The following is a 55,405-nucleotide window of genomic DNA, read 5'->3' as shown; positions in this document are numbered from 1 at the left end:
GGAGGCGCGCATGGACTTGTGCGAGCTCTCGCCCATCACCCAGCGCAGGGCCTCGACGAGGTTCGACTTGCCGCAGCCGTTCGGCCCGACGACGCCCGTCAGCCCCGGCTCGATATGGAAATCGGCCGGCTCGACGAAGGACTTGAAGCCCACGATCTTGAGACGCGTGAGCTTCATGCGGGAGATCCTGCGGAAGCGTGTACGCCGGCAGCGCGCCGGCCTTCAACCGGCGCGGCCCGATCAGCCGCCAACGAGAGGCGTGAGGATCTTGTCGAGTTCCTCAACAGTCAGCGCCCCCGACTGCTTCTGGCCATTGATGAAGAAGGTCGGCGTGGCGTTGACGCCAAAGGTCTCGACCCCGCGGTTCTTCACCGCGTTCACGGCATCATAGACCTTCTGGTCCTTCAAGCAGGCCTCGAAACTTTCCTGTGTGAAACCCGCCTGCTTCATGAGCTGCAGCAGCGCGTCGAGCGGCTTGTCGGAGAAGGCCCACACCTGCTGCTTGTCGAACAGCATGTCGGTGACGGGGTAGTATTTGTCGTTGCCGGCGCAGCGGGCCAGCATGAAGCCGGCGGTGGCCAGCGGATCGAGCGGGAACTCGCGCAGGATGAAGCGCACCTTGCCCGTGTCGATGTACTTCTCCTTCAGCGCCGGGAAGGTGTTGGCATGGAAGGTGGCGCAGTGCGAGCAGGTCACCGAGGCGTATTCGATGATGGTGACCGGCGCGTCCGCCTTGCCGAGCGTGACATCGCCGAGCGGGCCCGCGACGTCGAGGTCGCTCGGGCTGAAGGACTGGGCGAGCGCCGGCAGGGCGACGAGCCCGCCGAGGGCGGTGACGACGGCGCCAGCCGCCAGGTTCACGATCACACGACGCCTGGTCGTCATCTCGTCAGTCTCCCGAATGAACGCGCCGGCGAAGGTGCCCGGCCGAAAGGTCGCGACACCATAAGGACGGCGGCGAATGTGGCAAGAGATACGTGGCCGGCCGGCTTTCACGCCTTTGTGTCCCGCCCCTGCGACAGGACGGCGCAGCCGAGCCGCTCCAGCGCCTCGCGCAGCTTCTCGTCCGCGACGTCGCCGATGTCGCGGGCGACGCTCGCCCGCGTCGCCTCGTCGACGGCGGGCGCGGGCCGGCGCGGCGCCGGGCGCGCGATCGGTCCCTGGCGGAGGGCGAGGCGGCCGACGCAGCGCCAGCCGAAATGGGCGTTGACGCGCTCGACGACGACGGGGGCCATATGCTGCAGGTCGAGCGCGAAGCTCGACGCGACGCGCACCACAAGCGTCGCCGGCTCGGAGCGCTCGTCCGGCGCCATGTGGCGGTGGCGGCGCGGCCACTCGAGGCGCATCGGCTCCGTGAAGCGGGCAAGGCGCTCGCCGACGATCTCCGGCCAGGCGAGGACGATGTCCGAGGAGGCGAAGCCCTGCGCGGCGAGCGCAGGCGCGATGCAGCGCTCGACGAGGTCGGACAGGTGCTTGGGAGCCGCCATGGGGATCTGATGCCGATACTTGCGCCGCGCGGGCGGCCGGTTATGAGAGGGGCCATGGTATCCGTCCTCGACGCACCCTCCAAGACCGACAGCACCGAAAGCGCCGCCGGGCTGCTGGCGTGGTACGATCGCCACCGGCGCGCCCTGCCCTGGCGGGCCCTGCCCGGCGAGGCGCCGGATCCTTACCGCGTCTGGCTGTCGGAGATCATGCTGCAGCAGACGACGGTCACGGCCGTGAAGCCCTATTACGAGCGCTTCCTCGCCCGCTTCCCGACCGTCGAGGCGCTGGCGCAGGCGCCGCAGGACGCGGTGATGCAGGCCTGGGCGGGCCTCGGCTATTACTCGCGCGCCCGCAACCTGCACGCCTGCGCCAAGATGGTCGTCGCCGTGCACGGCGGACGCTTTCCCGCAGAGGAGAAGGCGCTGCTCGCCCTGCCGGGTATCGGCGCCTATACGGCCGGGGCGATCGCCGCGATCGCCTTCGACAAGGTCGCGGTCGCGGTCGACGGCAATGTCGAGCGCGTGATGAGCCGCCTCCATGCCGTCACGGAGCCCCTGCCCGGCGCCAAGCCGCTCATCCGGGAACTGACGCTCGCGATGGTGCCGCAGCGCCGGCCGGGCGACTTCGCCCAGGCGCTGATGGACCTCGGCGCCACCATCTGCACGCCGAAGAAGCCGGCCTGCGTCCTCTGCCCCCTCGCCTTACCCTGCCGCGCCCGCGCCGAGGGGACGGCCGAGACCTTCCCGCGCAAGGAGGCGAAGACGACCGGGCGGCTGCGCCGTGGTGCGGCCTTCGTCGCGCTGCGCACGGACGGCCACGTCCTCCTGCGCACGCGGCCGCCGAAGGGCCTGCTCGGCGGCATGGCCGAGGTGCCGGTGAGCGACTGGCGGCACGATTACGACATCGGCGAGGCGCTGCAGGATGCGCCGCTGACGGGCTCCTGGCGCCGCGCGCCGGGCACCGTGCGGCACGTCTTCACGCATTTCCCGCTGGAGCTCGCCGTGTTCACGGCAACGTTCGGCATCGATACCGCGCCGCCCGCCGGCGGACGCTGGGTGCCCCGGCACGATCTTGCCGGCGAGGCGCTGCCCAATGTCATGCGCAAGGTGCTGGAGAAGGCGCTGGGGGGCTGAGCGCCGTCATCGGCGCGGAGTACGTGGCGATAGACATAAGGCGAGCCTTCGGCTCGGCTTCGCGCGCTGGACCCCGGCTCGCATTCCGCTTCGCTCCATGCGTCCGGGGAACGAGGCTCCTCTAGGGAACGAGGTTCCTCTCAAAGCACGCCTTCGTTTCCCGGCCCGCATGCGCGAAGCGCGGGCGAGAGCCGGGAACCAGCGCAAGAAGTCGATGCCCGTGAGGGCATCGCCGCGTCTTCCGTCACCCCGCCTGCGGCGCGTAGGTGCCGAAGCTCCAGAGATTCCCCTCGAGGTCACGCGCCGTGTATTCGCGCGAGCCGTAGGGCTGGTCCTTGATGTCGAGGACGATCTCGGCGCCGGCCGCCTTGGCGCGGGCATAATGGGCGTCGGCATCGTCGACGACGACATAGATGCCCTGGTTGACGCCGCCCAACTCGGCCGGCGTGCGCATGCCGAGGGCGTCGTCCTTCATCTCGCCGAGCATGATGAAGCCGCCGTCGTAGGACAGTTCGGCATGGGCGACCTTGCCGACCTCATCCTCATAGACCGCGTGGCGGGCAAAGCCGAAGGCCTCGCACAGCCAGCCGATGGCCTTCTGCGCATCCCGATAGCGCAGGAAGGGGATGATGCGTGCCTTGCCCTGCCGTTCCGCCGTCATCGTCGCCTCCGGAAGTCTGCTGAAACGCCATCGTCGCGCGCCACGATGGCAAAGGCGTGGCTCATCAGCGGCGCGCCGGCCAGACCCCGCGGTCGATGTCGAGATCCGGAAAGCGGCTCGAATCGAAGACGGGGCTGTCGATGCCCTCGGCGATCTGCCGGTCGTAGTCGCGCATGACGCGCAGGCCGGTGCGGAACAGGAGCGCGACGGCGACGAGATTGACGACGGCGAGCAGGCCCATGGTGATGTCGGCGAAGGCGAAGACGGTGCTGAGATCCTGCACCGAGCCCCAGAAGACGAGCGCCATCACCATGACGCGGAAGACGGTGAAGACGGCGATGTCGTTGCCGGAGAAGAAGTCGATGCTCGTCTCGCCGAGATAGTAGTTGTAGATGATCGAGGTGAAGACGAAGAGCATCAGGGCGATGCTGACGTAGATCCGCCCCCATTCGCCGACGAAACCCGCGACCGCCTGCTGGGTGAGCGCGACGCCCGCCGCCCCCCGCCCGGCGCAAAGGCCGGGGACAGCAGGATGATGAAGGCGGTGCAGCTGCAGATGACGACGGTGTCGATGAAGACGCTGAACGCCTGCACGATGCCCTGCGAGGCCGGGTGCGGCACATGGGCGACGGCGGCCACGTTCGGCGCGCTGCCGAGCCCCGCCTCGTTCGAGAAGAGGCCGCGCTTGACGCCGAGGAGGATGGCCGCCCCCATGCCTCCGCCGATGGCCGGCTCGAGACCGAAGGCGCTCTTGACGATGAGCGCGAAGACGGCGGGCACGTCGCCGAGATGGGTCGCGACCACGAAAAGCGCGAGCAGGATGTAGCCGCCGGCCATCACCGGCACCAGCACGTCCGCCACCTGGGCGATGCGCTTGACGCCGCCGAAGATGATGGTGCCGAGCACCACGGTCAGCACCGCCCCGGTCCAGTGCGGGGCGATGCCGAACGAATCGGCCAGGGACGTGGCGACCGTGTAGGACTGCACCGCGTTGAAGCCGAAGCCGAAGGTGACGAGCAGCAGCACCGAGAAGACCATGGCGAGCCAGCGCTGCCGGAGGCCGCGGGCGATGTAGAAGGCCGGCCCGCCGCGATAGCTGCCATCCGGCTCGGGCTGCTTGTAGAGCTGGGCGAGCGTGCACTCGAAATAGCTCGTCGCCATGCCGATCAGCGCGACCATCCACATCCAGAAGATGGCGCCGGGCCCGCCGAGCGTGATGGCCACCGCCACGCCCGCGATATTGCCGGCGCCGACGCGTCCGGCGACGCTCAGCATCAGGGCCTGGAAGGAGCTGAGATGCCCGGGCTGCCGGCGCACCGCCTCGCCGAGCACGCCGAACATGCGCCCGAAATAGCGGAACTGCACGAAGCGCGAGCCGACGGTGAAGACGAGGCCGAGGGCAATCAGGCCGACGACGAGGACCTTCCCCCACAGAAGGTCGTCGAGAAATGCGAGCATTCCCATTCTCCTCCCTGTGATGGCGGCCGCAGCTGCCGCCCCACTGCCAGGCGTCCGGGCACCCTGTTGTTGGACCTCTTCTTGGCGGCAGCCGAACGATGAGGCCGGGGAGTGCGCGGCGGGCGGAGGAATGTCAACGGGCAGGACGTGCCGGGCGTCTCGCCGCTCCGGCACCGGGTGCCTCAGGCAGCCTCCGCCATGGCCGCCCTGAGCGCGCTGCGGAACGTATCGATGACAACGAGTTCGCCGTTCTGCTCGGCATGCCAGAAGGTCCAGCCGTTGCAGGACGGCAGCCCCTGCACGAGGGCGCCGATCTTGTGGATGGAGCCGACGGCCGGCGGGACGCTCAGCGTGCCGTCGGCGCGCACCGTCGCCCGCCAGCGGCGGCGGACATCCGTCAGCACGGTGCCGGGCGCGACGAGGCCGGCCTCGACGGCGGCGAGGAAGGGCACGCGCGGCTCGGTGCGCTTGGCCGGGGCGGCGGCAAAAGCCGCCGCATCGACGGGCTGCGCCGCGGCGATCCGCGCTTCGGCGGCGGCGGCATAGGCCGGCTCACGCTCGATGCCGATGAAGTGGCGGCCGAGCTTCTTCGCCACGGCCCCGGTCGTGCCGGAGCCGAAGAAGGGGTCGAGCACCACGTCGCCGGGATTGGTGGCGGCGAGCAGCACGCGGGCGAGCAGCGCCTCGGGCTTCTGCGTCGGGTGCAGCTTGCGGCCGTCGGCGTCCTTCAGGCGCTCCTCGCCGGTGCACAGCGGGATGAACCAGTCCGAGCGCATCTGCGTGTCTTCGTTGCCCGCCTTCAGCGCCTCGTAGTGGAAGGTGTAGTTCTTCGCCTCGGGCCCGCGTGCCGCCCAGATCAGCGTCTCGTGCGCATTGGTGAAGCGCCGGCCGCGGAAGTTCGGCATCGGGTTGGCCTTGCGCCACACGACGTCGTTGAGGATCCAGTAGCCGATGTCCTGCAGCGCCGTGCCGACGCGGAAGATGTTGTGGTAGGAGCCGATGACGAAGAGCGTCGCGTTCCGCTTCATCACGCGCCGGCACTCGGCGAGCCAGGCGCGCGTGAAGGCATCGTATTCGGCGAAGCTCGCGAACTTGTCCCAGTCGTCGTCGACGGCGTCGACGAGGCTGTTGTCGGGACGCGTCAGCGCCCCCTCGAGCTGGAGGTTGTAGGGCGGATCGGCGAAGACGAGGTCGACGCTCTCGTCCGGCAGGCTTCGCAGCCCGGCGAGACAATCGTCGAGGATGATCCGATCGAGGGGCACGGTGGCCCTGTTCAACCGACCCGACGGCGCGGGCGCCCCGGTACGCGAGACCTTGATCCGGGGCGCGGCGCCGACGGCACCGGTACGCGAAATACCCATGTCGTCTTTACCGGTTACGCTACTGACGAACCGGATCATGCAGACGATCGGTAAAGGCGAGGTTGAACGTGGTTAATGACGCAATGTGTCGTTTTGGGGCTGCAATTTTTGCCTAACCGGAAAGACAGTCGGCGGCGGGCGTTTGGAGCGCCCAAGCCTTAGAAGGCAACCTCGTTTTCCGGGCGCAAATGGAATGCGATCTCCCGCCGACCGAAGGCGCGATGTGAATAGCCCCGGCTCGGCACCGCATCATTGCATGCTGCGGTGCGTCCGGGGCACGAGGGACCGCCGTGGGATGAATCGCGCGCCCGTGCCTCTGGAACACTCTCGTTCCCCGGACGCATGCAGCGAAGCGAAATGCGATCCGGGGTCCAGCGCAATGACTCGCCGAAGGCACTCTATGGCTGCGCCCAGCCTTTAGCTGCACCATGGACATGCTGCAGCCTTGAGGCAGGAGGCTTCATGGAAGTGGCCACTATTGCCGGACCGGCTCCAGCCCCTTGAACGGCGCCATGCCGGCGCGCGCGAGAGCGTCGACGCGCTCGTTCTCCGGGTGGCCGGCGTGGCCGCGCACCCAGTGCCAGGTGACGTCGTGCCGCTGGCGGGCCGTGTCGAGGCGGCGCCAGAGGTCCTCGTTCTTCACCGGCTTCTTGTCGGCCGTCTTCCAGCCGCGGGCCTTCCAGCCGTGCATCCACTGGGTGATGCCGTGGCGCACGTATTGCGAATCAGTGAAGAGGTCGACCGCGCAGGGGCGCTTCAGGGCTTCGAGCGCCATGATGGCCGCCATCAGCTCCATGCGGTTGTTGGTCGTCCCGGGCTCGCCGCCGGACAGTTCCTTCTCCTTGCCCTGGTAGACGAGGAGCGCGCCCCAGCCGCCGGGGCCCGGATTGCCCGAGCAGGCGCCGTCCGTATAGATCGTCACGCGTTCCCTGGTCATCGGGCGAGGCCGTATTCGGCCGCGCTCGCGACGCGGCGGTGGAACGAGAGCTTGCGGTCGTATTCGAGCGGGTCCTTCGGCTTCACCAGCGCCCCGGGCGGCACGTTGAGCCAGTCGACGAGCCGCGTCAGCATGAAGCGCAGGGCCGCGCCCCGGCACAGGATGGGGAGCGCCGCGACCTCGGCGTCCTCGAGCCGACGCACGCGCTCATAAGCCGTGAGCATCGCCTGACCCTTCGTCAGGTTGAACGAGCCGTCCGCCTCGAAGCACCAGGCGTTGAGGCAGATGGCGAGGTCGTAGGCGAAGGCATCCGTGCAGGCGAAGTAGAAGTCGATGAGACCGGACAGCCGGCCGGAGATGAAGAAGACGTTGTCCGGGAAGAGATCGGCATGGATGACGCCGCCCGGCAGGCCCGCCGGCCAGGCGCGTTCCAGATCGTCGAGGGCCGAAAGCGTGCGCGCGGCGAGGCCGGGCGAGACCGTGTCGGCCCGCCCGTCCGCCTGCATGAACAGCGGCCGCCACGCGGGCAGCGACAGCGCGTTCTCGCGCCGCATCGCGAAATCGGCACCGGCCAGATGCAGGCGCGCCAGCGCTTCGCCGACGCCCGCGCAATGGCCGGCCGTGGGGCGCTTCACCCACATGCCGTCGAGGAAGGTGACGATGGCCGCGGGCCGCCCGGCGAGGCGGCCGAGCGCCTCCCCCTCCCGGTTCAGCACCGGCTGCGGACAGTTGATGCCGCGCTGGGCGAGGTGGCGCATGAGGCCGATGAAGAAGGGCAGGTCCTCCTCCCTCACCCGCTTCTCGTAGAGGGTGAGGATGTAGAAGCCCCGCTCGGTGTGCAGCAGGAAGTTGGAGTTCTCGACCCCCTCGGCGATGCCCTTGACGGCGAGCACGGCGCCGATGTCGTAGCGGGCGACGAAGGCGGCGAGCTCCTCGTCGGCAACCTCGGTATAGACTGCCACGCGCCTACTCCGCCGCTTCCCCGCGCAATTCGCGCGGCAGGGGGAAGAAGACGCTCTCGTCCGCCGTCGAGACGGTCTCGACGCTGACGGCATAGCGCTCGGCGAAGGCGTCGATGATCTCCTCCACCAGCACCTCCGGCGCGGAGGCGCCCGCGGTGAGGCCGAGGCGGCGGATGTCGCCGAAGATCGACCAGTCGATGTCCTCGGCGCGCAGCACGAGGCGCGCGGCCGGGCAGCCGGCGCGCTCGGCCACCTCGCGCAGGCGCTGCGAGTTGGACGAGTTGGGCGAGCCCACCACGATCATCGCGTCCACCTGCGGGGCGACGCGCTTGACCGCCTCCTGGCGGTTGGTCGTCGCATAGCAGATGTCCTCCTTGTGCGGGCCGACGATGGCGGGAAAGCGCGCCTTGAGCGCCTCGACGATCTCGCGCGTGTCGTCGACCGACAGCGTCGTCTGCGTCACATAGGCGAGCGCGCCGGCATCGGGGGCCGTGAAGGCCGCGACATCCGCCACCGTCTCGACGAGGGAGATCGCGCCTTCGGGCAACTGGCCCATGGTGCCGACGACCTCCGGGTGGCCGGCATGGCCGACGAGCACCACGTGGCGGCCGCGGCGAAAGTGCACCTCCGCCTCGCGGTGCACCTTGGTGACCAGCGGGCAGGTGGCATCGATGGCGAAGAAATTGCGCCGCCCGGCATCCTCGGGCACCGCCTTGGGCACGCCGTGGGCCGAGAAGATCACGGGCGCGCTCGTCGGCGGGATCTCGTCGAGCTCGTCGACGAAGACGGCCCCCTTCCGGCGCAGGCTCTCCACCACATATTTGTTGTGGACGATCTCGTGGCGCACGTAGACCGGCGGCCCGTAGAGGGCGAGCGCCTTCTCGACGGCATCGATGGCGCGCACGACGCCCGCGCAGAAGCCGCGCGGGGCACAGATCAGCACGCTCAGGGGTGGCTTTTCGGCAACGCTCATCGAAACACCGGTCACGATCGTGCGGGGGATGTGGCGGCAGGCGGGTACTCATGTCAAGAACGGCATCGCCGCTGCGACGACGCGCGCGGAAGCTGCAGCCCCTGACGATCCGACCGAGCCATGCCGTCCCCCATCCGCCTCGCCATCTTCGACATGGACGACGTGCTGTGCCACTACGACCGCGACCGGCGCCTCGCCGAGCTGTCGCGCCTGTCGGGCCGAAGCATCAACGAGATCCTGACGGATATCTGGGCGAGCGGCTTCGAGGACCGGGCCGATGCCGGGGCGATGGATGCCGAGACCTATCTTTCCGGTTTCGGCGAGCGTCTCGGCTATGCCATCACGCGCGACGAATGGGTGGAGGCGCGCCGCCTCGGTATGGTGCCCTTCCCCGACAGCCTGGCGCTGCTCGCCCGCGTGAAGGAGAAGGCGACCGTCGCCGTGCTCACCAACAACGGCTTCCTCACCGGCGAGGAGATCGACCGGCTCTTCCCGGGGCTGCGCCGCCTCGTCGACGACCGGGTGTTCGTGTCGGCCCGCTTCGGCACGAAGAAGCCCGATCCCGAGATCTACCGGCGCCTGTGCGCCGAATTCGGCGTCGCCCCCGAGGAGGCCTTCTTCACCGACGACAAGCCGTGGAATGTCGCAGGCGCGGTGAAGGCCGGCCTCGAAGGCCACGTCTTCGACGGCGCCGAGGGCCTGCGGCGCGCGCTCTCCCGCCTCGCGCTGGTGTGAGGTAACGCCACGGGGAACCGACCTTCGGCCACAGCGGCAACGGCGCCCTCAAGCGAATGAACGCCTGACGGCGGAACCGCCCCCCACCCCGACCCTCCCCGCCACTTCGTGGGGGGAGGGAGAAGAGCGCTCGGCTGCGTCGGCCAGTGCGAGGCAGCGGGGGGCGTCCATCAGATACACCTCTGCAACGAGACGGCCGCGGCCCCGCCGGGCTGTTCCCCTCCCCCCGCTTGCGGCGGGGAGGGGCTAGGGGTGGGGGGCCGTGCGACCGGGAACCGACCTTCGGCCACAGCGGCAACGGCGCCCTTAAGCGAATGACCGACTGACAGCGGAACCGCCCCCCACCCCTGCCCTCCCCGCCACTTCGTGGGGGGAGGGAGAAGAGCGCTCGGCTGCGTCGGCCAGTGCGAGGCAGCGGGGGGCGTCCATCAGATACACCTCTGCAACGAGACGGCCGCGGCCCCGCCGGGCTGTTCCCCTCCCCCCGCTTGCGGCGGGGAGGGGCTAGGGGTGGGGGGCCGTGCGACCGGGAACCGACCTTCGGCCACAGCGGCAACGGCGCCCTTAAGCGAATGACCGACTGACAGCGGAACCGCCCCCCACCCCTGCCCTCCCCGCCACTTCGTGGGGGGAGGGAGAAGAGCGCTCGGCTGCGTCGGCCAGTGCGAGGCAGCGGGGGGCGTCCATCAGATACACCTCTGCAACGAGACGGCCGCGGCCCCGCCGGGCTGTTCCCCTCCCCCCGCTTGCGGCGGGGAGGGGCCAGGGGTGGGGGGCCGTGCGACCGGGAACCGACCTTCGGCCACAGCGGCAACGGTGCCCTCAAGCGAATGACCGACTGACAGCGGAACCGCCCCCCACCCCTGCCCTCCCCGCCACTTCGTGGGGGGAGGGAGAAGAGCGCTCGGCTGCGTCGGCCGGTGTGAGGCGGCAGGGGGCGTCCATCGGATACACCTCTGTAACGAGACGGCCGCGGCCCCGCCGGGCTGTTCCCCTCCCCCCGCTTGCGGCGGGGAGGGGCCAGGGGTGGGGGGCCGTGCGACCGGGAACCGACCTTCGGCCACAGCGGCAACGGTGCCCTCAAGCGAATGACCGACTGACAGCGGAACCGCCCCCCACCCCTGCCCTCCCCGCCACTTCGTGGGGGGAGGGAGAAGAGCGCTCGGCTGCGTCGGCCGGTGTGAGGCGGCAGGGGGCGTCCATCGGATACACCTCTGTAACGAGACGGCCGCGGCCCCGCCGGGCTGTTCCCCTCCCCCCGCTTGCGGCGGGGAGGGGCTAGGGGTGGGGGGCCGTCCGACCGGGCACCGTCCTTTGGACCGCCGCGGCAACGGTGCCCTCAAGCGAATGACCGACTGACGGCGGAACCGCCCCCCACCCCTGCCCTCCCCGCCACTTCGTGGGGGGAGGGAGAAGAGCGCTCGGCTGCTTCCGCGGTGCTCGACCGGGTCCGTTCGCCTCGCTCGGCTCGCGTGCCGCGCCGACATTCCCCTTGCGCTCGGCGCGCTCTAGTTGTTCATGAGTTCCGCTCCGGCGATGGTCCCTTGCGGATGCCTGGCCAGACGCCGGTCGACAGTTGCCTCTGCTCGCATCGGGCCGGATCACCACGGCCGCGGGCCAGCCAAGAGTTTCCCATGGCCGCCAGCGCCGCAGAACATGCGAGTTTCCTGCCGCCGATCCTGACCTTCTGCGCCGCGGCGGTGATCGCCGTGCCGCTCTTTCGCAAGCTCGGGCTCGGCGCCGTGCTCGGCTATCTCATCGCCGGCATCGTCATCGGCCCGTCGGTGATGGGCCTCGTCGGCGAGGCGGAGAACGTGCGCGGCGTCGCCGAGCTCGGCGTCGTGCTGCTGCTGTTCATCATCGGCCTCGAACTGAAGATATCGAACCTCTTCGCCATGCGGCGCGACATCTTCGGCCTGGGGCTGGCGCAGATCGTCATCACCTGCGCATTGGTCGCGACGGTTGCCGCCCTGCTCGGCCACAGCGCGCGGGGCATGATCGTCACCGGGCTCGCGCTGTCCCTGTCGGCGACGGCCATCGCGCTGCAGGTGCTCGAGGAGCGGCACGACCTCGCCACCCGCTACGGCCAGCGCACCTTCTCCATCCTGCTGTTCCAGGACCTGTCCATCGTCCCGATCCTCGCGCTCGTGCCGCTGCTCGCCAACACCGAGGCGCTCGGCAGCGGGCAGGCGCTGGCGGGAGCCGCCGGCGCCTCGGCGCGGGCCTTTGCCGCCGTCGCGCTCGTCGTGATCGTCGGCCGCTACCTGCTCAACCCGCTGTTCCGGCTGCTCGCCGCGAGCGGCGGCCGCGAGGTCATGACCGCCGCGGCGCTGCTCGTCGTGCTCGGCGCCGCCATGCTGATGGAACAGGTCGGCCTGTCCATGGCCATGGGCGCGTTCCTCGCCGGGGTGCTGCTCGCCGAATCGAACTTCCGCCACCAGCTCGAGGCCGACATCGAGCCTTTCCGCGGCCTGCTGCTCGGCCTCTTCTTCATGAGCGTCGGCATGTCGCTCGACGCCAACTACGTGCGGCAGAACGCGCTGCTGCTCCTCGTCCTCGCCCCGGCGCTCGTCATCGGCAAGAGCCTCATCGCCGCCGCCCTCGCCCGCGGCTTCGGCTCCTCCTGGCCGGATGCGCTGCGCATCGGCGCCCTGCTCGCCCCGGCGGGCGAGTTCTCCTTCGTCCTCGTGCCGCTGGGCGGCGAGGTGGGACTGCTGACGGGCGAGCGCGTGCAGGTCATCACGGCGCTCGCGGCCCTCACCATGCTGCTCGGGCCGTTGCTCGCCAAGTTCATCGAGAGCCGGCTCGCCCAGAGGCCGATGGGCGAGGAGCCGGCGCCGGACGACCTGCCCGCCGGCGAGGCCGGAGGCAGCGTCATCGTCATCGGCTTCGGCCGCTTCGGCCAGGTGGTCAACCAGGTGCTGCTCGCCAACGGGGCCGACGTGACGGTGATCGACCGCAACATCGACAGCATCCGCAGCGCCGCCCGCTTCGGCTTCAAGGTCTATTACGGCGACGGCACGCGCCTCGACGTGCTGCGCGCGGCGGGCGCAGGCTCGGCGAACCTCGTCTGCGTCTGCGTCGACGACGCGGCCGCCGCCTTGAAGATCGCCGAGATCGTCCATGCGGAATTCCCGCGCGCCCGCACCTTCGTGCGCGCCATCGACCGGCCGCATGCCATCGCGCTCATGAACCGGGAGGTCGACTTCCAGCTCCGCGAGACCTTCGAATCGGCGCTCCAGTTCGGCCGCGCCACGCTCGAGGAGCTCGGGGTCGACGCGGAGGCGGCCCGGCTCGTCACGGAGGACGTGCGCCGGCGCGACATCGCCCGGCTCGTGCTGCAGCGGAGCGACGGCCTCCTCGGCGGGCAGGACCTGCTGCACGGCGCGAAGGTGAAACCCGAGCCGCTGACGCCGCCGAAGCGCAAGGCGGCCGGCCTCAGCGCCGAGACGCGCGACCTCGTCGCCGATGCCGAGGCGCGTCCGTGAGAATCGACGATCCGAAGACGGACGACGCCGCACAGCGCGGGGGCGCTGGTCCCGGTCCGGCACCCGCGGGCAGCGAAGCCGGAAAGTTCACGCAAGGCTCGACGCTGCGCCACGTCCTCGTGATGACGGCCGCCGGGGCGGTCGGGCTCGTCGCGGTCTTCGTCGTCGACTTCCTGTCGCTCCTCTACATCTCCTGGCTCGGCGAGCCCGCCCTCACCGCCGGCGTCGGCTTCGCCACCATCGTCCTCTTCTTCGCCACCTCCATCAACATCGGCCTCATGATCGCGGTCGGCGCCCTCGTGTCGCGCGCCCTCGGCGCGCGCGACCGGGAGCGGGCGCGACGGCTCGCGGCCTCCGCCATGGTGCAGACGGGCTTCGTCGCAGGTCTTGTCGGCCTCGGCGCCCTGCCCTTCCTCGGACCCCTGCTCACCCTGCTCGGCGCCGATGGCGAGGCGCAGGACGCGGCCATCCGCTTCCTCATGATCGCGCTGCCCGCCAATGTCTTCATGGGCCTCGGCATGGCACTCTCGGGCGTGCTGCGCGCCGTCGGCGACGCGCGCCGCTCGATGTATGTGACGCTGTCGGGCGGGCTCGTGACGGCGGTGGCCGACCCCGTCCTCATCCTCGGCCTCGGCTGGGGCGTCGAGGGCGCTGCGACCGCCACGGCGCTGTCGCGCCTCGTCTTCCTGGCGGTGGGGCTCCACGGGGCGGGCCACGTCCACGGCCTCCTCGCGCGGCCGCGGCTCGCCCATGTCGTCGCCGACATCAGGCCGATGCTCGCCATCGCGCTGCCGGCCATCCTCGCCAATGTGGCGACGCCGGTGTCGAACGCCTTCGTCGCGAGCGTCATGGCGCGCTTCGGCGACGAGGCCATGGCGGCGGTGGCCATCGTCGACCGCCTGGTGCCGCTGTGCTTCGGCGTCGTCTTCGCCCTGTCCGGCGCCGTCGGGCCCATCCTCGGGCAGAACTGGGGCGCGCGGCGCTTCGACCGCATGCGCCGCATCCTGCGCGACGCCCTGTCCCTCGTCGTCGTCTATGTCGGCGCCATGGGGCTGACGCTCGCCCTCATCGGCGATGCCGTGCCCGTGCTCTTCAACGTCGCCGGCACGGAGACGGGGCGGCTCGTCGCCTTCTTCTGCGTCATCAGCGGCTTCCTGTGGCTGTTCAACGGCCTGTTGTTCGTGGCCAACGCCTCGTTCAACAATCTCGGCTTTCCGCTGATGTCGACCGGTTTCAACTGGGCCAAGGCGACCGCCGGCACGGTGCCCTTCGCCCTCGCCGGCGCCCATTTCGGCGGCCCGGAAGGCATCCTCGTCGGCGTCACCGTCGGCGCGATCTTCTTCGGCCTCGCGGGCATCCTCACCGCCTTCTGGACGATCAGGCTTCTTGCCCGTCGATAACGCGCGACGAGGATTGTCGATGGCGGATTCGACTGCCTGCTGCGAGGCTCATTTCAATAATCGTGCCCAAAAAACCGTCAGCGGGCACGGTGTGCGACGCAAGAGCCCGATATTAACTTCGCGCCGGCAAATTCGACGCCTCACGATTGCATGAGGTGGGTCGTTTCAGATGATGCACAGTTGCGCGGATGGTCGGACAGAGGCCACGAAGTTAAACGTTTTCATCAAGTTCTATGGTCTTTTCTGGCGCAAGGACGCGGTCGACTGGGACAGGCGACAGCTTCTCGGACAGCCGCAGGGATGGCTCGGCAAGGGGAACAAGAGAAGCAACATCGACCTTGAACGCATACAAATGAATTTCTACCGCCAGAAAGGTGTCTACATCCTTTACAGCGATGCCCTGCAGCCGGTTTATGCGGGGCAGGCCGGGCTCACGCGGAAGAACTCGACCGGCGGCCAGTCCATCGGCGACCGGCTCTACGCGCACAGCCGCGGCGTCTATCGCAATGGCTGGTCATTGTTCTCGTGGTTCGGCTTCCTCGAGACGGAGCGCCTGCCTCTCACCTGCATGTCTGACGAGCAGCGCCAGAAGCCGGTGTGGACCATGCCGACGGGCCTGCCTTCCGCGCCCGACGCGACGCTCAACACGCTGCTTGCTTCCTTCGAAGCCATCCTGATCGAGGGGTTCACGCCGCGCTTCAATGCGCGCAGGGGCGACCTGCCCGATGCGGTCATCGTCGACCAGTACGAACCGGACGCGGCCCCCGCCGAGAGCCCCCCGCGCGAGCGCGAGGCACGCATGGCCCTCCTCGAATGAGCGGGATCTGACACGCCGCCGCCTGCCCAGACGCCGGTCTATCGGATGCCGGCGATAGCCTCTAGAGTCGGAGCCTGCAGCCACGCCCACGAGAGGCGACCGGGAGGAGCGCACGATGTTCAACCTGTTCGAGATCATCCAGTCGGCCCAGGGCGGCACGGCCTTCGACAACATCGCCCGGCAGTTCGGCCTGTCCAACAAGGAGGTCGAGCGGGCCGTGGAGGCGCTCCTCCCCGCCTTCACAGTCGGCCTGCAGCGCACGAGCCAGGACCCGTCCGGCCTCATGGGCATGTTCGGCCTCATGGGCGGCGGACGCTATCGCGCGCCCTTCGAGGATGCGGCGCAGGCCTTCTCTCCCACAGGCCGCAGCGAGGGCAACGATGTGCTCGCACAGATCTTCGGCTCGCCGGACGTCAGCCGCCAGGTCGCCGCGCAGGCGGCTGCCGTCAGCGGCGTGAGCCAGGAGATCATCAAGAAGATGCTGCCCATTCTCGCCGCCATGCTGATGGGCGGACTGGCGAAGGGCGCCAGCAACCAGGGGTTCGGCGGCATCCTGGAGCAGTTCGGCAAGATGTTCGGCGCGCCGGCGCCCTCGGCCGAGAGGCGCCCGCCCTCCGGCAGCCCCGATCTCTTCGGGCAGTTGAGCGAGATGATCCAGCGCGGCGCGTTTCCGGGCATGCCCGGCTTCCCGCCTGCGGCGCAGCCTCAGCAGCGCGAGGAGCCGAGCGCCCCGCCCCAGGCACGCAACCCCTTCGAAGAGCTGTTCCAGGCCTTTCTCGGCGGCCTCGCCGGCAAGCCCGCAGGCGCCGCCGATACGCGCGCCGAGCGGGCCGCATCCGAACCGGAGCAGCCCGCCGCGCCGTTCGATCGCGAGACGATCGGCCGGATGTTCGAGGCCGGGCGCGACATCCAGGAGCAGCAGATCGCCACCATGCGCGCCATCCTCGACAGCTTCTCCAGGAACCGCGGGTGATCCCCGCGCCGGCGGGCGCCCCGGAGAGGACCGGAGCGCCCGCGCCAGGAGCCCGTCAGCAGCAGGCGCCGGCCGCCGGCGGCAGGATGGCGGCGGGCTTGACGGCGCCCCGGCGGGTACGGCCCTGCAGGCGCGACCAGGTGATGCGGTGGATCTGCGCCGTTACACGGGGGCCATCGGGGGCATCGCCCGTCATGGCATTGCCGTCTTCGGCGCTTCGCTCCGCCCGCTCGCGCACGAGCTTCACCAGAGCCGTGGTCCGTGCACGCGCACGTCGATGATAGGCCCTCTCGGCGAGAAGGGTTGTCGGATCCCGGTAGAAGGGTTCCGCCAGGGCGCTGTCGATATCCGTCCGCAAGAGGCCGATGTCCTTCAGCGTGCGGTCATCGAGCTCGGCGAGGCGGTAGACCGACCGGCGATGGAGAAGCGCCCGCGCGGCGGCCTTCACCCTGTCCCAGAGGCTCCGATCGGCGCGACGCGCGCCGGCGATCCCGAGGGTCGGGGCACTCGTCGGGGCGAAAGTCCCCTTCGGCGTCATCAGTTCGCTCATCGTCGTCCTCCAGCAGTGAATGCTCACGCTGCCGCTCCGCCGCCCGCAAAAGGAGCCCGTCGCGGATCCGCCCCTCCAAGGGCGGCCGCCGTCGCGGAACAGTCGGTGAATGCGTGAACCCGAGGAGACTATGACGCAATCCATCCAATCATTGAAACGAATGTTTATGATTGCAAACATCACAGGGTGTGATTGAATATCGACCAACCGGACGGAGGAGCGACGCCATGGCCCATATGCTCGACATCGATCAGTTGCGCACCTTCGTCGCCATTGCCGACACCGGCTCCTTCACCAAGGCGGCCGATCTGGTGCACAAGACGCAGTCGGCGGTGTCGATGCAGATGAAGCGCCTGGAGGAGCGGCTCGGGCGGGCCATCTTCGAGCGCGACGGGCGCTATTCGCGCCTGACGGAGGACGGCGACCGGCTGCTCGACTATGCCCGCCGCATCGTGCGGCTGAACATGGAGTGCCTCGCGAGCTTCGGCGACGTCGACCTTGCAGGCCGCGTGCGGCTCGGCGTGCCGGACGATTACGCCGACCGCTACCTGCCGGAGATCCTGGCGCGGTTCTCGCGCTCCAACCCGAAGGTGGAGGTGACGGTCGTCTGCGAGCCGACGCCGATGCTGGTCGAGCGGGTCAATTCCGGCGACATCGACCTCGCCATCATCACCCATGTCGACGGCAAGAACTATTCGGCCGAGATCATCCGCGTCGAGCAGTTGCTCTGGGTGACGTCGACGCGCCACTGCGTGCATGACGAGACGCCCGTCCCGCTCGCCCTCGGGCGGCCGAACTGCAACTGGCGGCAGAGCGCGACCGAGGCGCTCGAAAATGCCGGGCGGCCCTTCCGCGTGCTCTATTCAAGCTGGAACTCGACGGCCGTGGGCGCCGCGGTGCTTGCCGGGCTCGCCGTCTCCGTGCTGCCGGAGAGCGCGGTCAGGCCCGGCATGCGGGTGCTCGGCCCCTCCGACGGGATGCCGGCGCTGCCGGCGTGCAAGATCGGCCTCGTGCGCAACCATCACGACCCGACGGCGCTCGCCAATGCGCTCGCCGAGCACATCGTCCAGAGCCTCGACAACCTCAACGTCAACCGCCTGCAGGCGGCGGAATAGAGAGCGCTACTGCATCAGGCCGGAATGGGTCTCGGCGAAGATCCGCGACAGGCTGTCGCTGATCAGCGAGGCGTTGACGACGATGCCCAGCATCACGAAGAGCGCGATGAGGCCGTATTCGACCGCCGTCGAACCGCTCTCGTCCTTCAGAAACGCCTTCAGCATGACCGCCTCCATTTGCCCTGCAGCTTGGCGGGGCGGCCTCACCGGGAGGTTAACGGGGACGCCGCGCGCCCCCGCATGTGCGGCCAGGGTGAACCGGGAGTTAAAGCATGATCCCGGCCGAAGGTTCGGGATCATGCGACAAACCCGGGATGGGGCGATCAGCGCAGTTCGGCTTGCGTTTCGCGCAGCTCCAAAGACGGGCGGCCGATCAGGGCCGTGAGTGCCGCGACCACCGTCAGACCGGCCGCCACCAGAAAAGTCACCGAGAATGCGGTGCCGATCGCGTCGGGCGCAGCCTGGGCAATGTCTCGCCGGCCAACCGCCAGGGCAAAGACCGCTCCCATGACCGACGCCCCGGTCATCAAGCCGAGATTGCGCGACAGCCCCAGCAGGCCGGAGATCATGCCGCGCTCACTATCGGGAGCCGCCGTCATGACGGACGTATTGTTGGCCGCCAGAAAGAGCTGGAAACCCGGCGTCAGCAGCATCAGCGACAGGACATATCCCGCGATACCGACCAGCGCCGGCAGCACGGCAAGGCACAAGAGGCCAGCCGTTGTCTGCACCAGCCCGAGCAACAGCACCCGCGGCGCCCCGAACCTGTCCGTTATGCGCCCGGCCGGAACACCGGCCAGCGCGGCCGTCACCGGTCCGACCGCCATCACCAGGCCGGCGAGGGCTTCGTTCAACCCGAGGGCAAAGGTCAGGTAGAACGGCCCGACGACGAGCGTCGCCATCATCACGGCCGACACGAGGAGATTCATGAACAGCGCGGCTGAGGTCGTGCGATTGCGCAGTGCGGCGAGCTGTACAAGTGGCATGTCCCGCCGCCTTTCGATGACGACGAAGACAACGACCCCCACGGCCGCGCCGAGGAGCAGCACGCCGCTTTTTGCATCAAACCCGTCGGATCCGCCGGTGACGGCCAGCGAATAGGCCGTCAGCGTGAGCGCCAGAATAAACGCGCCGGGCAGATCGAGGCTTCCGCGCGCCCTGGGCCCCGCGCATTGAGGCGCCGGAATCCCGCGCACGGCAAAGACAAGGACCGCAGCCCCCACGATTGCGAGAACCAGAAACACCACTCGCCATCCCGACCAGGCGATCATCAGCCCTCCGAGCGACGGCCCAAGGGCGGTGCCGACCGCCGACATCGTCATCATGAGGCCCATGGCAGCGCCGGTCCGCTCCTTCGGCACCATGTCGCGGATGATCGAGATCGGCAGCGCCATCAGGATCGCTCCGCCGAAGCCCTGGGCCGCCCGTGCCACGATCAGCGCACCGAGTGTCGGCGCGGCTGCACAAGCCGCCGAGGCCGCGGCGAAAACGCCGAGTCCGGCTAGAAGCACCGGCCGATGGCCGATCAGGTCTCCCAATCGGCCTCCCGAGACGATGGCGACGGTGACGGCGAGCAGATAGGCCAGAATGACCCATTGCACATGCGCCACCGGCGCCGAGAAGTCGCGCGCCAGTGTCGGCAGCGCGACCGTGGCAACACTCACCCCCAGCGAGGCGAGCAGCATCGCCAGCGCCAGAGCGGCAAGGCCGCGTCCATGCGCCGGGGCAATGGCGGGCGTGCAGTTGTTCTCCATGGTTCGGTCCTTGCCAATCGTTCATCCGAATGGCACCTTGCCACTTCAAGTTCACTTGAGGTCAAGCGTGGATATTCTGGACATCGGAGAGCTCGCCGCGCGCTCGGGCCTGCCCGCCTCGACCTTGCGCTACTACGATGAGATAGGCCTGATCACCTCGATCGGCCGGCGCGGCCTGCGCCGCCAGTTCGGGCCCGAGGCCTTCTGGCAGCTGGGGCTGATCGCTCTGGGCAAGAAGGCCGGCTTTTCCCTTGCGGAGATCGCAACGATGTTCGCCGCCAACGGGGCGAGCAGCCTGCCGCGCGCAGCCCTCCATGCGCGCGCCGGCGAGATCGACCGGCAGATCCATGAGCTGACCGTCCTCCGCGACATGCTCAGGCATGTCGCGGAATGTTCAGCGCCCACCCATCTCGCGTGTCCGCGTTTCCGCAAGCTGCTGCGGATCGCCGGCCGGCACCAGAAGGGTCACAGCTGATATCGGTTCGCCGAAGCGGCAGCCGCTTCGGCGGAAAATGCCCCGGAGAATGGCCTAAGAACGCGGCGCAGGGCGCGTCAGCACGACGAGATTGCCGGCGAGCACGAGCACGAGGCCGGCGAGCGCCGCGAGCGACCAGACATAGTCCTCGAGCAGGGTGGAGACGCCGAGCGCGACGACGGGAAACATCACCGTCGCGTAGCCCGCGCGCGCCGCGCCGATGCGGCCGAGCAGCGTGAGATAGGCGAAGAAGGCGAGCACCGTGGCCGAGAGGCTGAGGAAGACGAGCGAGCCGAGGTAGCGCGTCGTCCATTCCACCGTGAAGGTCGCCCCGGTCAGCCAGGCGACGACGGCCGCCCAGGCGGTGCCGTAGAACATGCCCCAGGCCGAGGCGGGCAGGACGGCGATGCGCCGCTTCTGCAAACGGGCCGAGACCATGTTGCCGAGGCAGAAGCACAAGGTCGCCGCGGCGCTGAAGCCGAGGCCGGCGAGCACGCCGGCCGCGCCCTGCGCGGCGGCAAGGTCGGGCAGGAACATCAGGCCGACGCCGCCCGCCCCCATCAGCGCCGCGAGCGCCACCCGCCCCTCGATGGGCTGGCCGAGGAGCAGCGCGCCGAGGATGAGATTGATGATGGAGGTGAGCGAGAACACCACCGACACGAGGCCGGACGTCAGCAGGCCCGCGCCGTAATAGGCGAGGATGAAATTCGTGGAGAACATCAGCACGCCCATCAGCGCGAAGCGGGCGTGGTCGGCGAGCGGATAGCGAAGGCGCATGCCGCGCGCGGCGGCCCAGGCCAGCATCACCGGCGCCGCGATGAGGAAGCGCCAGACGATCGACACTTCCGGCGCGACGACGCCGACCTGCAGCTTCATGGCATACCAGCTCGTGCCCCAGCAGAAGACGAGCAGGGCATAGAGCGCGAGCGTGCCGCCCGCGAGCCCCTGGCGGCCCGCCGGCACGCCGGAAACGGTCGTTTCGTTGGAAGACAAGGCCTGGCTCCGCATGCGCCGCCCATGCTAGCGGCCTCTGCACGGCCCGACCAATGCGGAGGGCTGATGCAAGCCATGCACGGCGCTGATGGTCGGTCCGCGGGAGAGACCGCGGCCCCCTGCCCGATCAGTAGGCGTATTCGGAGAAGGCGGGATCGACCGAGCCCTGCCAGAGGCCCTCGTAGCGGGCCAGGAGGTCCTCGGCGAGCGTGCGCCCTTCCCCGGCGATCCGGTCGAGCGGGGCGAGGAAATGCGTCTCGTCGCGGCCGTCCGCATTGAGCCGCCCGCGGCGGGCGAGGCCGGTGCGGGCGATGGCCAGCACCTCGCGGCCAATTTCAGCGAGGCTGCGCCCGGCGATCGTCGCAGCAAGGCCGAGGCGCGGGGCCGCCTCGCGCAGCGCCTGCCGGTCCGCCGCGCTCCAGCCCTTCACGACGTCCCACGCGGCCGTCAGGCAGTCCTCGTCATAGAGCAGGCCGACCCAGAAGGCCGGCTCGGCGCAGAGCATGCCGGTCGGCCCGCCGTCGGAGCCGCGCATCTCGAGGAAGCGCTTGAGGCGCACCTCGGGAAAGAGCGTCGAGAGGTGGTTCGCCCAGTCCGACATCGTCGCCCGCTCGCCGGGCAGCTGCGGCAGCCGGCCGGCGAGAAGGTCGCGGAAAGAGGCGCCGGCGACGTCATGGTAGGTGTCGTCCCGCTTGACGAAATACATGGGGACGTCGAGCGCCCAGTCGACATAGCGTTCGAAGCCCATGCCGTCCTCGAAGGCGAAGGGCAGCATGCCCGTGCGGTCGCGGTCGGTATCGAGCCAGATATGCGAGCGCATGGAGAGGAAGCCGTTGGGCCGGCCCTCGGTGAACGGTGAATTGGCGAAGAGCGCGGTGGCGAGCGGCTGCAGCGCCAGCGCGACGCGCAGCTTCTTCACCATGTCCGCCTCACTCCCGAAATCGAGATTCACCTGCACGGTGGCGGTGCGGAACATCATGTCGAGCCCGAGGCTGCCGACCTCGGGCATGTAGCGGCGCATGATGCCGTAGCGGCTCTTCGGCATCACGGGCGTCTCCTCCCGCGTCCATTTGGGGCTCATGCCGAGGGCGAGGAAGCCGATGCCGAGCGGGCGCGCGATCTCCTTGACCTGGGCAAGGTGGGCGTGCAGCTCGCAGCAGGTCTGGTGCACGGTCTCGAGCGGCGCGCCGGAGAGCTCGAACTGCCCGCCGGGCTCGAGCGAGATGGCGCCGCCGCCGGTCACGTCGTAGAGGCCGATGGGGTGGTCGTCCTCCATGATCGGCTCCCAGCCGAGCAGGCCCTGCATGCCTTCCAGCAGCCGCCGCACGCCGCGCTCGCCCTCGTAGGGCACCGGCGCCAGGTCGGCGGTGTAGAAGGGAATCTTCTCGTGTTCCGTGCCGATCCGCCACGCGTCCTTCGGTTTGCAGCCGGCTTCCAGGTAGGCGACGAGATCGTCGCGCGAGCCGATGGGAGTGGTGTCGGACACGTCGCGAGCCATGCGCTGTCTTTCTCAAGAGACGCCGCGGTGACGCGGCTCTGGGGTTCGAGGTCGGCTCTAGATAGGCGCCTTGTCCGGCCCCGACAATGCTCCCGCACAACAATCGTGGCGAGATCTGGGCAGGGCCGTCTCAGGCCGGCGCGACGTTCACCGTTTCGCTCGCCAGCCAGTCGACCACGCCGACGAGCGCGGCGTGCTTGTCGAGCCCGCGGCCGACGCCGTCGAGGTAGAGCGCGAGCTGCCGGTCGGCGCTCGTGCCGCGGCTGACAATGGTGCGCGCATGGGCGATCTCGGCCTCGCAGCCGAGGGCCGCGGCATCCTCCGCCACGCGGGCGATGACATCCTCCAGCACCTCGTCGAAGCTGCGGGCGCCGCCGCCGGCCTCGTCGACGAGCGAGCCGTGCACGCCGTAGCGCTGCGCGCGCCAGCAGTTCTCCGCGGCGATGGCGCGGTCGGCTCCGGACAGGCCTGCCATGACGCTCTCGTTGCGGTCGAGATGGCGCACGAGGGCGCGATAGAGCGCGGCGATGGCAATGGCATCGTCGAGGCTGGTGCAGCAGTCGCTCACGCGCAGCTCCAGGGTGCCGAGCCGGGCCGCCGGGCGCACCACCCACCAGACGAAGCTCTCGTTGGCGATGGCGCCGGCGGCGACGAGCGCATCGATATAGCGGCGATAGTCCGCGGCGTCGGCGAACAGGTCCGGCAGCCAGGTGCGCGGCAATTCGCGATAGGCGGCGAGCCGATAGCCGAGCAGCCCGGTGCGCCGCCCCTGCCAGAACGGGGACGAGGTCGAGAGGCCGAGCAGCAGCGGCATGAAGGGCAGCAGCCGGCCCATCAGGTTCACGCGCCGCTCCGGGCACGAGACCGCCACGTGGACATGCAGGCCGCACAGCATGTTGCGCGTGCCGAGCATCTGCAGGTCACGCATCAGCCGGTCGTAGCGCTCGGCATCCGTATGGCGCTGGTGGGCCCAGACGGCGGTGGGATGGGTGCCGGAGGCGACGATAACGAGGCCGTAGTTGCGGGCAAGGGCGCCGAGCTCCTGCCGGAGCCCGGCGAGCGCGGCCCGGGCCTCGCCCATCGTCGTGCAGGGCGGCGTCGCGACCTCGATCTGGCTCTGCAGCATCTCCGTGTGCACCGCTTCGCCGATCCTGGCCTTGCATTCGTCGAGGAAGGCGCGCGTCGACTTGCGCCGGGGACCACGCGACAGCGCGTCGCACAGGAAATATTCCTCCTCGATGCCGAAGCCGTAGCCGCAATCCATCCACCCGTCCTTCCGAGACAACCGAATCGCACCATCGTCGATCCGGAATGGGGAAACTCTCGGGAGTGAGCTGCTGCCCCCGGAACCTATCCCCAGCGAACCGGCCTCAGGCGCGCGGCGTCCAGTCGCCGATGCTGGCCTGCACGAGCGCGAGCGCCGCGACCGCGGCCGTATCTGCCCTGAGGATGCGCGGACCAAGTGACAGGATTAGCACGTTCTCGCGCCGCGCCATCAGCGCGCGCTCCTCCTCGGTAAAGCCGCCCTCCGGGCCGATGACGACGGCGAGCGGCCCGCGCGAGGCACCGGCGAGGGCGGCGAGCGGATCGGCAAGGGGCGCGGCCTCGTCGCAGAAGACGAGGAGCCGTTCCGGCGCGAGCGCCGCGACGGCCGCGGCGAGGGGCTGCTCCTCGGCGATCTCTGGCAGGGTGAGGATGCCGCATTGCTCCGCGGCCTCGATGGCGTTGGCGCGCATGCGATCGATGTTGACGCGGCTCACCTGGGTGTGGCGCGTGATCACCGGGCGGATGGCGGAGGCGCCCATCTCCACCGCCTTCTGGACCATGTAGTCGAGCCGGGCGTGCTTCAGGGGCGCGAAGAGATAGTGGAGGTCGCCCGGCGCCGGCTGGGGCCGCAGGCGGGCGACGATCGCGAGCGCCTCCGGCCGGCGCCGGCCGGCAAGAACCTTCGCGTGCCATTCCCCCTCGCGCCCGTTGAAGACGAGGACGTCCGCGTCGGCGCCGAGCCTGAGCACGTTGCCGATGTAGTTGGCCTGGGCCTTGTCGAGCGGCACCATGGCCCCCTCGGCGAGCGGACAATCGACAAACAGGCGCGGCGCGCGCACGGGAATGTCAGGCAATTTTGCTCTCCACCGGCTGGATAAGCCCCAGCAATACGTGATAAGTCGGCTTGAACGCCACCCGTGAGCAAAGCCGCCACAATTGCCTGTTATGGGCAAGCTGCCGGCGGGCGGACCAGAGACGCGGCAGCAATGTCCGCTCGTCCCACCGGGTGACGGCTGGATTTTCGCGGCGGGGCGCCCATCCGATCGGCCCGCCGTCAGTGGGAAGGAAGACAGTCATGGCACGCAGCTTTCGGGCGCGTCTCACGATGGGCATGATGGCCGCCGCAGTGGTCGGTGCCCCGCTCATGCTCGGCCTCGGCGCCTCTCCGGCGGCCGCCCAGGCCTCGGGCTGCGAGCAGATCACGAGCTTCCTCAACGAACGCAAGTCGATCGTCGAGCGCGTCAACAAGCTCGGCAAGCAGCCCAAGGCCGCGGATGCCTGCGCCCTGCTCGGCCGCCTCGCCAACAACGGCAACGAGACGATGAAGTGGATCGAGGCCAACAAGGACTGGTGCCAGATCCCGCAGAACTTCATCGACGGGCTGAAGAACGACCACGGCAACGTGACCAAGGTGCGCGGCCAGGCCTGCAGCGTCGCGGCCAAGCAGGCCCAGATGGAGAAGCAGGCGCGCGAGCAGGGGCTGCTCGGCGGCGGCGGTGGCGACATCCTCACCGGGCCGATGCGCATTCCCCAAGGCGCCCTATGACCGCTGCGCCGCAGCCGCTCGACCAGCCGGTCGCCGATGCTGCGGCCGGCAATTGGGTGGACCGCTACGCACCGGCAGCATCGCGACCCTATCTGCGCCTCGCGCGCATCGACCGACCGATCGGCTGGTGGCTTCTGCTGCTGCCCTGCTGGTGGTCGCTCATGCTGGCGGCCATCGCCACGGGCACCATCCCCAACCTCTGGTACGCCGTCCTCTTCCTCATCGGGGCGGTGGCGATGCGCGGCGCCGGCTCGACCTACAACGACATCGTCGACCGGGACCTCGACGCCAAGGTGGCGCGCACGCGGATGCGCCCCCTGCCCTCCGGCCAGGTCAAGGCCGCGGCGGCGGCGGCCTTCCTTGCACTACAGGCGCTCGTGGGGCTCGCCGTGCTGCTGCAGTTCAACGGCTTCGCCATCCTCGTCGGCTTCCTGTCGCTCGTCCCTGTCGCCGTCTATCCCTTCATGAAGCGCTTCATGTCGATGCCGCAGCTGGTGCTCGGCCTCGCCTTCGCTTGGGGCGGCCTGATCGGCTGGGCGGTGGTGACGGGCACGCTCGCGGCACCCGCCTATCTCGCCTATGCGGCGGCCATCGCCTGGACCGTGGGCTACGACACGATCTACGCCCTGCAGGATATCGAGGACGATCCGATCGCCGGCATCAAGTCCTCCGCGCGGCTCTTCGGCAGCGAGGCGGCGACAGGCGTCGCCGTGTGCTATGCGGCGGCGGTGGTGCTGGTGGGGCTAGCGGCGCATCTTGCCGGCGGCGGGCTCGTCGCCTTCGCCGCGGTCGGCGCCTTTGCGCTGCATCTGGCCTGGCAGGTGCGGTCGATCGAGCTCGACAATCCGCAAAAGGCTCTCAGCCTCTTCAAGTCGAACCGCGACGCCGGGCTGATCCTCGCCGTCGGCCTCGCCGCCGACGCCCTGCTGCGCGCCGTTCTCTGAGCGCTCCCTCAGTCCCGCGCCATCATGTCCCGGCCGTGCACCCGCACCGGGCGCATCAGCGGCTTGCCGGTCTTGCGCCGGACGAGGAAGCGCGGCCGGCGGCCGTTCAACAGGCCGTGACGGCGGCGGATGCGGATTTCGCCGAGCTGCAGCCGCCCGATCTGCGGCCGCGGGCAGACGATGACCCCATCCTCGCGCTCCAGCAGGAGAGGCAGGCCGGAGGTTGCGGCGACGCTGCGCCACACGGCGGCGATGTCGCCGTCGTCCCAGCGGCCGATGACGAGATCGCGCCGGCGGTCGTGGCCGACGAGCACGAGCTCGAACATCTCGGCATCGCCCTCCTCCGGCACGAAACGCACCGCCACGCCCGCGAAGGTGCCCGCGGCACCGGGGAGGATCACCCGGGCACCCGGAAGCCTCATCACGATATCGTTGAAGGAAATGGCTTCGCCGGCGGCGGGTTGCACATGGCAACCCGCCCCGGCGGCCGAGTTCTTGCCTGCCGCCATGTCGACGCCTCTTGTTCTGACGCTCCCGCGCGGCACTCTCTTTGTCCGGAGCACTCGCGCCTTATGTCGCCAATATTGCGCGGCACCGGCCCAAAAGGCCTTAACGGGTTGGGTTAAGGCCTTCTTGCCGGCCCCGTTTCGGCGCGGATGCTCAACGAAACCTTTCCGCGACCGGAGGGGCCGGACGGATCCGGCACGGGTGCGCGTGCGACAGCACGCCGCCCGGCTATTGCAGCGGTCGCGAGCGGCCTTTACAAGACCGGCCATCCAGGAACTTCAAGAGAGCCTGCGGGGACGATGCTCGCCTCCCATCCGGACATGGCTGCCAAACTGCGCGTCCTCCTTCGCGAGACGGCGCGGGAGGCCGGCCTTGCGGCGCTCGCCTATTTCCGCGCCGGCCAGGCGACGCGGGCCGACGTGTGGTCGAAGGCCGGCGGCTCGCCGGTGACGGAGGCCGACATCGCGCTCGACCGGCTCATCGCCGAGCGGCTGCGCGGCGCCATGCCGGAGGCCGGCTGGCTGTCGGAGGAGACCGCGGACGATCCAGCCCGGCTGTCGAAATCCCTCGTCTTCGTCGTCGACCCCATCGACGGCACGCGCGCCTTCATGCAGGGCGGCTCCGACTGGGCGATCTCCATCGCGCTCCTCCTCGACGGGATGCCGCTCGCCGCCATCCTGCACGCCCCGGCGCTCGGTGTGACCTACGAGGCCCACCGCGGCCAGGGGGCGCTGCGCAACGGGGAGCCGCTGCCCCTGAGGGCAGCGGCCGCATCAGCCCATGCGCCCATGCGCGTCGCCGGCCCGGCCATGCTCACCAAGCGTCTGCTGCCCTCCTTCGGCGCCATCGACGTGGTGCCCAAGATCCCCTCGCTGGCGCTTCGCCTCGCGCGGGTCGCGGACGGCGCCCTCGACGTCGGCCTCGCCTCCGCCAACGCCCACGACTGGGACATCGCGGCGAGCGATCTCATCCTGTCGGAGAGCGGCGCGGCGCTGACCGGGCTCACGGGCGAGCGGCCGGGCTTCAACCGGCCGAGCCCGGTGCACAGCCCGCTCGTCGCCTCGCCCGGGGCGCTCCACCCGCGCGTGCTCGACGCGCTCGCCGAGGGGACAACGGCGTGAGCGCGCAAGACCGCCCCTACGGCACGACCCTTCGATCAACCTCGACCATCACGGGACTTGCGAGACCATGAGCGAGACGGCACCGAACAAGCAGCTTCTGCACCTCGTCTTCGGCGGCGAGCTGGAAAGCCTCGAGGGCATCACGTTCCGCGATCTCGCCAACCTCGACATCGTCGGGATCTACCCGAACTACGCAAGCGCCCACGCGGCCTGGAAGGCGAAGGCCCAGGCCACGGTGGACAACGCCCACATGCGCTATTTCATCGTCCACCTGCATCGCCTGCTCGACCCCGAAACCGGCCAGCCGGCCTGAGGCGGCCGGGCTCCATGGCGCTTCTCAAGCGGATCAGCCGGTCACGCCCGGTGCAGGCCACCCTCGGGCGCCTGCTCGCCGGCTACCTGCGCCTCGTCGAGCGCACGAACCGCTTCGTCATGGAGCCGGCGGACATCTATGACCGCGTCGGGCCGCAGATGCCCGTCATCGTCGCCATGTGGCATGGGCAGCACTTCATGGTGTCCTTCGCCCGCCGGCCGCAGGACCGCGCGGCCGCGCTGGTCTCGCGCCACGGCGATGGCGAGTTCAACGCCATCGCCCTCAACCACCTCGGCATCCGCGCCATCCGCGGCTCCGGCGCGCGCGGCGGCAAGGTGCGCGAGAAGGGTGGCGCCGCCGCGGTGCGCCACCTCCTGCGCGCCCTCAAGGACGGCGAGATGGTGGTGATGACCGCGGATGTGCCGAAGGTGTCGCGCATCTGCGGCGAAGGCATCATCCTGCTCGCCAAGCTGTCCGGCCGGCCGGTGGTGCCGGTCGCCGTCGTCACCAGCCGGCGCATCGACTTCAACAGCTGGGACCACGCCTCCATCGGCCTGCCCTTCGGGCGCGGCGCCATCGTCATCGGCGAGCCGATCCACATCGCGGCCGAAGCCGATCCGGGCGCCATGGAGGATGCGCGCCTCGCCGTCGAGCGCAGCCTCGATGCCGTCCATGCCCGGGCCTATGCCCTCGTCGGCGACCGCGATCCCGGCATGAAGCCGGTGGAGACCACCCGATGAAGGCGTTGTCCACAGCACCGACCTTCCCCCGACGCGCGATCTGCGCACGGCCGGGGATACTGCCGCCGGCGAGCGTCGAAATGCCATCTTCCGGCGCTGCCAATGGCGTCGGCGACGGCTGGTCGCCGCAGGAGCCACAAGGATGGGCGGCCGCATGACGCTGCCTCTGACACTCTACCGTCTCGGCATGACGCTGCTGGAGCCCGCGGCCGCCAGCCTGCTCGTCTCGCGCCGCAAGAAGGGCAAGGAGGACCCTGAGCGCATGGGCGAGCGCCGGGGACTCGCCGGGCGCGCCCGGCCGGCCGGGCGCCTCGCCTGGGTGCACGGGGCGAGCGTCGGCGAGGTCGTTTCGCTGATGCCGATCGTGGAGCGGTTGACGCGGCGCGGCTTCCGCGTGCTCGTCACCTCCGGCACGCTCACCTCGGCGTCCGTGCTCGCCCAGCGCCTGCCGCCGGGAGCGGCGCACCAGTTCATGCCGCTCGACGTGCCGCGCTACCTGCGCCGCTTCCTCGACCATTGGCAGCCGGACCTCGTGCTCTTCGCCGAATCCGAGATCTGGCCGAATGCGGTCTTCGCAGTGCGCGAGCGCGGCATTCCGCTCCTCCTCGTCAACGCGCGGATGTCGGAGCGCTCCTTCCGCCGCTGGCGGCAGGCGCCGAAGAGCGCGCGGACGCTGCTCGAGCAGTTCGACCTGTGCCTCGCCCAGTCGCAGGCGGACGGCGAGCGGCTGGCACGGCTCGGCGCGCCGCGCGTCGGCATCGCCGGCAACCTCAAGTTCGACGTGCCCGCGCCGCCCGCCGACGCGCGCACCGTCGCGAGCCTCTCCGGCATCATCGCCGGGCGGCCGGTCTGGGTCGCGGCGAGCACGCACGGAGGCGAGGAGGAGATCATCTCGCTCGTCCACCGCGCGCTCATGGAGCGGCGGCCCGGCCTCCTCACCATCATCGCGCCGCGTCATCCCGAGCGCGGCGAGGCCGTCGCCGATATCGCCCACCGCGCGGGGCTCAACGTCGCCCTGCGCTCCGAGGGCGCTTTGCCGGAGCGGGACGTCGACGTCTATGTCGCCGACACCATCGGCGAGCTCGGGCTCTTCTACCGCCTCGCGCCCATCGCCTTCATCGGCCGCTCGCTGGTGCCGCTCGGGGGGCAGAACCCGATCGAGCCGGCAAAGCTCGGTGCGGCGATCCTGCACGGGCCGCACGTCTACAATTTCGCCGACATCTATGCGGCGATCGACCGTGCGCACGGCGCCCTGCCCGTGGCCGACGCCGAGAGCCTCGCCCAGGCGCTCGCCATGCTGCTGAAGGACACGGCGCGCACCCGGGCCATGGCGCGCGCCGCGGCGCAGACCGTCGAAAGTCTCGGCGGCGCCCTGGAGCGCACGATGCGGGCCATCGAGCCCTATATCCTGCACATGGACCTGCGCCACAACGGCTGACCCGCGCCCGCTCCTCCCTTGCGCCGCCGCCATCGAAGGGCAATCCTGCACCGAGCGGAATCGCGGGGAAGGCAATGAAGGCACCGGCATTCTGGTGGCAGGCGCGCCCGTCGTTCGCGGCATGGGTGCTGAGCCCGGTCGGCACGCTCTACGGGGCGGTCACGGTGCGCCGCATGGCGCAGGAGGGCGAGCCGGCGCCGCTGCCCGTCATCTGCATCGGCAATTTCACGGCGGGCGGCGCCGGCAAGACGCCGAGCGCCCTCGCCATCGCCCAGATCCTCGCCGGGCTCGGCGAGCACCCGGCCTTCCTCACGCGCGGCTATGGCGGCAGCCTGACGGGACCGGTCGCCGTCACCCCCACGCACACGGCCGCCGAGGTCGGCGACGAGCCGCTGCTGCTGGCGCGCCATTTCGTCACCATCGTCGCCTCCGACAGGCCGGCCGGCGCGCAGGAGGCGGACAGGCGCGGCGCGACGGTGGTCGTCATGGACGACGGGTTGCAGAATCCCTCCCTCGCCAAGGACCTGACCTTCGCGGTGGTCGATGCCGCCTTCGGTCTCGGCAACGGGCTGTGCGTGCCGGCCGGGCCGATGCGGGCGCCGCTCGACCGCCAGCTCGCCCATGCCCACGCCGTCATCCTGATCGGCGCGGGGGAGCGGGGCGTCAGGATCGCGCGGGCTGCGGCCGCGCGCGGGCGGCCGGTCCTGCACGCCCACATGGTGCCGGATCCGGCGGTCGCGGCGAGCCTCGCCGGCCGGCGCGTCCTCGCTTTCGCCGGCATCGGCATGCCGGAAAAATTCTTCGCCACCCTGCGCGGCCTCGGCGCCGATGTCGCCGTGGAACGCGCCTTCGCGGACCATCAGCCCTTCGATGTCGCGACTGTCGAGGCTCTCGTCGGGGAAGCGGAGGCCGAGGGGCTGATGCCCATCACCACGGAGAAGGATGCCGTCCGGCTCATGGGGCTCGCCGGCCAGACCGAGGTCCTGTCACGGATCGGCACCCTGCCCGTGACATTGCAATTCGAGGCGCCGGACGAGGTGGCGCAGCTGCTACAGGCGGCGATCAGCCACTGGCGCGCGCAGCAGGACGGTACCTGACGCTCAACCCCGCTCCGGACCTTTCTGGATGCGCTGCAGCACCGCCTCAGGCGAGGCATAGGCCTCCTGCAGGTCGACGCTCCAGTAGCGCAGCTCGTCGAGCGGTATGGGCTTGCCCGTCACGGCGCAGCGCACGAAGGCGCCGGGCCGGAGCACGCGGAAGTCGGCATCGAGATATTGCACGACGGCTTCACCGCCCATGGGCAGGCGCGGATCGTGGCGGTTCATGGCACTCACCTTGTTGCGGGGCTCCGCCCCTCTTTCCGTCATTAAGGACAGAACGGGCCGGGTTCAAGGCGAAGCGGCCAGGGCGGCATCTCACGGATCGAACAGCGAGGCCTGGCGTGTCGCCGGGACGGCGCCTTCGCGCGCCTTGCCGCGGGGGCGGGATGCCGTGCGCGCCGGAGCGGCGCCCTCTTCGTCCGCGATGGTGGCGCGCCGTTCGCCATCGGCGAGCTGCAGGCTGACGGCCATTCCGTCCGACAGGTCGGCGACGGAGCGCACGGGCCGGCGCGCCTCGTCCAGCACCACCGCATAGCCGCGGGCGAGCACGCCCTTGTGGCTGAGGCTCTCCAGGAGCTTCCAGCAGGACTGCAGGCGCTCGCGCCGCTGCACCAGCGACGCCTCGTAGCATCGCCGCGCCCTGAGGCCGGCAAGGGCGAGGCGCTCGCCGGCATTGTCCCAGCGCTCCTTCACCGGACGGAAGGCGAGCCGCGAGGCCGACCGCTCGAAGGCACCGCGCCGCCGCAGGGTATTGGCGGCGAGCCCCGCGACCAGCCGCCGCTCGAGGCCTTGCAGCACCGCGGCGCGCTCCGCGAGGCGCGCCTGCGGCGACAGGCGGGCGAGGCGCTGGGCGAGGCGGTTGAGCTCGACCTCGTGCCGGCGGGCATTGGTGTTGAGGCCATGGCGCAGGCGGCCGGCGGCGAGATCGAGCCGCTGGCGAGCGCCTGCCGTCAGGTCCTCGGCCCGCGGCAGGGCCCGCGCCAGGGCGCGTACGTCGGCCCGGCGCCGCTCCAGGAGCCGGTGCATGGCGCCGAGGTGGCGGCGCGCCAGCGTGTCGACCTGCGCGATGAGCTCGGAGCGCACCGGCACGACCTTCTCGGCCGCGCCGGTCGGGGTCGGCGCGCGCAGGTCGGCGGCAAGGTCGATCAGCGTCCAGTCCGTCTCATGGCCGACGGCCGAGACGAGCGGAATGTCGCTTTCCGCCGCCGCGCGCACGACGACTTCCTCGTTGAAGCTCCAGAGGTCCTCCAGCGAGCCGCCACCGCGCGCGACGATGATGACGTCCGGCCGCGGTATCGCATCACCCGGGCCGATGGCGTTGAAGCCGCGAATCGCGGCCGCGACCTCGGCCGCGCTCGTCTCGCCCTGCACGCGCACGGGCCAGACGAGCACGTGGCGGGGAAAGCGGTCGGCGAGGCGGTGCAGGATGTCGCGGATCACGGCGCCGGTCGGCGAGGTGACGACGCCGACGACTTCCGGCAGATAAGGCAGCACCTGCTTGCGCCGCTCGTCGAACAGCCCCTCGGCCGCGAGCTTGCGGCGCCGCTCCTCGAGGATGGCCATGAGCGCGCCGACGCCGGCCGGCTCGATGGTCTCGACGACGATCTGGTATTTCGACGAGCCGGGGAAGGTGGTGATGCGCCCCGTCACCACCACCTCGAGCCCCTCCTGGGGCTTGACCTTGAGGCGGCTGAACACGCCTTTCCAGATCACCGCGTCGATGCGCGCGCCCTCGTCCTTCAGCGAGAAATAGCAGTGGCCGGAGGAATGCGGGCCGCGGTAGCCCGACACCTCGGCGCGCAGGCGCACGAAGCCGAAAGCGTCCTCAAGGGTACGCTTCAGCGCGCCGGACAGGGTGGAGACCGTCCATTCTTGCACGTTGGAGGGGGGATTCGGATCCGGCTGATTCATGGGCGGCAGGATAGGCGTTCGGACCGCAAAGTGAAACGCCGCGCGGGCGCCCATCCCCGACATCCCGGCGTGCGATGAAGCGGCGATGCCGCGGGCGCGGGGCTGCGCGATCGGTTATCAATGCTGCTGCAGGGCGGAAGCAGACGGCGCGGCGACGGCCTCGCCCCTGCACCGGAGGTGACCGCCATGTGGTTCTTGCCACTGACGATCACCCTTAGAATGAGAAGGACCCGGAACAGCTGGCTACTGGAACTCCGGGTCCAGCTCATCGTCTAAGGAAAGGGGAGCGGGCGAAAGCCCGCTTCCCACTCCGGTATGATAGTTCCTGAAAGCCCATTTTCCAAGGTTTGGCGACCGCCACCCGGTTGACACGGGGCCCGCGCCGTCGATCTGCTGGGCGCCGGAGGACGACATGAGCGACGACACCACCGCGCCGACGAAGCCCCGCATCGTCATCACCTATTGCACCCAGTGCAACTGGTTGCTGCGCGCCGGCTGGATAGCGCAGGAGCTGTTGTCGACCTTCGGCGGCAGCCTCGGCGAGGTGGCGCTGGCGCCCGGCACGGGCGGCATCTTCCACATCACCGTCGATGGCGACCTCATCTGGGAACGCAAGCGCGACGGCGGCTTCCCGGATGTGAAGACCCTCAAGCAGCGCGTGCGCGACCGGCTCGACCCGGAGCGCGACCTCGGTCACATCGATCGATAGCGGCAGTCGGCAGTCGGCAGTCGGCAGTCGGCAGTCGGCAGTCGGCAGTCGGCAGTCGGCAGTCGGCCCCGACGCACACCCGCTCGGCCGGAAGCAACCTCGTTTCCCGGACGCATGCAGCGAAGCGGAATGCGATCCGGGACCCAGCGCAAGAATCTGCCGAAGGCGCCGTATGGCCGGCTCCGGATCTGCACCGCATCACTTCATGCTGCGGCGCGTCGGGGATACAAGCGTGCGTCCCAGCCATGACCCTCGTCCCATCCGCCCCTTGCCGCCGCCGGCTGCAGCCGGTACGACGCGGCAAGATCAATCGGCGCCAAGCAGGGGCGATCCCATGAACCTCCTCCTCATCGGCTCGGGCGGACGTGAGCACGCGCTCGCGTGGAAGCTCTCGGCGAGCCCGCTCTGCGACCGGCTCTTCATCGCCCCCGGCAATCCCGGCACGGCCCAGTGCGGCGACAATGTCGCCCTCGACGTGACCGACCATGCCGCCGTCGTCGCCTTCTGCCACGACAAGGCGATCGACCTCGTGGTCGTCGGCCCGGAAGCGCCGCTCGTCGCCGGTCTCGTCGACGATCTCGCGGCCGCCGGCATCAAGGCCTTCGGCCCGCGCAAGGCGGCTGCGCAGCTCGAAGGCTCGAAGGCCTTCACCAAGGAGCTGTGCCGCGAATTCGGCATCCCGACCGCGGCCTTCGCCCGCTTCACGGACGAGGCCGCCGCCCGCGCCCATGTGCGCGAGGCGGGGGCGCCGATCGTGGTGAAGGCCGACGGGCTCGCCGCCGGCAAGGGCGTCGTGGTCGCCGAGACGGTGGAGGAGGCCGAGGAGGCCATTGCGATGATGTTCGCCGGCGGGCTCGGCGCCGCCGGCACGGAGGTCGTCATCGAGGAATGCATGGTCGGCGAGGAGGCGAGCTTCTTCGCCATCGCCGACGGCAGGACCGCGATCCCGCTCGCCTCCGCCCAGGACCACAAGCGCGTCTTCGACGGCGACCGCGGCCCGAACACCGGCGGCATGGGCGCCTATTCGCCCGCGCCGGTGATGACGCCGGCCCTCGCACAGGAGGTGATGGAGCGCATCATCCTGCCGACCGTCGCCGGCCTCGCCGCGCGCGGCACGCCTTATGTCGGCGTGCTCTATGCCGGGCTGATGATCACCGCCGAGGGGCCGAAGCTCATCGAATACAACGCCCGCTTCGGCGATCCCGAATGCCAGGTGCTGATGCCGCGCATGAAGAGCGACCTCGTGCCCGTGCTGCTCGCCGCCTGCGACGGCGTGCTCGCCGACGTCGACGTGCGCTGGTGGGACGAGGTGGCGCTCACCGTCGTCATGGCCGCGAGGGGCTATCCCGGCACCGCCGAGAAGGGTTCCGTCATCCGCAGCCTCACCGAGGCCGAGGCGCTCGAGGACGTCCTCGTCTTCCACGCCGGCACGAAGGACGACGGCGGCCGGATCGTCGCCAATGGCGGGCGCGTGCTCAATGTCACGGCGACGGGCCGGACGGTGAAGGAGGCCAAGACCCGCGCCTACGAGGCGGTCTCGCGCATCGACTGGCCGGAAGGCTTCTGCCGCTCGGACATCGGCTGGCGGGCCGTGGCGCGCGAACAGGAGGCTTGAGGGCGCCATCCTGTCGGCGCACCGCGACATCGTCTGAATGCCGTTTCTCTCCCCGTGCTGTACGGCCTATAACCGATCGTGCGACAGGAGACTCGTCATGCCCGATCTCGCCGACCTCTTTCCCGGCTTCCAATCGCACTGGATCGACACCGAGGCGGGGCGCATCTTCGCGCGCTCCGGCGGCTCGGGGCCGCCGCTCGTGCTGGTGCACGGCTTTCCACAGACGCATGTCGCCTATCACCGCATCGCGCCCAAGCTCGCCGAGCATTTCTCCGTGGTGCTGATGGACATGCGCGGCTACGGCTGGTCCTCGGCACCGAAGGGCGACGGCGGACGCGAAACCTATACCAAGCGGGCCATGGGCCGCGACGTCGTCGCCGTCATGGAGGCGCTCGGCCACGTGCGCTTCTCCTTCGCCGGGCATGACCGCGGCGCCCGCGTCGGCTACCGGCTGGCGCTCGACGAGCCGGGCCGGCTCGACAAGCTGGTGCTGCTCGACATCCTGCCCACCTTCCATGTCTGGAAGCTGATCGAGGCCGGCAAGAGCCCGGCCGCGCACTGGGAGTTCCTCGCCCGCCCGGCGCCGGAGCCGGAGACGGCCATCGGCAAGGATCCCCTGCCCTATTTCGAGGATCTGCTGGTCCGCTGGTCGAAGACCAAGGACCTCAAGGGCTTCGATTCCCGGGCGCTCGCCCACTACCGCGCCAACTGGAACGAGCCGACCCGCATCCACGCCTTCTGCGAGGACTATCGCGCCGGCAAGACGACGGATGTCGAAGCCGACGAGGCCGACCTCGCGGCCGGCCGGACCATCACCGTGCCCACCCAGCTCATCTGGGGCGAGTTCTATCTCGTCACCACGGACAAGAGCCCGCTCGACGTCTGGCGCGAGACCTTTGCGCCCAAGGCCGTCGGCACCAGGGTCAACGCCGCCCATTTCGTGGCCGAGGAGGCGCCGGACGAGGTGCTCGCCGCGATGATCCCCTTCCTCGAGGGCAAGGCATGAGGTTCCGCGACGCGACCGGGGCGGACCTTGCGGCGATCGTCGCCCTGCTCGCCGACGATCCGCTCGGCGCAACCCGCGAGGCGTCGGCCGCGGAGCTCTCTCCCGCCTATGCCGAGGCCTTCGCAGCCATCGCCGCGGATGCCAACAACCGCCTGATCGTGGCGGATGATGGCGGGGCGGTCGTCGGCTGCCTGCAACTCACCTTCATCCCGGGCCTCACCTATACCGGCGGCTGGCGGGCGCAGATCGAGGGCGTGCGCATCGCCCAGAGCCAGCGCGGCCGGGGCCTCGGGCGGGCGATGTTCGACTGGGCGATCGAGGAGGCGCGCGCCCGCGGCTGCCGGCTCGTGCAGCTCACCACCAACAAGGCGCGGCCGGACGCCCTGCGCTTCTACGAGAGCCTCGGCTTCACCGCGAGCCACGAGGGCATGAAGCTCGACCTCAAGGCCGCCTGAGCCGCGCCGCAACGCGGGCCCGTCCGGCCCTGCTGCTTTGCCGTCATGCGTGCTGCGCCCCTAGTCCCGACCAGGAATGGAGCCAACGCCTCCGCTCGTCATGGCCGGGCTTGTCCCGGCCATCCACGCCCTTCGGCCCGGCGCAGGCGGCCCGGCGTGGATGCCCGCGACGAGCGCGGGCATGACGGCGGGAATGTGGAAGCCGGCGCGCTTTCCCATCGTGCTCGCGATGCCGATGGCGAGACAGCTGCGCGGCGGGGATGACATCCCCCGTCGCCTCCGCTCGTCATGGCCGGGCTTGTCCCGGCCATTCACGCCCTTCGGCCCGGCGCAGGCCGCACGGCGTGGATGCCCGCGACGAGCGCGGGCATGACGGCGGGAGCGTGGGGGCCGGCATGCTTTCGCACCGTGCTCGCGATGCCGATGGCGAGACAGCTATGCGCCGGGGATGACATCCCCCGTCGCCTCCGCTCGTCATGGCCGGGCTTGTCCCGGCCATTCACGCCCTTCGGCCCGGCCCAGGCGGCCCGGCATGGATGCCCGCGACAAGCGCGGGCATGACGGCGGGAGTGCGGAAGCCGGCGTGCTTTCGCACCGTGCTCGCGATGCCGATGGCGAGACAGCTGCGCGGCGGGGATGACATCCCCCGTTGCCTGCGCTAGGACGCGGGGCAACGTCAGAAGGTTCGCTTTTCCGCCATGTCCGACAAGCCGAAGACCAGCAACAAGCTCCTCGCGCGCCTGCCGCGCGGCCTCGTCGACCGCGCCCCGGGCGACATCGCCGCGACCGACCGGATGCTCGCCGCCATCCGCGAGACCTACGAGCTCTACGGCTTCGAGGCGGTGGAGACGCCGCTGATCGAATATACCGACGCGCTCGGCAAGTTTCTGCCCGACCAGGACCGGCCCAACGAAGGCGTCTTCTCCTTCCTCGACGACGACGAGCAGTGGCTCAGCCTGCGCTACGACCTGACGGCGCCGCTCGCCCGCTATGTCGCCGAGAACTTCGATACGCTCGCCAAGCCCTATCGCAGCTATCGCTGCGGCTGGGTGTTCCGCAACGAGAAGCCCGGCCCCGGCCGCTTCCGCCAGTTCATGCAGTTCGACGCCGACACCGTCGGCACGGCGAGCGTCGCGGCGGATGCCGAGATCGCCATGATGATGGCCGATACGCTGGAGAAGGTCGGCATCGGGCGCGGCGACTATGTCGTCAAGATCAACAACCGCAAGGTGCTCGACGGGGTGCTGACGGCCATCGGCCTTGCCGGCGAGGAGAATGCCGGCAAGCGCCTCGGCGTGCTGCGCGCCATCGACAAGCTCGACAAGTTCGGGCCGGAGGGCGTGCGCCTGCTGCTGGGCGAGGGACGTCGCGACGAGAGCGGCGACTTCACCAAGGGCGCCGGCCTCGAAGCCGCGGCCATCGAGCGCGTCATCGCCTTCACGGCCGCCAAGGGCGCCGATACGGCGGCGACCATCGCCAATCTCGCTGCCGTCGTCGGCGATACCGCGCAGGGCAACGAGGGCGTCGCCGAACTCGAGCAGATCGGCGCGCTCGTCGCTGCCGCGGGCTATGACGACGGGCGCGTCGTCATCGACCCCGCCGTCGTGCGCGGGCTCGAGTATTACACCGGTCCGGTCTTCGAGGCGGAGCTCACCTTCGACGTGCCCAACGAGAAGGGCGAGGTCGTTCGCTTCGGCTCCGTCGGCGGCGGTGGGCGCTACGACGGGCTCGTCTCGCGCTTCCGCGGCGAGCCGGTGCCGGCGACCGGCTTCTCCATCGGCGTCTCGCGCCTGTTCGCGGCGCTCAAGGCGATCAAGAGCCCGCTCGTCACCGATGCGGCGGGCGCCGGCCCGGTCGTCGTGCTCGTCATGGACCGCGACGAGATCGGCCACTACCAGCGCATGGTGGCGGCGCTGCGCCAGGCCGGCATCCGGGCCGAGCTCTACCTCGGCACCTCGGGCATGAAGGCGCAGATGAAATATGCCGACCGGCGCGCCAGCCCCTGCGTCGTCATCCAGGGCTCCAACGAGCGCGCGGCCGGCGAGGTCACCATCAAGGATCTCGCCCTCGGCGCCGAGCTCGCCGGCCTCGGCAAGGACCGCGACGACTACCTGCAGAAACAGGCCGAGGCCCAGTTCTCCGTCAAGGAGGCGGAACTGGTCGATGCCGTCAAGCGCGTGCTGGCGCGGCGGACGGCATGAGGCGCTCGGGCTGACGGGGGAGCGCTCGGCGCCGGCGGAACCTCCTCCCCTCCCCGCAAGGGGGAGGGGAGCGATTGACCGCGGTGCATCGATTGCCCACCGGCGATTGCCGACTGCCCCTTCCTATCCTTTCCGTTCACCCTTCAGCGCGAAAGCGGTCGCATCCGGCGGGCGCGCTTGCTAAAGACCCTGCCTGACAGGCAGGAAGGCCATGGTGACGACGACGCATTCGCGCGCGATGGCGCGCACCGACGAACTGATGGGGCTTTTCGCGCGCGAGGGCTATCAGCGCCTCGAGCCGCCCGTGCTGCAGCCCGTCGACGTGTTCCTCGAACTCTCGGGCGAGGATCTGCGCCGCCGCCTGTTCCTGACGCAGGATGCGGCCGGCAGCGAATTGTGCCTCAGGCCCGACTACACCATTCCCGTCAGCCGGGCCTATCTCGCCTCCCCCGCCGCCGGCAGCGCGGCGAGCCTTAGCTATCACGGCCCCGTCTTCCGCCAGCGGGCCGGCGAGATCGGCGAGATTGCACAGGCCGGCATCGAGAACTTCGGACGCACCGACCGCGAGGCGGCCGATGCCGAGGTGCTGGCGCTCGCCATGGAGGCGGCCGGGCTCTTCGGCCTTGCGGCGCCGGTCGTGCGCCTCGGCGACATGGGCCTGCTCGCAGCCGTGCTCGATGCGCTGAAGCTCGCGCCCGCGACGCGGCGCCGGGTGCTGCGCGCCATCACCCAGGGCCAGCCGGTCGATGCACCGAAAGCCGCGGCGAACGGCAACGGCAACGACGACCATGCCGGCCTCCTCGCGGCCATCGCCGGGCAGGACGCCAAGGCGGCGCGGGCCTTCGTCGAGGACGTGCTGGCGATCGCCGGCATCAGCAAGGTCGGCGGGCGCACGGCCGGCGAGATCGCCGAGCGCTTCCTCGCCCGCGCCCAGGCGCGCGCAGGTGAGCTCTCGGCCGAGGCGCATGCGACGCTCGAACGCTTCCTCGCCGTCGAGGGCGACCCCGACAGCGCGGCCGCGGCGCTGCGCGCCCTGGCGCGCGACGCGGGCCTCGCCATCGACGCTGCCATCGACACCTTCGAGGCGCGCACCGGCTTCATGGCCGCGCGCGGCATCGACGTCGCGCGCCTCGCCTTCGCGGCGAATTTCGCGCGCAACCTCGACTACTACACCGGCTTCATCTTCGAGCTGCACGACCCGGCGCGGCCGGAGGAAAAGCCGATCGTCGGCGGCGGCCGCTACGACAAGCTCCTGTCGCAGCTCGGCGCCGCCGAAGTGATCCCGGCCGTCGGCTGCTCCATCTGGATCGAGCGCATCAACGGAGCCGCATCATGAGCGACACCCCGCTCGTCCTCGCCGTGCCGTCGAAGGGCCGGCTGCAGGAGAACGCCGCCCGCTTCTTTTCCCGCGCCGGGCTCGAGGTGGTGCAGTCGCGCGGCGCGCGCGACTATCGCGGGCGCCTCGCCGGCGTGCCGGGCGTCGAGGTCGCCTTTCTCTCCGCCTCCGACATCGTCGCGCAGCTCGCCTCGGGCGGCGCCCATCTCGGCGTCACGGGCGAGGACCTGGTGCGCGAGGAGATCCACGACGCGGAAGAGGCGGTCGAGCTCCTGACGCCGCTCGGCTTCGGCCATGCCAATGTGGTCGTCGCCGCGCCACAGGCCTGGATCGACGTGCGCACGATGGCCGATCTCGACGATGTCGCCGCCGACATGCGCGTGCGCCACGGCCGCAAGATGCGCGTCGCCACCAAATACATCAACCTGACGCGCCAGTTCTTCGCCGGCCACGGCATCGCCGACTACCGCATCGTCGAGAGCCTCGGCGCGACGGAGGGGGCGCCCGCGACTGGCGCGGCCGAGATCATCGTCGACATCACGACGACGGGCGCGACGCTCGCCGCCAACGCGCTCAAGGTCCTCGACGACGGCATCATCCTGCGCTCGGAGGCGAATCTCGTCGCCTCGCTGCGCGCACCGTGGAGCGAGACGGCCCGCGCCGCCGCGCGCACCATCCTCACCCGCATCGCGGCGGAGGAGGAGGCGCGCACGATGCGGGAGCTGACGGCGCGGGTGGGGGCGCTCGATGCGGCGCTGGAGCGCGAGATCATCGACGGCCACGGCGGCCGCCTGCCCTTCGGGGGCCGGACGAGCGCGGGCTCCTCACCGTGCACTGCCCGGCCGACCGGGTCTTCGCGCTCGCCGCCCTGCTGACGGACAACGGCGCCGAGCCGGTCACGGTGCGCGCGCTCGACTATGTCTTCCGCGCCAGCAACGCGCTGAGCGAGCGGCTGTTCACGCGCCTCGGCTAGTGGCCCGGCCGCCACGCCTTTGCCATCAACGCGCATAGATTGGTTCGATCAAGCCGGCCATTGCAGGCGCCTTGTGCGGCGTTTATGGTCGCGCCGATCCATGGATCGTCGGCTCGATGACGGTTGCCCGCGAAGGGCGCCGCGTCATACCGGTGAGGGGGAGAGCAAGTGTTGTCTCGTTCGTCCGTTCGTTTCTGCGTGCTCGGCGCAATCGCGCTTGCCATGGCCGCTCCCGCGCTCGCGCAGACGCGGTCCGGCCAGCCGAACAATGCGGCCCAGTCGGCGCGCGAGAAGGAGCGGCAGACCAACGTGCCGCAGCAGGCCGAGAAGCAGTTCCCGGTCGGCACGAGCTGGGTGGCCATCAGCCTCAACGACAAGCCCTATTCCGGCGACCGGCCCGGCTTCGCGCTCGATTCCCAGTATCGCGCCCGCGGCTTCGGCATGTGCAACACCTACTCGGCCACAGCCTATCCGCTGCGCGACCAGGGCTTCGCCGTCGGCCCGCTGGCCATGACGAAGAAGGATTGCGGCAAGCAGGTGATGGCCGCCGAGCGCGCCTTCCTCGTCGCCCTGCGCACGGCGCGCAAGTGGGACCTCGTCAACGGCCAGCTGGTGCTGACCGGCGAGAGCGGCACCCTGCGTTTCGAGCGCGTGCTCTGAGCCAAGCCGACCCTATTCAGGCCTCCGTCTTCTCGCGCTGCCGCTCCTCGGCCACGGCCCTCGGCGTGAAGCCGCGCGCCAGGGTGTGGTAGAGCGGCTCGGCGCTGACGAGGCGCGACACCCCGGCCGCGATGAGGGACGTCGCCATCAGCGGCACCACCATGCGCGTGTCGCTGGTCATCTCGTAGACGATGACGAAGGCCGTCAGCGGCGCCTGCACCACGCCGGCGAAATAGGCCACCATGGCGAGGATGCCGAGGGCGCCGAGCGGCATGGCGGGCAGGATGGGCTCGACGAGCGCCGCAAGCGAGGCGCCGACGGCGAGCGAGGGTGAGAAGAGCCCGCCGGCGATGCCGCAGGCGGATGAGACGAGCGTCGTCAGGAGCTTGGCGAGGCCGTAGTACCAGGGCAGCAGCCCCTCCCCTTCGAGCACCTCTCGCGTCTGGTCATAGCCGCTGCCCGTGGCGAAGCCCGCGGTCACGAGGCCGAGCGCGGCGACCAGAAGGCCGCAGCCCGCGGCGAAGAGGAAGGGGCGCGCCTTCAGCCGGCCGAAGACGCCCTCCCGCGCGAAGGTGAGGCCGATGACGCCGCGGCTGAAAAGCCCGCCGAGCACGCCGCCGACGAGACCGCAGACGGGCACGGCCAGCCACTGCCGCGGCTCGCCGAGATGGCTGGCCACGCCGCCGAAATACTGATAGCTGCCGAGGAGCGCGAGGCTCGTGACGCCGGCGACGAGCACGGCGGTGATGACGAGCCCGGTGATGCGCCGCTCGAAGGCGCGCGCCATCTCCTCGATGGCGAAGACGACGCCGGCGAGCGGCGTGTTGAAGGCCGCCGCGATGCCGGCCGCCGCCCCCGCCAGCACGAAGCCGCGCTGATGGGCGATGCCGGCGAAGCTCGCCGCGATCAGCATGACGCTGGCGCCGATCTGCACCGTCGGTCCCTCGCGGCCGACCGAGGCGCCGACCGCGAGCGCCACCGTCGTCAGCAGCACCTTGCCCACGGCCACTCGGAGGCCGAGCAGCCGCTGGCGATGGTCGAGGTCGCGCGTCGCGCGCGCGGCGATCGCCTGCGGGATGCCGCTGCCCTGCGCGCCGGGGAAGTACTTCGCCACGCACCAGGCGCAGAAGGCATAGCCGAGCGGCGTGACGACGAGCGGCAGGTAGGGCAGCTCGCCGCTCCAGAACTGGAAGAAGGCCCCCGCCCCGTCCGCCGCCCTGGCGAAAGCGACGGATGCCAGCGAGACGACGATGGCGCCGAAGAGAAAGACCAGCCGCCGCTTCCACAGCGTGACCGACAGGAGGGCGACGCGCTGGCGGCGGAAGCGGGCGTGAGGCATGGAGGCTCCCGGCACGGGTGAGGACAGGAGGACGCGCCGAATCGCGGCGGCACCGTTTGCAACTGTCCGCGACCGGCCCGTGCCGGGGCAACCCTCTCCGGCAGATCAGCCGGCGGGCACCGGCTCCCGCGCCAGGTCGACCGGCCGCGACACGCCATCGTCCATCGGCTGCAGGTCGACGCGCCGGTCGTGGAAGGCGGCAAGGGTCGAGCGATGGCCGATGGAGACGATGGTGGTGCCCGGCAGCGCCGCCGCGATCGCCTCGTAGATGACCCGCTCGCTCTTCTCGTCGAGCGCCGAGGAGGCCTCGTCGAGGAGCAGCCAGTCGGGCTTTGCGAGCAGCGCCCGCGCGATGGCGAGACGCTGCTGCTCACCGCCCGAGAGGCGCTGCCCCCAGCTGTCGTCGTCGTCCAGGCGGTTCACCAGCGCCGGCAGGCCGACGGCGATCAGGGCCGCCTTGATGGCCGCATCGTCATAGGCCCCGGCGACGGCTGGATAGGAGATGGCGTCGCGCAGGTTGCCCTGCGGGATGTAGGGCCGCTGCGGCAGCAGCATGACGCTCCTCCCCTCCGGCACGTCGACCTCGCCCGAGCCGTAGGGCCAGATGCCGGCGAGCGCACGGAACAGCGTCGACTTGCCGGAACCCGACGGCCCGTTGACCAGCACCGGCTCGCCGGCCCTGAGGTCGAGGCGGTCGATCTCCACGATCCTGGCGCCGTGCGGCAGGTCGATCCTGAGGTCGCGGATGGCCAGCGCATTCTCCGGCGCCGTCTTGCGCTCGATGTGAGGCGGCACGGTGCCGATCACTTCGGCGCGGCCCATGGCGTCCTCGAAGGTCACGAGGCGGTCGATCGTCGCCTTGTAGGCGGCGAGGGTCGTATAGGCCGAGATGAAGAAGGAGAGCGAGGCATTGACCTGGCCGAACGCCTGGGCGCCCTGCTGCAGCTGCCCGAGCGTGATGCGCTCCAGGAAGAAATACGGCCCCATGAAGAGATAGGGGAAGGCGACGCTCATCTGCTGCCACGAGAAGCGGAAGCCCTCGATCTTGAGGCGGCGCTTGAGAATGTCGATGACGTTGGTGATGACCTGCGCGAAGCCGCCGCGCAGGTTCGCCTTCTCGGCATCGGCGCCGCGCAGCAGCGCGACCTGCTCGCCGTACTCGCGCAGGCGCGCCAGCGAGAAGCGGAAATTCGCCTCGAACTTCTCCTGCAGGAAGTCGAGCCGGATGAGCGGCCGGCCGATGAGATGCGTCAGGATGGTGCCGACGAGCGAATAGGCGACGGCGATCCAGACGAGCAGGCCGGGAATGACGACGGCGGTGCCCGGGAAGGTGAAGCCCTCGGACAGGCCCCAGAGCAGCACCGTGAACGAGACCAGCGTGGCGAGCTGCGCCATCATCTGCGTCGACAGGGTCATGGTGCTGGAGATGAAGGACGCGACGTCGACCGAGATGCGCTGGTCGGGGTTGTCCGCATTCTGCCCGGCGACCCCCATCTTGTAATGGGTCGAGCGGTCGAGCCAGCGCGAGAAATAGCTCTCCGTCAGCCATTGCCGCCAGCGGATGCGGAAGATCGTGTCGATCGTGAAGTCGAGCAGCTGGAAGATGATCCAGAACACCAGGAGCGGGATGAACACCCACCAGATCTGATACCAGAAGGCGTCGGCATTCTTGTTCTGGAGCGCATCGAACAGGTCGCGGTACCAGAGGTTGAACTTGATGTTGAGGCCGACCTGCACGAAGTTCGTGGCGATGATGGCGGCGACCATCGCCACCGCCGCCCGCCCTTCGGAGCGGAAGAGCCGGCCGAACCAGCTGAAGTTCTCCCCGCCGCTGCGCACGGAATAGAAGTAGGGGTCGGCGAGGTCCGTGATCGTGCGCACGACCGGGATGAACGAGACGCCGAAGACGAGGCCGGCGAAGGAGACGGAAGCGGTGGCCATGAAGGCCGGCGGAACGAGCGCACCCAGCGTCTGCGGCACGAGGCCGTAGCTGGCAAGCGTGTTGGCCCCGGCGATCAGCAGGTAGCCGAGCGCATACATGCCCATGAAGATGCGCAGGAAGATCGAGATGTCGCGCGCCAGCCAGAGGATGGCGGCGAGCACGAAGCCGCTGACCGGCACGTAGAGCGGCAGGGCGTTCGCCTGCCCCTGCGACAGCGCCAGGAAGGCTGCGGACATTGCCGCAACGACGATGGCTATGAGCTTCATGAAATCCGCTTGTCCCGCCAGAAGAACCGGCCTCGCCGGCACTCGAAATCCGCCTCGTCTCCTACAGGAATTCGAGAGGCGCTGCATCTAACGCTTTTGTAAAGTGCCGGAAATGTCGGCGAAAATAGGCACGGAGGTAATCCTGGCCGAATTGCTCCGCGTAGTCCGCCAAAGAAAAAGGGCCCGGCGATGCCGGGCCCTTCCATCTCTGGCCGGACGGACTTCCTCAGAAGTCCATGCCGCCACTCGGGCCGATCCCGGCCCGAGCCCTTTCCCGTGACGGGCGAATGGACTTCCTCAGAAGTCCATGCCGCCCATGCCGCCGCCCGGCATGGCCGGAGCGGGCGCGTCCTTCTTGGGCTTGTCGGCGACCATCGCTTCCGTCGTGATGAGGAGCGAGGCGACCGAGGCCGCGTCCTGCAGGGCCGTGCGCACGACCTTGGCCGGATCGACGATGCCGGCCTCGAGCATGTCCACGAACTCTTCGGTCTGGGCGTTGAAGCCGAAGGTCTGCGACTTGTTCTCGCTGATCTTGCCGACGACGATCGAGCCCTCGACGCCGGAGTTCTCGGCGATCTGGCGGATCGGCGCCTCAAGCGCGCGCAGCACGATGTTGATGCCGGCCTGCACGTCGGCGTTGTCGCTCTTGATCTTGCCGACAGCCGCCTTGGCGCGCAGGAGAGCCGTGCCGCCGCCCGGGACGATGCCTTCCTCGACCGCCGCGCGGGTGGCGTTGAGGGCGTCGTCGACGCGGTCCTTCTTCTCCTTCACCTCGACCTCGGTGGCGCCGCCGACGCGGATGACGGCCACGCCGCCCGCGAGCTTGGCGAGACGCTCCTGCAGCTTCTCACGGTCGTAGTCCGAGGTGGTCTCCTCGATCTGCGCCTTGATCTGCTGGACGCGGGCCTCGATGTCCTTCTTCTTGCCGGCGCCGTCGACGATCGTGGTGTTCTCCTTGTCGATGCGCACCTTCTTGGCGCGACCGAGCATGTCGAGCGTCACGTTCTCGAGCTTGATGCCGAGGTCTTCCGAGATCGTCTGGCCGGCGGTGAGGACGGCGATGTCCTCGAGCATGGCCTTGCGGCGGTCACCGAAGCCCGGCGCCTTGACGGCCGCGACCTTGAGGCCGCCGCGCAGCTTGTTGACGACGAGCGTGGCGAGCGCCTCGCCCTCGACGTCCTCGGCGACGATCAGCAGCGGCTTGCCGGTCTGCACGACCGCCTCGAGCACCGGCAGCATGGCCTGCAGCGAGGAGAGCTTCTTCTCGTGGATGAGGATGTAGGGGTCGTCGAGCTCGGCGACCATCTTCTCCGCATTCGTGATGAAGTACGGGGAGAGGTAGCCGCGGTCGAACTGCATGCCCTCGACGACGTCGAGCTCGGTCTCGAGGCTCTTGGCCTCCTCGACCGTGATGACGCCCTCGTTGCCGACCTTCTGCATCGCCTCGGCGATCATCTCGCCGATGGAGCGGTCGCCGTTCGCCGAGATGGTGCCGACCTGGGCGACCTCATCGGAGGACTTCACCTTCTTGGCGCGCTTCTCGATGTCCTTGATGACCTCGGCGACGGCGATGTCGACGCCGCGCTTGAGGTCCATCGGGTTCATGCCGGCGGCGACCGACTTGGCGCCTTCCTTCACGATCGCCTGGGCGAGGACGGTGGCCGTCGTGGTGCCGTCACCGGCCAGGTCGTTCGTCTTCGAGGCGACCTCGCGCACCATCTGCGCGCCCATGTTCTCGAACTTGTCCTCAAGCTCGATTTCCTTGGCGACCGTCACGCCGTCCTTGGTGATGCGCGGCGCGCCGAACGACTTCTCGATGACCACGTTGCGGCCCTTCGGGCCGAGCGTCACCTTCACCGCATTGGCGAGAATGTCCACGCCGCGCAGCATCTTCTCGCGGGCGTCCGCCGCAAATTTAACGTCCTTGGCAGCCATGTGCTCAACTCCTGCCTGAAACTCTGGATGAGGGAGGGGCGGCTCAGCCGATCACGCCCATGATGTCGGACTCCTTCATGATGAGGAGGTCCTGACCGTCGATCTTCACCTCGGTGCCCGACCACTTGCCGAAGAGCACGCGATCGCCCTTCTTGACATCGAGGGCAACGAGCTTGCCGTTTTCGTCACGGGCGCCGGAGCCGACGGCGACGATTTCGCCCTCCTGCGGCTTTTCCTTCGCCGTGTCGGGAATGATGATGCCGCCCTTGGTCTTCTCTTCGCTGTCGAGACGGCGGACGACCACGCGGTCGTGCAGCGGACGGAACTTCATGAGACGTATCCTCTCAAAGAAAGCAGCGGAACGCGCTGATCATGCGGGGCCTGTTAGCACTCGACAAAAGTGAGTGCCAAGGCTCGGGCGGAAATAGGCAGGCTGCGCTGGAGAGTCAAGGCGCGGCCGCGGCAAATTCGCCGCCTCGCCGCGCGAGCGGCCTTTGCGTGCCCGAGTTCTCTCCCGTGAAGGTTAATGGACAGGCACCGATCGTGCCGCCGTGCCGAGCGTCCGCGGCAGCGCCGGCCTCGATGCGCATGCCCGCGCACGTCGGCAGCGAGCCGACGCGCAAAGGGCAGGACCTCATTGCGGAGGTCCTGCCCTTTTCTGTCACGCCCGAGAACGCATCGCATGCGCTCGGGACCGGCGAATGGGAGAAGTGTCCGTGGGCGGCCGCGTCACTCGGGCGCGCCGCGCACGTCATGGCGAGCCAGCGGAGCGGCGGGAAGTCCTCAGGCCTCCAGCCCGATCCCTGCCCCTCGCACGGAATTCGCGCCGCCCAGACCGTTGTCGAACGCCTGCATGCGCTGCGCGCCATCTCCGTCAATCTGCTGGAGCAGGTCCGCGAGCATCTTCATCAGCTGCTCGCCCTCCTGCCCCTCGGAGCCCTGCGGCGCCGCATCGGCCTGCGTCTGCTGCAGCAGATCCGCCAGCATCTGCAGCAGCTGCTCGGTCCCCGCCCCCTGCGCGTCCTGCGCGCCTTCGCTTCCCGCCTGGCCGGCCTGCTGGAGCTTCTGCAGCTCCTTCAGCAGCTGCTCGATCAACTGGCCGAACTGCTGCTCCGCCGTCTGCTGCCTTGCCTGCTGAAAGACCTCCTGGAACTTCTGCACGCCGGCCGCGCCGACGGTTCCACTAAGACGACCGGCAGACTGGATGCCGCTGATATCCATAATCGATCTCCACAATGTTCGTAATGAAATTGCTTTACTTTCCGAAGTAAATCAGAGGAGCGCATTGGCATCACTGTCATATACCACTCGCACTCGCGGAGACCATGCGGATATACGTCCGGCAACGCAACCATCAGCTGCCGTAAATCGCAAAAATCATAATTTCCGGACCCCTGCCTGCGCATCCGTATCGAGCCGGTCGAGGCTCGGCGATGGACTGCTGCGTCGGGCAGGACCGAAGCTGTCCATCAGCGTCCGAATACCCGCGTTGCGGCACGCGATCGACAGGAGAGCGATGTGCCGATAGGCCGCGCGCACTAGCCCCGGCCTCGCGGCAACTCGTCCAGCCGTCGCGCCAGCTCGCCCATCAACAGATCCAGCCGCGCCATCTGCTGCCCCTGCAGCTCGTGTCGCCCGTCCATGTCGCCCAGCAGCCACGCCAGTTCCCTCACCTGCCGCGCGATCCCGAGCTCCTGTGGCCCCTGCCGGCCTTCGAGCGCCTTCGTCAGCTGAGCGACCTGCTGCCTCGCCAGCTGGATGATGGCCGGAAGATCCCCTCCCTCGAGCTCATCCCATTGGCCCATCGATTGGCCGCCAAATCCAAGACCCATGTCCACCATGACTCATTTCCCGAATATGATCGGCGGCGAGCGGCCACATCAGCCCGGACACAGTGCGCCAGGGCTGACGCGGCCGGCCCGAACGCTCAGAACGCTCCGGATGCCCCGGTCAGCCTGAAATTGGCCGTCAGACCGGTCAGCCTGAGGTCGCCGTAGCCCTGGTCATTGCCGCAGCGCTGCGACTGTCCCTGGCCATTTCCACAGCACTGGCCCTGGCCCTGCCCCAGGAACTGCTGCAGCTGTTGCAGCAACTTCACCAGCTGCATCATCTGCTGCAGCTGCTTCAAGCCTGTCAGAAAGTCCTTCTGGCCGATATTCCCGGCGCCGTTACACTGACTGCAGGAATTGATTCTGTAAGACATATTGAACCTCCAATATATCGGTTCCATCTGCCGCCCGGCACGGCCGCGCCCGGCCGATCGTGAAAGCTGCTCGTCGAGCCGCGCGCGATCGCCCGAGGCGAAGGCTGCTGCAACACGCAGCCATTCGCCGTCGGCAGCAGGGGCTTCGATGGCGCCGCCGATCTTCAAATGCTCCTCACCCGGAGCCAGCGGCAGCCGGCGGCCCCGGGTGAGTCATGGCGAAATGATGCAGCCGGCCCGGCCAAGACCGTCAGGTCAGGCTCCGGACATTTTCGCCATCATCCGCACGATGTTACTTCTGGATGTTCTGGGACTGCTGCGCCTGCATTGCCACCTGCGCCAGCATCTCCTGGAAATCATCCGCGGAGCGCTTCTGCCTCTGGGCGTCCTGCGCACCAGCGGCGCCGGCCGCACCAGCATTCGAAGCCCCATTCTTCTGACAGCACGAGCAAGCCATGATATACCTCTCAAATATCAATATACAGGCCGATAACGGCCCTGAAAAACGAGCGACAGCTCCAATATGACAGCCATATACGGTCGTCATCGCTCGCAAGATATGATGCAAAGACAAAATGAACAGCGCAACTGCTATGAAGTTGCTATTGCTAAACTCATAATTTCCCGACCCACCCCGGCACGTGATGGCGAGGCCCGGCGTGGGGCAGGCCTTCGGCACGACACCGGGAGATGCGGATCCTGACCAGTCCTCGCCCGCCTTCAGCGGCGGGCGGTCGCCAGAGCGCCGAGGACGATCAGGGCGCCGCCGGCGAGCGTCTGCAGCGAGGGCACCTCGCCGAAGAAGAGATAGCCAAGCGCCACCGCCCAGATGAGAGCGGTGTATTCGAGCGGCGCGAGGCGCGCGGCCTCGACCCGGGCGAAGGCCGTGGCGAGGATGAGATGCCCGATGGTGCCGAGGCAGCCGATGGCGAGGAACAGCCACAGGTCGGACACGAGGGGCGGCGTCCAGACGGCGGCGGCGGGCGCGGCGAGCACGAGCGCCGGCCCCATGTTCTGGAAGAAGACGATGGTCTCGACACGGTCGCGCGTCGCCCGTGCCCGCAGCATCACCATCGACAAGGCGTAGGTCACCGCGGCGGCAAGCGCCGCCGCGATGCCGTCCCACGACCGTTCGCCGCCCGAGGTGCCGGAGCCGTGGACGATGACCGCCATGCCGGCGAAGCCCACCAGCAGCGCGCCGACGATACGCCCGTCGACGCGCTCGCGCAGCAGCACGACGCCGAAGAAGGCGATGAAGACCGGAGCGAGGAAGGCGAGCGCCTGCGCCTCCGCCAGCGGCAGGCGGCCGAGCGCGTAGAAGAAGGAGGTCGCGGTGATGACGACGAGCAGGGCGCGCCAGCTGTTGGCGACGACGGTCTCGCGCGTCGGCCAGCCGGGCCTGCGCACGGCGAGCACCGCGCCGGCGACGAGCGTGCCGAAGGCGAAGCGCAGGAAGGTGATCTCGAACGTGGGATAGCGCGCGGCCATGGCCTTGATGAGCGCATCCATGGCCGACAGGAGCGCAATGCCCAGAACCGCGCGGCCGAAGGCGCCCGTCATGACCGTCTCCGTCCCTGCCCGTCCCGGGGGGCTATTTGAAATAGCCGTCGATCTCGTTCTGCTGCAGGTGCCCGGGTGTGCCGGCGACGGCTGGACCGTTGATCAGCTGCGCGTCGTTCGCCGCCCTGCGCGCGGTCATCTGGTGCGGCGCCACCTCCACGATCGCCGCCAGTTCGTCCACATGCGCCGCCAGCCCTTCCAGGTGGCGGCGGATCTTGGCGACGCGCTGCTGCGTCAGGTCCTGGTAGTTGCAGGCCTCGTACAGCTTGATGAGCTGACCCATGATGCTCTCGGCCGAACCGACGTTCTCCGGCTCGCCGCTCTGCTTCAGCCTGCGCGCCTCCGCGGCAATGACCTCGGCGGCACCGAGGATGTCACCGGCGGCGTGGGCGGTCTCGTCGCCCATCGCGCTCAGTTCCTTGAGGGCCAAGCGGGCGACGCAACTATCGCCCTCTCCGTGACGGATGGCGGCGAGCTCCTGCCGCACCGCGGCGAGCGTCCCCTGCAGGCCGGCGACCTCCTGGCTGAGGCGCGCCACCTCCGCCGCCTCCCGCCGGTAGTCGTCCATGAGGCCCAGCGCCTGGCGCTGCATGGGGCGGAAGATCTCCAGCATCTCCCGGATATCGTCGAGCGCGGCCATGATCTCGGCGCGGCTCGTGTCGACGCGCGGCATGCGGCGGTCCGCCAGCATGCGCTCGCGCCGGTCGATGCGCATGACGTCGAGGGAGGTCACATTGCGATAGCGCGCACGCGCGGGAAGCGTCGACATGGCCTGCTCATCCGGGATGCGGCGAAAAGGCGCCGCCGCGATGGAAAGACACTGATTGGTAGCCGACCGAGTTAAATTCAACGTTAAGGACGCCTCGGCACCAGCCGCTAACCATCGCGACGGAAAACACCGCCTCCGGCCGGCTCATGGAGCGGAAAGCCCGCGGCGTTCACCATTTGGCGAGCCCGTTTCGCAAGTCTTCGGCTGCATTGGCATCATATGCCGTCATCGATTGCAGGTCCCGCCATGTTGCCCATCCACCGCTTGTCTCTCGCCGCCGCGCTCGCCTGCGGCCTTGCCCTGCCCGCAGGCCCCGCGGGGGCGCAGACCGTCATCTACGGCACCGGCACGCGCGCGCCCCTGCCATCGGCCAGGGTCATCCAGGCGCCCGGGGCGCGCGAGATGGCAGCCGCGGCCGAGCGGCAGCCGGTGCGCCGCGCCGACCTCGGCGGCGGCTTCATCGAGATGCTGGTGACCGGCCGCACCCCCACGGCGGGCCCGCGAGCCGGGCAGCCGGTGCGCATCGTCACCCCCTCCTCCGGCGGCATCGCGCGGGTCCACAGGGTGCCCCCGATCGATCCGCTCGACGCGGCGCTCGGCAGTGAGCGGACATGGGAACGCCGCCCGTCGTCGGGGAACGTGCGACACGCCGCCCTGCCCGATGCGGCCGAGCTGCAGCCGATGCGCGCGCCCGAGCCGCGCTATGCGCGGCAGGTCGTGGATTATGCAGGCCCGCACAAGCCGGGCACCATCGTCATCGATACGGCAGGCCGCTTCCTCTACCTCGTCGAGCCGGGCGGGCGCGCCATCCGCTATGGCATCGGCGTCGGCCGCCAGGGCTTCTCCTGGCGCGGCAGCGAGAGCATCAGCATGAAGCGCGAGTGGCCCGACTGGCGCCCGCCGGCGCAGATGCTGAAGCGCCGGCCCGACCTGCCGCGCCACATGGCCGGCGGGCCCGACAATCCGCTCGGCGCGCGCGCCCTCTATCTCGGCAAGACGCTCTACCGCATCCACGGCACCAACGAGCCGCACACGATCGGGCGCGCCGTGTCCTCCGGCTGCATCCGCATGCTCAACAAGGACGTCATCGACCTCTACAACCGCGTGCGCATCGGCACCCGCGTCGTCGTCAGCTGAGCGGAGCCTTCGGCTGGCTTGATGAGCCGGACCCCGGCTCGCATTCCACTTGGCTGCATGCGTCCGGAGAACGAGGTTGCCTCTCAAAGCACACTCGTTTCCCGGCCCGCATGCGCGAAGCGTGAGGCGAGAGCCGGGAACCAGCGCACGATTGATGCCCGAAGGGCATCGCCTCAGCCTCTCAGGCGAGCGCTTCGAGCGCCGCTTCGATGTCGCGCTTGAGGCCATCCTTGACGAGATCGGCCGCCGCGAAGATCGCCTTCGCCTTGAAGAAATCGAGCCCGCGGAAGGCGCCGACCGGGGGCCGCACCATGATGTGCGGCGGGCCGGCGGCGAGTTTGCCGGCGACGATGGCCGCCTGCATGATGTGCGAGGCGCCGAACATCGTCTCGACCGGATCGGGCACGCCGTCCGTCTCGCGCGCCGCGCCGCCGACGACATCGACGGCGATGACGACGTCGGCCCGCGGCAGGAGGTGGTCGAAGGGCAGCGGATTGGTGGCGCCGCCGTCGATGAGCACCCGCCCGCCGGCGACGACGGGCCGCACGAGGCCGGGAATGGCCATGGAGCCGGCAACGGCCGAGACGAGCGCGCCCGCGCCGATGACGACCTCCGAGCGCGCATAATAGTCCGTCGCCACGACGAGGAGCGGCACGGCGAGATCCTCGAAACGCTCCGGCACGCTCTGCGGCCAGAACAGGTCGAGGAACTTCTCGCCGTCGATCAGCACCGGGTTGGCGTGGCCGCGCGCGAAGATCTGCGACAGGCGGCCGACGCGGGCATGCAGCAGGCGGGTGAGCACCGCCGTGCGGTCGCGCAGCGTGTCCTGCACGTGCCGGCGCAGGTCGCGCCCGCCGATGCCGGCGGCATAGGCGGCGCCGACGATCGCCCCCATCGACGTGCCGGCGATGGCGGCCGGCCTGAGGCCGAGTTCGTCGAGCACCTCGATGACCGCGATGTGGGCGAGGCCGCGCGCCCCGCCCCCGCCGAGCGCAAGGCCGATCGAGGTGCCGGACGCCGCCGTCATCGCCGCTGCCCGGCTGGCCGACGGCGGCGCACAGGCATCAGGCGACCGCCCGGATGACCTTGGCGAGCTTGTCGGCGATGTCGCCGATGTCGCTCTCGGTCAGGATGAGGGGCGGCGAAACCGCGATGGTGTCGCCGGTGATGCGCACCATGAGGTCGAACTCGTGGAAGGCGCGGTCCATGGCCTCGAAGGCGCGCCGGCCCGGCGCATCCTTGAGGGGCGCGAGGTCGACGGCCCCGACGATGCCGACCGAGCGGATGTCGAGCACGCCCGGCAGGCCCTTGAGCCCGTGCATCGCGTCCGCCCAGGTGCCCTCGAGCGCGCGGGCGCGCTCGAACAGCCCCTCGTCGCGATAGACGTCGAGCGCCGCAAGGCCGGCGGCGCAGGCGAGCGGATGGGCCGAATAGGTATAGCCGTGGAAGAGCTCGATGACGTGCTCCGGCCCCTGCATGAAGGCTTCGTAGATGCCCTTGCGCACGAGCACGCCGCCCATGGGCACGGTGCCGGAGGTGACGCCCTTGGCGAAGGTGATCATGTCCGGCACGACGCCGTAGCGCTCGGCGGCGAAGGCGAAGCCGAGACGGCCGAAGCCGGTGATGACCTCGTCGAAGACGA

General features: G+C 69.7%; 54 protein-coding genes and 1 pseudogene (2 of these 55 only partly in view). 24 read left to right on the top strand and 31 right to left on the bottom strand.

What is annotated here, in order from left to right:
* The 3 genes from AL346_RS12995 to AL346_RS12985 form a co-directional block, all read right to left on the bottom strand.
* On the bottom strand, window positions 1-177 hold the beginning of the coding sequence (locus tag AL346_RS12995) for a chromosome segregation SMC family protein (RefSeq protein ID WP_053193753.1). 3,282 nt of this gene lie to the left of the window's left edge; the window shows 177 of its 3,459 coding nt (coding positions 1-177); it begins with the start codon at window positions 175-177; its stop codon lies off the left edge, out of view.
* A gap of 63 nt (window positions 178-240) precedes the next feature.
* A complete protein-coding gene (locus AL346_RS12990; RefSeq protein ID WP_026014932.1) occupies window positions 241-885 on the bottom strand; it encodes a DsbA family protein in 645 nt (214 codons plus the stop codon).
* A gap of 107 nt (window positions 886-992) precedes the next feature.
* The gene (locus tag AL346_RS12985; RefSeq protein ID WP_053193750.1) at window positions 993-1,487 is read right to left on the bottom strand and encodes a DUF721 domain-containing protein; all 495 of its coding nucleotides are present in this window, start codon (window positions 1,485-1,487) and stop codon (window positions 993-995) included.
* Between the two features lie 54 nt (window positions 1,488-1,541).
* On the opposite strand from AL346_RS12985, the gene mutY reads away from it, so the two are divergent.
* Window positions 1,542-2,621, top strand: a complete 1,080-nt coding sequence (mutY, locus tag AL346_RS12980; protein WP_019400899.1) for an A/G-specific adenine glycosylase — start codon at window positions 1,542-1,544, stop codon at window positions 2,619-2,621.
* A 244-nt stretch (window positions 2,622-2,865) separates the two neighbouring features.
* Here the strand turns inward: mutY and AL346_RS12975 are convergent, their stop codons facing one another.
* The 7 genes from AL346_RS12975 to ispH form a co-directional block, all read right to left on the bottom strand.
* Window positions 2,866-3,282 (bottom strand): VOC family protein, encoded by a 417-nt coding sequence (locus AL346_RS12975; protein ID WP_019400898.1) that lies wholly within the window; start codon window positions 3,280-3,282, stop codon window positions 2,866-2,868.
* 64 nt (window positions 3,283-3,346) lie between these two features.
* A complete protein-coding gene (locus AL346_RS25955; protein ID WP_371259739.1) occupies window positions 3,347-3,721 on the bottom strand; it encodes an alanine:cation symporter family protein in 375 nt (124 codons plus the stop codon).
* Window positions 3,700-4,740 (bottom strand): alanine/glycine:cation symporter family protein, encoded by a 1,041-nt coding sequence (locus tag AL346_RS12970; protein WP_371259729.1) that lies wholly within the window; start codon window positions 4,738-4,740, stop codon window positions 3,700-3,702. The genes AL346_RS25955 and AL346_RS12970 overlap by 22 nt, the downstream gene beginning before the upstream one ends.
* A 182-nt stretch (window positions 4,741-4,922) precedes the next feature.
* Window positions 4,923-6,101: a site-specific DNA-methyltransferase gene (locus AL346_RS12965; RefSeq protein WP_026014905.1), complete on the bottom strand. Its 1,179-nt coding sequence runs from the start codon at window positions 6,099-6,101 to the stop codon at window positions 4,923-4,925.
* A 475-nt stretch (window positions 6,102-6,576) separates the two neighbouring features.
* On the bottom strand, window positions 6,577-7,038 hold the full coding sequence (gene rnhA / locus AL346_RS12960; RefSeq protein WP_019400895.1) for a ribonuclease HI: 462 nt from the start codon (window positions 7,036-7,038) through the stop codon (window positions 6,577-6,579).
* Entirely contained in the window at window positions 7,035-8,000 is a 966-nt protein-coding gene (locus AL346_RS12955; RefSeq protein ID WP_019400894.1) for a homoserine kinase, read from the bottom strand. The genes rnhA and AL346_RS12955 overlap by 4 nt, the downstream gene beginning before the upstream one ends.
* A 4-nt stretch (window positions 8,001-8,004) precedes the next feature.
* Window positions 8,005-8,973, bottom strand: coding sequence for a 4-hydroxy-3-methylbut-2-enyl diphosphate reductase (ispH, locus tag AL346_RS12950; RefSeq protein WP_019400893.1), 969 nt, complete (start codon window positions 8,971-8,973; stop codon window positions 8,005-8,007).
* Between the two features lie 120 nt (window positions 8,974-9,093).
* On the opposite strand from ispH, the gene AL346_RS12945 reads away from it, so the two are divergent.
* The 5 genes from AL346_RS12945 to AL346_RS12925 all read left to right on the top strand — a co-directional run bounded on the left by AL346_RS12945 (window position 9,094) and on the right by AL346_RS12925 (window position 16,386).
* Window positions 9,094-9,708, top strand: a complete 615-nt coding sequence (locus AL346_RS12945) for an HAD family phosphatase (RefSeq protein WP_019400892.1) — start codon at window positions 9,094-9,096, stop codon at window positions 9,706-9,708.
* Window positions 9,709-11,342: 1,634 nt separating this feature from the next.
* Entirely contained in the window at window positions 11,343-13,196 is a 1,854-nt protein-coding gene (locus AL346_RS12940) for a monovalent cation:proton antiporter-2 (CPA2) family protein (protein WP_053193747.1), read from the top strand.
* Window positions 13,193-14,596, top strand: coding sequence for an MATE family efflux transporter (locus AL346_RS12935; protein ID WP_019401647.1), 1,404 nt, complete (start codon window positions 13,193-13,195; stop codon window positions 14,594-14,596). The genes AL346_RS12940 and AL346_RS12935 overlap by 4 nt, the downstream gene beginning before the upstream one ends.
* A gap of 169 nt (window positions 14,597-14,765) precedes the next feature.
* Window positions 14,766-15,413 carry a GIY-YIG nuclease family protein gene (locus tag AL346_RS12930; protein ID WP_156332751.1) on the top strand — a complete coding sequence of 216 codons (648 nt, stop codon included), beginning with the start codon at window positions 14,766-14,768 and terminating at the stop codon, window positions 15,411-15,413.
* Between the two features lie 115 nt (window positions 15,414-15,528).
* Window positions 15,529-16,386 (top strand): DUF937 domain-containing protein, encoded by an 858-nt coding sequence (locus AL346_RS12925; protein WP_019401649.1) that lies wholly within the window; start codon window positions 15,529-15,531, stop codon window positions 16,384-16,386.
* Between the two features lie 55 nt (window positions 16,387-16,441).
* On the opposite strand, the gene AL346_RS12920 is transcribed toward AL346_RS12925, so the two are convergent.
* Complete coding sequence (locus AL346_RS12920) at window positions 16,442-16,936, bottom strand: DUF1127 domain-containing protein (RefSeq protein WP_019401650.1); 495 nt, start codon at window positions 16,934-16,936, stop codon at window positions 16,442-16,444.
* A 227-nt stretch (window positions 16,937-17,163) separates the two neighbouring features.
* On the opposite strand from AL346_RS12920, the gene AL346_RS12915 reads away from it, so the two are divergent.
* Window positions 17,164-18,051, top strand: coding sequence for a LysR substrate-binding domain-containing protein (locus tag AL346_RS12915; protein ID WP_053193744.1), 888 nt, complete (start codon window positions 17,164-17,166; stop codon window positions 18,049-18,051).
* A gap of 6 nt (window positions 18,052-18,057) precedes the next feature.
* Here the strand turns inward: AL346_RS12915 and AL346_RS25075 are convergent, their stop codons facing one another.
* On the bottom strand, window positions 18,058-18,216 hold the full coding sequence (locus tag AL346_RS25075) for a Flp family type IVb pilin (protein ID WP_245258872.1): 159 nt from the start codon (window positions 18,214-18,216) through the stop codon (window positions 18,058-18,060).
* A 158-nt stretch (window positions 18,217-18,374) separates the two neighbouring features.
* Window positions 18,375-19,805, bottom strand: a complete 1,431-nt coding sequence (locus AL346_RS12910; RefSeq protein WP_019401653.1) for an MFS transporter — start codon at window positions 19,803-19,805, stop codon at window positions 18,375-18,377.
* A gap of 67 nt (window positions 19,806-19,872) precedes the next feature.
* Here AL346_RS12910 and AL346_RS12905 point away from each other — a divergent pair, with 67 nt between their 5' ends.
* Window positions 19,873-20,280: a helix-turn-helix domain-containing protein gene (locus AL346_RS12905; protein WP_019401654.1), complete on the top strand. Its 408-nt coding sequence runs from the start codon at window positions 19,873-19,875 to the stop codon at window positions 20,278-20,280.
* Window positions 20,281-20,334: 54 nt separating this feature from the next.
* Here AL346_RS12905 and AL346_RS12900 read toward each other — a convergent pair whose 3' ends face one another.
* The 4 genes from AL346_RS12900 to AL346_RS12885 all read right to left on the bottom strand — a co-directional run bounded on the left by AL346_RS12900 (window position 20,335) and on the right by AL346_RS12885 (window position 24,891).
* Window positions 20,335-21,273, bottom strand: a complete 939-nt coding sequence (locus AL346_RS12900; RefSeq protein ID WP_245258873.1) for a DMT family transporter — start codon at window positions 21,271-21,273, stop codon at window positions 20,335-20,337.
* Window positions 21,274-21,400: 127 nt separating this feature from the next.
* Window positions 21,401-22,771, bottom strand: a complete 1,371-nt coding sequence (locus tag AL346_RS12895; RefSeq protein ID WP_019401656.1) for a glutamate--cysteine ligase — start codon at window positions 22,769-22,771, stop codon at window positions 21,401-21,403.
* 130 nt (window positions 22,772-22,901) lie between these two features.
* A complete protein-coding gene (locus tag AL346_RS12890) occupies window positions 22,902-24,035 on the bottom strand; it encodes a carboxylate-amine ligase (RefSeq protein WP_019401657.1) in 1,134 nt (377 codons plus the stop codon).
* Window positions 24,036-24,141: 106 nt separating this feature from the next.
* Window positions 24,142-24,891 carry a 16S rRNA (uracil(1498)-N(3))-methyltransferase gene (locus tag AL346_RS12885; RefSeq protein WP_019401658.1) on the bottom strand — a complete coding sequence of 250 codons (750 nt, stop codon included), beginning with the start codon at window positions 24,889-24,891 and terminating at the stop codon, window positions 24,142-24,144.
* 221 nt (window positions 24,892-25,112) lie between these two features.
* Between AL346_RS12885 and AL346_RS12880 the strand changes: the two genes are divergently transcribed.
* The gene (locus AL346_RS12880) at window positions 25,113-25,583 is read left to right on the top strand and encodes a hypothetical protein (RefSeq protein WP_019401659.1); all 471 of its coding nucleotides are present in this window, start codon (window positions 25,113-25,115) and stop codon (window positions 25,581-25,583) included.
* On the top strand, window positions 25,580-26,527 hold the full coding sequence (gene ubiA, locus AL346_RS12875) for a 4-hydroxybenzoate octaprenyltransferase (RefSeq protein WP_019401660.1): 948 nt from the start codon (window positions 25,580-25,582) through the stop codon (window positions 26,525-26,527). The genes AL346_RS12880 and ubiA overlap by 4 nt, the downstream gene beginning before the upstream one ends.
* Before the next feature lie 8 nt (window positions 26,528-26,535).
* Here ubiA and AL346_RS12870 read toward each other — a convergent pair whose 3' ends face one another.
* Complete coding sequence (locus tag AL346_RS12870) at window positions 26,536-27,036, bottom strand: DUF6101 family protein (RefSeq protein ID WP_053193742.1); 501 nt, start codon at window positions 27,034-27,036, stop codon at window positions 26,536-26,538.
* A gap of 318 nt (window positions 27,037-27,354) precedes the next feature.
* Here AL346_RS12870 and AL346_RS12865 point away from each other — a divergent pair, with 318 nt between their 5' ends.
* From AL346_RS12865 to lpxK, 5 genes are all read left to right on the top strand, one after another.
* The gene (locus tag AL346_RS12865) at window positions 27,355-28,155 is read left to right on the top strand and encodes a 3'(2'),5'-bisphosphate nucleotidase CysQ (protein ID WP_040403791.1); all 801 of its coding nucleotides are present in this window, start codon (window positions 27,355-27,357) and stop codon (window positions 28,153-28,155) included.
* Between the two features lie 67 nt (window positions 28,156-28,222).
* Window positions 28,223-28,468: a DUF4170 domain-containing protein gene (locus AL346_RS12860; RefSeq protein WP_019401293.1), complete on the top strand. Its 246-nt coding sequence runs from the start codon at window positions 28,223-28,225 to the stop codon at window positions 28,466-28,468.
* Between the two features lie 14 nt (window positions 28,469-28,482).
* Complete coding sequence (locus AL346_RS12855; protein ID WP_053193740.1) at window positions 28,483-29,208, top strand: lysophospholipid acyltransferase family protein; 726 nt, start codon at window positions 28,483-28,485, stop codon at window positions 29,206-29,208.
* A gap of 154 nt (window positions 29,209-29,362) precedes the next feature.
* Window positions 29,363-30,646, top strand: a complete 1,284-nt coding sequence (locus tag AL346_RS12850) for a 3-deoxy-D-manno-octulosonic acid transferase (RefSeq protein ID WP_053194059.1) — start codon at window positions 29,363-29,365, stop codon at window positions 30,644-30,646.
* Between the two features lie 74 nt (window positions 30,647-30,720).
* Window positions 30,721-31,743 (top strand): tetraacyldisaccharide 4'-kinase, encoded by a 1,023-nt coding sequence (gene lpxK / locus AL346_RS12845; protein ID WP_053193737.1) that lies wholly within the window; start codon window positions 30,721-30,723, stop codon window positions 31,741-31,743.
* A 3-nt stretch (window positions 31,744-31,746) separates the two neighbouring features.
* Here the strand turns inward: lpxK and AL346_RS12840 are convergent, their stop codons facing one another.
* A complete protein-coding gene (locus AL346_RS12840) occupies window positions 31,747-31,971 on the bottom strand; it encodes a DUF2093 domain-containing protein (RefSeq protein WP_019401296.1) in 225 nt (74 codons plus the stop codon).
* A 90-nt stretch (window positions 31,972-32,061) separates the two neighbouring features.
* A complete protein-coding gene (gene xseA, locus AL346_RS12835) occupies window positions 32,062-33,711 on the bottom strand; it encodes an exodeoxyribonuclease VII large subunit (protein ID WP_019401297.1) in 1,650 nt (549 codons plus the stop codon).
* Window positions 33,712-34,069: 358 nt separating this feature from the next.
* On the opposite strand from xseA, the gene AL346_RS12830 reads away from it, so the two are divergent.
* The 8 genes and pseudogenes from AL346_RS12830 (at window position 34,070) to AL346_RS12795 (ending at window position 42,612) form a co-directional block, all read left to right on the top strand.
* Complete coding sequence (locus tag AL346_RS12830) at window positions 34,070-34,366, top strand: SelT/SelW/SelH family protein (RefSeq protein ID WP_019401299.1); 297 nt, start codon at window positions 34,070-34,072, stop codon at window positions 34,364-34,366.
* Window positions 34,367-34,700: 334 nt separating this feature from the next.
* Window positions 34,701-35,981, top strand: a complete 1,281-nt coding sequence (gene purD / locus AL346_RS12825; RefSeq protein WP_019401300.1) for a phosphoribosylamine--glycine ligase — start codon at window positions 34,701-34,703, stop codon at window positions 35,979-35,981.
* A gap of 97 nt (window positions 35,982-36,078) precedes the next feature.
* Complete coding sequence (locus AL346_RS12820; RefSeq protein WP_019401301.1) at window positions 36,079-36,987, top strand: alpha/beta fold hydrolase; 909 nt, start codon at window positions 36,079-36,081, stop codon at window positions 36,985-36,987.
* A complete protein-coding gene (locus tag AL346_RS12815; protein ID WP_053193732.1) occupies window positions 36,984-37,442 on the top strand; it encodes a GNAT family N-acetyltransferase in 459 nt (152 codons plus the stop codon). The genes AL346_RS12820 and AL346_RS12815 overlap by 4 nt, the downstream gene beginning before the upstream one ends.
* 698 nt (window positions 37,443-38,140) lie before the next feature.
* Entirely contained in the window at window positions 38,141-39,643 is a 1,503-nt protein-coding gene (gene hisS / locus AL346_RS12810; protein WP_019401303.1) for a histidine--tRNA ligase, read from the top strand.
* Between the two features lie 211 nt (window positions 39,644-39,854).
* Window positions 39,855-40,979, top strand: a complete 1,125-nt coding sequence (locus AL346_RS12805) for an ATP phosphoribosyltransferase regulatory subunit (protein WP_019401304.1) — start codon at window positions 39,855-39,857, stop codon at window positions 40,977-40,979.
* Window positions 40,976-41,952, top strand: a pseudogene (gene hisG / locus AL346_RS12800) (ATP phosphoribosyltransferase). The gene AL346_RS12805 and the pseudogene hisG overlap by 4 nt, the downstream one beginning before the upstream one ends.
* Window positions 41,953-42,174: 222 nt before the next feature.
* A complete protein-coding gene (locus AL346_RS12795) occupies window positions 42,175-42,612 on the top strand; it encodes an META domain-containing protein (RefSeq protein WP_210289430.1) in 438 nt (145 codons plus the stop codon).
* A gap of 16 nt (window positions 42,613-42,628) precedes the next feature.
* Here AL346_RS12795 and AL346_RS12790 read toward each other — a convergent pair whose 3' ends face one another.
* From AL346_RS12790 to AL346_RS12750, 9 genes are all read right to left on the bottom strand, one after another.
* Entirely contained in the window at window positions 42,629-43,951 is a 1,323-nt protein-coding gene (locus AL346_RS12790) for a chloride channel protein (RefSeq protein WP_019401307.1), read from the bottom strand.
* 105 nt (window positions 43,952-44,056) lie between these two features.
* Entirely contained in the window at window positions 44,057-46,159 is a 2,103-nt protein-coding gene (locus AL346_RS12785) for an ABC transporter ATP-binding protein/permease (protein ID WP_019401308.1), read from the bottom strand.
* Between the two features lie 297 nt (window positions 46,160-46,456).
* The gene (gene groL, locus AL346_RS12780; RefSeq protein WP_019401309.1) at window positions 46,457-48,094 is read right to left on the bottom strand and encodes a chaperonin GroEL; all 1,638 of its coding nucleotides are present in this window, start codon (window positions 48,092-48,094) and stop codon (window positions 46,457-46,459) included.
* Between the two features lie 43 nt (window positions 48,095-48,137).
* Window positions 48,138-48,425 carry a co-chaperone GroES gene (gene groES, locus AL346_RS12775; RefSeq protein ID WP_019401310.1) on the bottom strand — a complete coding sequence of 96 codons (288 nt, stop codon included), beginning with the start codon at window positions 48,423-48,425 and terminating at the stop codon, window positions 48,138-48,140.
* Window positions 48,426-48,877: 452 nt separating this feature from the next.
* On the bottom strand, window positions 48,878-49,315 hold the full coding sequence (locus AL346_RS12770; RefSeq protein WP_019401311.1) for a hypothetical protein: 438 nt from the start codon (window positions 49,313-49,315) through the stop codon (window positions 48,878-48,880).
* Window positions 49,316-49,632: 317 nt separating this feature from the next.
* Window positions 49,633-49,935, bottom strand: coding sequence for a hypothetical protein (locus AL346_RS12765; RefSeq protein ID WP_019401312.1), 303 nt, complete (start codon window positions 49,933-49,935; stop codon window positions 49,633-49,635).
* A gap of 86 nt (window positions 49,936-50,021) precedes the next feature.
* Window positions 50,022-50,465, bottom strand: a complete 444-nt coding sequence (locus tag AL346_RS12760; RefSeq protein WP_019401313.1) for a hypothetical protein — start codon at window positions 50,463-50,465, stop codon at window positions 50,022-50,024.
* 552 nt (window positions 50,466-51,017) lie between these two features.
* A complete protein-coding gene (locus tag AL346_RS12755) occupies window positions 51,018-51,857 on the bottom strand; it encodes a DMT family transporter (protein WP_019401315.1) in 840 nt (279 codons plus the stop codon).
* A 31-nt stretch (window positions 51,858-51,888) separates the two neighbouring features.
* On the bottom strand, window positions 51,889-52,626 hold the full coding sequence (locus AL346_RS12750) for a hypothetical protein (protein WP_019401316.1): 738 nt from the start codon (window positions 52,624-52,626) through the stop codon (window positions 51,889-51,891).
* Between the two features lie 246 nt (window positions 52,627-52,872).
* Between AL346_RS12750 and AL346_RS12745 the strand changes: the two genes are divergently transcribed.
* On the top strand, window positions 52,873-53,763 hold the full coding sequence (locus AL346_RS12745) for a L,D-transpeptidase (protein WP_019401317.1): 891 nt from the start codon (window positions 52,873-52,875) through the stop codon (window positions 53,761-53,763).
* Between the two features lie 181 nt (window positions 53,764-53,944).
* Here AL346_RS12745 and AL346_RS12740 read toward each other — a convergent pair whose 3' ends face one another.
* Together AL346_RS12740 and AL346_RS12735 are read right to left on the bottom strand one after the other, a co-directional pair.
* The gene (locus tag AL346_RS12740; protein WP_019401318.1) at window positions 53,945-54,790 is read right to left on the bottom strand and encodes a patatin-like phospholipase family protein; all 846 of its coding nucleotides are present in this window, start codon (window positions 54,788-54,790) and stop codon (window positions 53,945-53,947) included.
* Window positions 54,791-54,827: 37 nt separating this feature from the next.
* Window positions 54,828-55,405, bottom strand: partial view of an aspartate aminotransferase family protein gene (locus AL346_RS12735; protein ID WP_019401319.1) — the 3' portion only. Its footprint extends 766 nt past the window's final position; 578 of the gene's 1,344 nt are visible here — the last part of the coding sequence; the start codon falls outside the window, past its right edge; the stop codon is at window positions 54,828-54,830.

Origin of the sequence: Chelatococcus sp. CO-6 (assembly GCF_001271345.1) — a bacterium.
GTDB classification, from domain to species: domain Bacteria; phylum Pseudomonadota; class Alphaproteobacteria; order Rhizobiales; family Beijerinckiaceae; genus Chelatococcus_A; species Chelatococcus_A caeni.
Note: the sequence above shows the minus strand (reverse complement) of the source record. Positions and strands in the feature narration are given on the sequence as shown.

Excerpts from the sequence above, each read along its gene's own strand:
- AL346_RS12860 (WP_019401293.1), top strand. The coding sequence starts at position 28,223 with ATGAGCGAGACGGCACCGAACAAGCAGCTTCTGCACCTCGTCTTCGGC.
- AL346_RS12965 (WP_026014905.1), bottom strand. The coding sequence starts at position 6,101 with ATGGGTATTTCGCGTACCGGTGCCGTCGGCGCCGCGCCCCGGATCAAG.
- purD (WP_019401300.1), top strand. The coding sequence starts at position 34,701 with ATGAACCTCCTCCTCATCGGCTCGGGCGGACGTGAGCACGCGCTCGCG.
- AL346_RS12990 (WP_026014932.1), bottom strand. The coding sequence starts at position 885 with ATGACGACCAGGCGTCGTGTGATCGTGAACCTGGCGGCTGGCGCCGTC.
- AL346_RS12985 (WP_053193750.1), bottom strand. The coding sequence starts at position 1,487 with ATGGCGGCTCCCAAGCACCTGTCCGACCTCGTCGAGCGCTGCATCGCG.
- AL346_RS12805 (WP_019401304.1), top strand. The coding sequence starts at position 39,855 with ATGGTGACGACGACGCATTCGCGCGCGATGGCGCGCACCGACGAACTG.
- AL346_RS12830 (WP_019401299.1), top strand. The coding sequence starts at position 34,070 with ATGAGCGACGACACCACCGCGCCGACGAAGCCCCGCATCGTCATCACC.
- AL346_RS12895 (WP_019401656.1), bottom strand. The coding sequence starts at position 22,771 with ATGGCTCGCGACGTGTCCGACACCACTCCCATCGGCTCGCGCGACGAT.
- AL346_RS12970 (WP_371259729.1), bottom strand. The coding sequence starts at position 4,740 with ATGCTCGCATTTCTCGACGACCTTCTGTGGGGGAAGGTCCTCGTCGTC.
- rnhA (WP_019400895.1), bottom strand. The coding sequence starts at position 7,038 with ATGACCAGGGAACGCGTGACGATCTATACGGACGGCGCCTGCTCGGGC.
- groES (WP_019401310.1), bottom strand. The coding sequence starts at position 48,425 with ATGAAGTTCCGTCCGCTGCACGACCGCGTGGTCGTCCGCCGTCTCGAC.
- AL346_RS12910 (WP_019401653.1), bottom strand. The coding sequence starts at position 19,805 with ATGGAGAACAACTGCACGCCCGCCATTGCCCCGGCGCATGGACGCGGC.
- AL346_RS12795 (WP_210289430.1), top strand. The coding sequence starts at position 42,175 with ATGGCCGCTCCCGCGCTCGCGCAGACGCGGTCCGGCCAGCCGAACAAT.
- AL346_RS12975 (WP_019400898.1), bottom strand. The coding sequence starts at position 3,282 with ATGACGGCGGAACGGCAGGGCAAGGCACGCATCATCCCCTTCCTGCGC.
- AL346_RS12870 (WP_053193742.1), bottom strand. The coding sequence starts at position 27,036 with ATGGCGGCAGGCAAGAACTCGGCCGCCGGGGCGGGTTGCCATGTGCAA.
- hisS (WP_019401303.1), top strand. The coding sequence starts at position 38,141 with ATGTCCGACAAGCCGAAGACCAGCAACAAGCTCCTCGCGCGCCTGCCG.
- ispH (WP_019400893.1), bottom strand. The coding sequence starts at position 8,973 with ATGAGCGTTGCCGAAAAGCCACCCCTGAGCGTGCTGATCTGTGCCCCG.
- AL346_RS12915 (WP_053193744.1), top strand. The coding sequence starts at position 17,164 with ATGGCCCATATGCTCGACATCGATCAGTTGCGCACCTTCGTCGCCATT.
- AL346_RS12755 (WP_019401315.1), bottom strand. The coding sequence starts at position 51,857 with ATGACGGGCGCCTTCGGCCGCGCGGTTCTGGGCATTGCGCTCCTGTCG.
- AL346_RS12850 (WP_053194059.1), top strand. The coding sequence starts at position 29,363 with ATGACGCTGCCTCTGACACTCTACCGTCTCGGCATGACGCTGCTGGAG.
- AL346_RS12920 (WP_019401650.1), bottom strand. The coding sequence starts at position 16,936 with ATGAGCGAACTGATGACGCCGAAGGGGACTTTCGCCCCGACGAGTGCC.
- ubiA (WP_019401660.1), top strand. The coding sequence starts at position 25,580 with ATGACCGCTGCGCCGCAGCCGCTCGACCAGCCGGTCGCCGATGCTGCG.
- AL346_RS12740 (WP_019401318.1), bottom strand. The coding sequence starts at position 54,790 with ATGACGGCGGCGTCCGGCACCTCGATCGGCCTTGCGCTCGGCGGGGGC.
- AL346_RS12820 (WP_019401301.1), top strand. The coding sequence starts at position 36,079 with ATGCCCGATCTCGCCGACCTCTTTCCCGGCTTCCAATCGCACTGGATC.
- AL346_RS12880 (WP_019401659.1), top strand. The coding sequence starts at position 25,113 with ATGGCACGCAGCTTTCGGGCGCGTCTCACGATGGGCATGATGGCCGCC.
- AL346_RS12815 (WP_053193732.1), top strand. The coding sequence starts at position 36,984 with ATGAGGTTCCGCGACGCGACCGGGGCGGACCTTGCGGCGATCGTCGCC.
- AL346_RS12790 (WP_019401307.1), bottom strand. The coding sequence starts at position 43,951 with ATGCCTCACGCCCGCTTCCGCCGCCAGCGCGTCGCCCTCCTGTCGGTC.
- AL346_RS12750 (WP_019401316.1), bottom strand. The coding sequence starts at position 52,626 with ATGTCGACGCTTCCCGCGCGTGCGCGCTATCGCAATGTGACCTCCCTC.
- AL346_RS12940 (WP_053193747.1), top strand. The coding sequence starts at position 11,343 with ATGGCCGCCAGCGCCGCAGAACATGCGAGTTTCCTGCCGCCGATCCTG.
- groL (WP_019401309.1), bottom strand. The coding sequence starts at position 48,094 with ATGGCTGCCAAGGACGTTAAATTTGCGGCGGACGCCCGCGAGAAGATG.
- AL346_RS25075 (WP_245258872.1), bottom strand. The coding sequence starts at position 18,216 with ATGCTGAAGGCGTTTCTGAAGGACGAGAGCGGTTCGACGGCGGTCGAA.
- AL346_RS12945 (WP_019400892.1), top strand. The coding sequence starts at position 9,094 with ATGCCGTCCCCCATCCGCCTCGCCATCTTCGACATGGACGACGTGCTG.
- AL346_RS12745 (WP_019401317.1), top strand. The coding sequence starts at position 52,873 with ATGTTGCCCATCCACCGCTTGTCTCTCGCCGCCGCGCTCGCCTGCGGC.
- AL346_RS12865 (WP_040403791.1), top strand. The coding sequence starts at position 27,355 with ATGGCTGCCAAACTGCGCGTCCTCCTTCGCGAGACGGCGCGGGAGGCC.
- xseA (WP_019401297.1), bottom strand. The coding sequence starts at position 33,711 with ATGGGCGCCCGCGCGGCGTTTCACTTTGCGGTCCGAACGCCTATCCTG.
- AL346_RS12890 (WP_019401657.1), bottom strand. The coding sequence starts at position 24,035 with ATGGATTGCGGCTACGGCTTCGGCATCGAGGAGGAATATTTCCTGTGC.
- AL346_RS12930 (WP_156332751.1), top strand. The coding sequence starts at position 14,766 with ATGATGCACAGTTGCGCGGATGGTCGGACAGAGGCCACGAAGTTAAAC.
- AL346_RS12765 (WP_019401312.1), bottom strand. The coding sequence starts at position 49,935 with ATGGTGGACATGGGTCTTGGATTTGGCGGCCAATCGATGGGCCAATGG.
- AL346_RS12855 (WP_053193740.1), top strand. The coding sequence starts at position 28,483 with ATGGCGCTTCTCAAGCGGATCAGCCGGTCACGCCCGGTGCAGGCCACC.
- AL346_RS12840 (WP_019401296.1), bottom strand. The coding sequence starts at position 31,971 with ATGAACCGCCACGATCCGCGCCTGCCCATGGGCGGTGAAGCCGTCGTG.
- mutY (WP_019400899.1), top strand. The coding sequence starts at position 1,542 with ATGGTATCCGTCCTCGACGCACCCTCCAAGACCGACAGCACCGAAAGC.
- AL346_RS12925 (WP_019401649.1), top strand. The coding sequence starts at position 15,529 with ATGTTCAACCTGTTCGAGATCATCCAGTCGGCCCAGGGCGGCACGGCC.
- AL346_RS12785 (WP_019401308.1), bottom strand. The coding sequence starts at position 46,159 with ATGAAGCTCATAGCCATCGTCGTTGCGGCAATGTCCGCAGCCTTCCTG.
- AL346_RS12770 (WP_019401311.1), bottom strand. The coding sequence starts at position 49,315 with ATGGATATCAGCGGCATCCAGTCTGCCGGTCGTCTTAGTGGAACCGTC.
- lpxK (WP_053193737.1), top strand. The coding sequence starts at position 30,721 with ATGAAGGCACCGGCATTCTGGTGGCAGGCGCGCCCGTCGTTCGCGGCA.